At 49.0% G+C, this 47810-nt stretch carries 46 protein-coding genes and 1 pseudogene; 22 read left to right on the top strand and 25 right to left on the bottom strand.

The window, feature by feature from the left end; all coding sequences use genetic code 11:
• The 5 genes from HPT30_RS03010 to ilvB all read right to left on the bottom strand — a co-directional run.
• On the bottom strand, positions 1-3713 hold a 3713-nt coding region (locus tag HPT30_RS03010; protein ID WP_175370015.1), incomplete at its 3' end, for a collagen binding domain-containing protein.
• Positions 3714-4019: 306 nt separating this feature from the next.
• Positions 4020-5561, bottom strand: a complete 1542-nt coding sequence (locus HPT30_RS03005; RefSeq protein WP_175370014.1) for a 2-isopropylmalate synthase — start codon at positions 5559-5561, stop codon at positions 4020-4022.
• A gap of 110 nt (positions 5562-5671) precedes the next feature.
• A complete protein-coding gene (gene ilvC, locus HPT30_RS03000) occupies positions 5672-6664 on the bottom strand; it encodes a ketol-acid reductoisomerase (protein WP_175370013.1) in 993 nt (330 codons plus the stop codon).
• 200 nt (positions 6665-6864) lie between these two features.
• Positions 6865-7344, bottom strand: a complete 480-nt coding sequence (ilvN, locus tag HPT30_RS02995; RefSeq protein ID WP_175370017.1) for an acetolactate synthase small subunit — start codon at positions 7342-7344, stop codon at positions 6865-6867.
• A 5-nt stretch (positions 7345-7349) separates the two neighbouring features.
• Positions 7350-9092, bottom strand: a complete 1743-nt coding sequence (gene ilvB, locus HPT30_RS02990; RefSeq protein ID WP_175370012.1) for a biosynthetic-type acetolactate synthase large subunit — start codon at positions 9090-9092, stop codon at positions 7350-7352.
• A 597-nt stretch (positions 9093-9689) separates the two neighbouring features.
• On the opposite strand from ilvB, the gene HPT30_RS02985 reads away from it, so the two are divergent.
• Positions 9690-10136, top strand: a complete 447-nt coding sequence (locus tag HPT30_RS02985; RefSeq protein WP_175370011.1) for a GNAT family N-acetyltransferase — start codon at positions 9690-9692, stop codon at positions 10134-10136.
• Between the two features lie 21 nt (positions 10137-10157).
• Here HPT30_RS02985 and HPT30_RS02980 read toward each other — a convergent pair whose 3' ends face one another.
• The 5 genes from HPT30_RS02980 to HPT30_RS02960 form a co-directional block, all read right to left on the bottom strand.
• Positions 10158-10478 (bottom strand): hypothetical protein, encoded by a 321-nt coding sequence (locus HPT30_RS02980; protein WP_175370010.1) that lies wholly within the window; start codon positions 10476-10478, stop codon positions 10158-10160.
• Between the two features lie 259 nt (positions 10479-10737).
• Entirely contained in the window at positions 10738-11697 is a 960-nt protein-coding gene (locus HPT30_RS02975) for an ABC transporter permease (RefSeq protein ID WP_175370009.1), read from the bottom strand.
• Positions 11698-12771, bottom strand: coding sequence for an ABC transporter permease (locus tag HPT30_RS02970; protein ID WP_175370008.1), 1074 nt, complete (start codon positions 12769-12771; stop codon positions 11698-11700).
• Entirely contained in the window at positions 12764-14302 is a 1539-nt protein-coding gene (locus tag HPT30_RS02965) for an ABC transporter ATP-binding protein (protein WP_175370007.1), read from the bottom strand. Before HPT30_RS02965 ends, HPT30_RS02970 begins: the two co-directional genes overlap by 8 nt.
• 194 nt (positions 14303-14496) lie before the next feature.
• Positions 14497-15537: a BMP family lipoprotein gene (locus tag HPT30_RS02960; RefSeq protein WP_175370006.1), complete on the bottom strand. Its 1041-nt coding sequence runs from the start codon at positions 15535-15537 to the stop codon at positions 14497-14499.
• A 307-nt stretch (positions 15538-15844) separates the two neighbouring features.
• Between HPT30_RS02960 and HPT30_RS02955 the strand changes: the two genes are divergently transcribed.
• Positions 15845-16390: an acyl-CoA thioesterase gene (locus HPT30_RS02955; protein ID WP_175370005.1), complete on the top strand. Its 546-nt coding sequence runs from the start codon at positions 15845-15847 to the stop codon at positions 16388-16390.
• A gap of 147 nt (positions 16391-16537) precedes the next feature.
• Here HPT30_RS02955 and rplT read toward each other — a convergent pair whose 3' ends face one another.
• From rplT to HPT30_RS02935, 4 genes are all read right to left on the bottom strand, one after another.
• Complete coding sequence (gene rplT, locus HPT30_RS02950; protein ID WP_066373240.1) at positions 16538-16897, bottom strand: 50S ribosomal protein L20; 360 nt, start codon at positions 16895-16897, stop codon at positions 16538-16540.
• Between the two features lie 34 nt (positions 16898-16931).
• Positions 16932-17129, bottom strand: a complete 198-nt coding sequence (gene rpmI / locus HPT30_RS02945) for a 50S ribosomal protein L35 (protein WP_066373235.1) — start codon at positions 17127-17129, stop codon at positions 16932-16934.
• A 58-nt stretch (positions 17130-17187) separates the two neighbouring features.
• A complete protein-coding gene (gene infC, locus HPT30_RS02940) occupies positions 17188-17685 on the bottom strand; it encodes a translation initiation factor IF-3 (RefSeq protein WP_175370004.1) in 498 nt (165 codons plus the stop codon).
• A gap of 293 nt (positions 17686-17978) precedes the next feature.
• The gene (locus tag HPT30_RS02935) at positions 17979-19217 is read right to left on the bottom strand and encodes a glycosyltransferase family 2 protein (protein WP_175370003.1); all 1239 of its coding nucleotides are present in this window, start codon (positions 19215-19217) and stop codon (positions 17979-17981) included.
• A gap of 405 nt (positions 19218-19622) precedes the next feature.
• Here HPT30_RS02935 and HPT30_RS02930 point away from each other — a divergent pair, with 405 nt between their 5' ends.
• The gene (locus tag HPT30_RS02930; RefSeq protein WP_175370002.1) at positions 19623-20150 is read left to right on the top strand and encodes a phosphatase PAP2 family protein; all 528 of its coding nucleotides are present in this window, start codon (positions 19623-19625) and stop codon (positions 20148-20150) included.
• A 52-nt stretch (positions 20151-20202) separates the two neighbouring features.
• Positions 20203-21318 carry an MGDG synthase family glycosyltransferase gene (locus HPT30_RS02925; RefSeq protein ID WP_175370001.1) on the top strand — a complete coding sequence of 372 codons (1116 nt, stop codon included), beginning with the start codon at positions 20203-20205 and terminating at the stop codon, positions 21316-21318.
• Between the two features lie 86 nt (positions 21319-21404).
• Here the strand turns inward: HPT30_RS02925 and trmB are convergent, their stop codons facing one another.
• Complete coding sequence (gene trmB / locus HPT30_RS02920) at positions 21405-22121, bottom strand: tRNA (guanosine(46)-N7)-methyltransferase TrmB (protein ID WP_175370000.1); 717 nt, start codon at positions 22119-22121, stop codon at positions 21405-21407.
• A gap of 194 nt (positions 22122-22315) precedes the next feature.
• Positions 22316-22498, bottom strand: a complete 183-nt coding sequence (locus HPT30_RS02915) for a hypothetical protein (RefSeq protein ID WP_175369999.1) — start codon at positions 22496-22498, stop codon at positions 22316-22318.
• Between the two features lie 311 nt (positions 22499-22809).
• On the opposite strand from HPT30_RS02915, the gene mnmL reads away from it, so the two are divergent.
• The 8 genes from mnmL (at position 22810) to HPT30_RS29800 (ending at position 28143) form a co-directional block, all read left to right on the top strand.
• Positions 22810-23766, top strand: coding sequence for a tRNA modification radical SAM protein MnmL/YtqA (gene mnmL, locus HPT30_RS02910; protein WP_175369998.1), 957 nt, complete (start codon positions 22810-22812; stop codon positions 23764-23766).
• A complete protein-coding gene (gene mnmM, locus HPT30_RS02905; RefSeq protein WP_175369997.1) occupies positions 23766-24365 on the top strand; it encodes a tRNA 5-(aminomethyl)-2-thiouridylate-methyltransferase MnmM in 600 nt (199 codons plus the stop codon). Before mnmL ends, mnmM begins: the two co-directional genes overlap by 1 nt.
• Before the next feature lie 7 nt (positions 24366-24372).
• On the top strand, positions 24373-24765 hold the full coding sequence (locus tag HPT30_RS02900) for a VOC family protein (RefSeq protein WP_175369996.1): 393 nt from the start codon (positions 24373-24375) through the stop codon (positions 24763-24765).
• Between the two features lie 39 nt (positions 24766-24804).
• Entirely contained in the window at positions 24805-25773 is a 969-nt protein-coding gene (locus HPT30_RS02895) for a type I phosphomannose isomerase catalytic subunit (RefSeq protein ID WP_066373211.1), read from the top strand.
• 52 nt (positions 25774-25825) lie between these two features.
• Complete coding sequence (locus HPT30_RS02890; protein WP_175369995.1) at positions 25826-26779, top strand: alpha/beta fold hydrolase; 954 nt, start codon at positions 25826-25828, stop codon at positions 26777-26779.
• Positions 26780-26955: 176 nt separating this feature from the next.
• Positions 26956-27039, top strand: coding sequence for a putative holin-like toxin (locus HPT30_RS29810; protein WP_139084961.1), 84 nt, complete (start codon positions 26956-26958; stop codon positions 27037-27039).
• A gap of 256 nt (positions 27040-27295) precedes the next feature.
• The gene (locus HPT30_RS29805) at positions 27296-27733 is read left to right on the top strand and encodes a class I SAM-dependent methyltransferase (protein ID WP_246316900.1); all 438 of its coding nucleotides are present in this window, start codon (positions 27296-27298) and stop codon (positions 27731-27733) included.
• Complete coding sequence (locus HPT30_RS29800) at positions 27700-28143, top strand: Rossmann-fold NAD(P)-binding domain-containing protein (RefSeq protein ID WP_246316899.1); 444 nt, start codon at positions 27700-27702, stop codon at positions 28141-28143. Before HPT30_RS29805 ends, HPT30_RS29800 begins: the two co-directional genes overlap by 34 nt.
• A 58-nt stretch (positions 28144-28201) precedes the next feature.
• On the opposite strand, the gene HPT30_RS02875 is transcribed toward HPT30_RS29800, so the two are convergent.
• The 3 genes from HPT30_RS02875 to recQ are packed head-to-tail and all read right to left on the bottom strand — an operon-like array spanning position 28202 to position 32631.
• On the bottom strand, positions 28202-28834 hold the full coding sequence (locus HPT30_RS02875) for a nucleotidyltransferase family protein (RefSeq protein ID WP_175369994.1): 633 nt from the start codon (positions 28832-28834) through the stop codon (positions 28202-28204).
• A gap of 27 nt (positions 28835-28861) precedes the next feature.
• Positions 28862-30781: a B12-binding domain-containing radical SAM protein gene (locus tag HPT30_RS02870; RefSeq protein WP_175369993.1), complete on the bottom strand. Its 1920-nt coding sequence runs from the start codon at positions 30779-30781 to the stop codon at positions 28862-28864.
• 14 nt (positions 30782-30795) lie between these two features.
• Positions 30796-32631 carry a DNA helicase RecQ gene (recQ, locus tag HPT30_RS02865; RefSeq protein ID WP_175369992.1) on the bottom strand — a complete coding sequence of 612 codons (1836 nt, stop codon included), beginning with the start codon at positions 32629-32631 and terminating at the stop codon, positions 30796-30798.
• Between the two features lie 174 nt (positions 32632-32805).
• On the opposite strand from recQ, the gene HPT30_RS02860 reads away from it, so the two are divergent.
• From HPT30_RS02860 to HPT30_RS02840, 5 genes are all read left to right on the top strand, one after another.
• Positions 32806-34458 carry a spore germination protein gene (locus HPT30_RS02860; RefSeq protein WP_175369991.1) on the top strand — a complete coding sequence of 551 codons (1653 nt, stop codon included), beginning with the start codon at positions 32806-32808 and terminating at the stop codon, positions 34456-34458.
• Positions 34409-35506, top strand: a complete 1098-nt coding sequence (locus tag HPT30_RS02855) for a GerAB/ArcD/ProY family transporter (RefSeq protein ID WP_175369990.1) — start codon at positions 34409-34411, stop codon at positions 35504-35506. Before HPT30_RS02860 ends, HPT30_RS02855 begins: the two co-directional genes overlap by 50 nt.
• On the top strand, positions 35503-36723 hold the full coding sequence (locus HPT30_RS02850; RefSeq protein WP_175369989.1) for a Ger(x)C family spore germination protein: 1221 nt from the start codon (positions 35503-35505) through the stop codon (positions 36721-36723). The genes HPT30_RS02855 and HPT30_RS02850 overlap by 4 nt, the downstream gene beginning before the upstream one ends.
• A 51-nt stretch (positions 36724-36774) precedes the next feature.
• Positions 36775-36960: a CLC_0170 family protein gene (locus HPT30_RS02845; protein WP_175369988.1), complete on the top strand. Its 186-nt coding sequence runs from the start codon at positions 36775-36777 to the stop codon at positions 36958-36960.
• 73 nt (positions 36961-37033) lie between these two features.
• Positions 37034-38068: an RluA family pseudouridine synthase gene (locus HPT30_RS02840; RefSeq protein ID WP_175369987.1), complete on the top strand. Its 1035-nt coding sequence runs from the start codon at positions 37034-37036 to the stop codon at positions 38066-38068.
• A 63-nt stretch (positions 38069-38131) separates the two neighbouring features.
• Here HPT30_RS02840 and HPT30_RS02835 read toward each other — a convergent pair whose 3' ends face one another.
• Genes HPT30_RS02835 through HPT30_RS02820 form a run of 4 tightly spaced genes read right to left on the bottom strand, consistent with a single transcriptional unit; the run spans position 38132 to position 41136 of the window.
• Positions 38132-39013, bottom strand: coding sequence for a cysteine ABC transporter substrate-binding protein (locus tag HPT30_RS02835; protein ID WP_175369986.1), 882 nt, complete (start codon positions 39011-39013; stop codon positions 38132-38134).
• Positions 39014-39034: 21 nt separating this feature from the next.
• On the bottom strand, positions 39035-39790 hold the full coding sequence (locus HPT30_RS02830; protein WP_281364450.1) for an amino acid ABC transporter ATP-binding protein: 756 nt from the start codon (positions 39788-39790) through the stop codon (positions 39035-39037).
• Between the two features lie 22 nt (positions 39791-39812).
• Positions 39813-40490, bottom strand: coding sequence for an amino acid ABC transporter permease (locus HPT30_RS02825; RefSeq protein ID WP_175369985.1), 678 nt, complete (start codon positions 40488-40490; stop codon positions 39813-39815).
• On the bottom strand, positions 40471-41136 hold the full coding sequence (locus HPT30_RS02820; RefSeq protein WP_175369984.1) for an amino acid ABC transporter permease: 666 nt from the start codon (positions 41134-41136) through the stop codon (positions 40471-40473). The genes HPT30_RS02825 and HPT30_RS02820 overlap by 20 nt, the downstream gene beginning before the upstream one ends.
• Positions 41137-41437: 301 nt before the next feature.
• On the opposite strand from HPT30_RS02820, the gene HPT30_RS02815 reads away from it, so the two are divergent.
• The 4 genes from HPT30_RS02815 (at position 41438) to HPT30_RS02800 (ending at position 44789) form a co-directional block, all read left to right on the top strand.
• The gene (locus HPT30_RS02815; protein WP_175369983.1) at positions 41438-41953 is read left to right on the top strand and encodes a hypothetical protein; all 516 of its coding nucleotides are present in this window, start codon (positions 41438-41440) and stop codon (positions 41951-41953) included.
• Positions 41954-41999: 46 nt separating this feature from the next.
• Positions 42000-42395, top strand: coding sequence for a hypothetical protein (locus HPT30_RS02810; RefSeq protein ID WP_175369982.1), 396 nt, complete (start codon positions 42000-42002; stop codon positions 42393-42395).
• Between the two features lie 27 nt (positions 42396-42422).
• On the top strand, positions 42423-43010 hold the full coding sequence (locus HPT30_RS02805; RefSeq protein WP_312876281.1) for a TetR-like C-terminal domain-containing protein: 588 nt from the start codon (positions 42423-42425) through the stop codon (positions 43008-43010).
• 198 nt (positions 43011-43208) lie between these two features.
• Positions 43209-44789 (top strand): oleate hydratase, encoded by a 1581-nt coding sequence (locus HPT30_RS02800; protein WP_175369980.1) that lies wholly within the window; start codon positions 43209-43211, stop codon positions 44787-44789.
• A gap of 86 nt (positions 44790-44875) precedes the next feature.
• On the opposite strand, the gene HPT30_RS02795 is transcribed toward HPT30_RS02800, so the two are convergent.
• Positions 44876-45604 carry a DsbA family oxidoreductase gene (locus HPT30_RS02795; RefSeq protein ID WP_175369979.1) on the bottom strand — a complete coding sequence of 243 codons (729 nt, stop codon included), beginning with the start codon at positions 45602-45604 and terminating at the stop codon, positions 44876-44878.
• 309 nt (positions 45605-45913) lie between these two features.
• On the opposite strand from HPT30_RS02795, the gene HPT30_RS02790 reads away from it, so the two are divergent.
• Positions 45914-46846: a glycosyltransferase family 2 protein gene (locus HPT30_RS02790; protein ID WP_175369978.1), complete on the top strand. Its 933-nt coding sequence runs from the start codon at positions 45914-45916 to the stop codon at positions 46844-46846.
• Positions 46847-47142: 296 nt separating this feature from the next.
• Here the strand turns inward: HPT30_RS02790 and HPT30_RS30325 are convergent.
• Positions 47143-47810: pseudogene (locus HPT30_RS30325) on the bottom strand (collagen-like protein); the annotation flags it as partial.

Raw genomic sequence — 47810 nt, 5'->3', positions numbered from 1 at the left:
GTCGGTGTTGGTGTTGGTGCTACCGTCGGCGTCGGTGTTGGTGCTACCGTCGGCGTTGGTGTTGGTGCTACCGTCGGTGTCGGTGTTGGTGCTACCGTCGGCGTTGGTGTTGGTGCTACCGTTGGCGTCGGTGTTGGTGCTACCGTCGGCGTCGGTGTTGGTGCTACCGTCGGTGTCGGTGTTGGTGCTACCGTCGGTGTCGGTGTTGGTGCTACCGTCGGCGTCGGTGTTGGTGCTACCGTCGGCGTCGGTGTTGGTGCTACCGTCGGTGTCGGTGTTGGTGCTACCGTCGGTGTCGGTGTTGGTGCTACCGTCGGCGTCGGTGTTGGTTCCACCGTTGGCGTCGGTGTTGGTTCCACTGTCGGTGTCGGTGTTACTACCGGCGTTGGTGACGGTGTTGCTGTAGGCGTTGGTGTCGCCGTCGGTATCAGCTTATTAGATACCTGTTTCTTTAATTCTTGTGATGGATCAATGGTTACATTGATGCGAGAAGTATCAAGCACGTAACCTGTAGGGGCCTTTATTTCTTTAAGCGTGTACTCTCCGCCCTTTAATTTAGTGAAAACAATCTCACCATCACTATTGGTAGTATCTGTACCAACTAATTGATCATTTGAATCGTACAACTCAAATTCTGCGCCTTCCAGTTTTATAGACGTGTCTTCGTCTGCTACTTTTATAATTCTCAATGACCCATTGAAATCATTTTTAAGAGTTAATGCAATAGCAGTTGAAGAGTTGATCGTCACTGGATGCTCTGTTGGATCCAAGGCGTATCCCGCTGGGGCTTTTGTTTCTTTTAACACATATTTCCCTGCTCTGAGATCCTTGAATTCCAGGATACCATTTGAATCCGTCTTTCCTTCTTTCTTCTCTGTCTGCTGAGTACCAGCCAGACGGAACAGCGCAAATTCCGCATCCTTCAGCTTCTCAGTATCGTCAGCATTGGTTTTTGTGACTACGAGAGAGCCCCTAACCCCGCTTCCCGATCCGGAAGTATCGATAATCTTAATATCATTACTGCTCGTAAACGGTTTGTTAATTTTATTTTTTCCTTCAGCACTGAAATCTACTTGATTGTTAACTATGACGTTATTTCCGACTGCTGTTACGATAGAATTATACTCCAGGATATAGGCCTCTTTGATCGGGTTCTTTAACTCGAGCGTAAAAGTCTCTCCAGTTTGATCTGAACTGATTACCAAAGTATAGTCCACATCGCGAGTTAATGTATCAGCAGTCTTTGTTACAGTACCGTTCTTGGATACTGTAGTCTTAAAGAGCTTGAAGCTATCCGGGAGCAGAATCTGATTCGGAGTAGGGGTATCAACGATTTTAACCTTATTGATATCGGACTGGTTAGCATTAATCGTAATACTCCAGTTCATTTGGGTCTGGTCATTTTTATCCTGAGTACCAGTTTTGCTGATATATTCGCCACCCTTTGGAACATCAAGCGTTTTCTCTAGTGGCTTGGATACCGCCGTACCGCCGTCCTTGTCTTTGAGAATTGCGGTGTTCGTTACGGAAGATTGATTGATATCCTCATTCACAAATTCCGTATCAAAAACAACGTAAAAGGCGTAGTCAACTGCATTGTTGAATTTTACTCTTATTATTGCAGGATCGCCTGATACAACCGGCTGGGCATATTCACTGGCATTAATTAGATCCTCATTTTTCGGATTGCTTGGATCCCCATTAGCCCCATAGCTCAACTTATATACTTTTAAACTGTTGTCAACGAACTTTTGACCACTCGGAATCGGGTCTTCGAGCACTGCACCAGCGGCAAGATTTCTCTTATTATAATTCGCACCGACGGTCCAGGTAATCTTCTTGGTGGTCGCGTCATAATCTCCGTTTTTAAACCCATTGTTCTTCACTTCATTACGCGGAGAAAATTTATCCCATACATCCCCCTTTTTTTGCTCTTTTCCATCTGTATCTTTCCACACAAGATTAGCTACATTGTAAAATTCAGTTTCTCCGGCTCTCAGCTTGTAAGAATCAAAAGAAGTAGTGTAAGTAATTGTGATCGGCTCAGTGATCGGATTATTAAATTTTACTATAAATCCATCTTTCTCCTTATAATCTGAGTTGCCAACAGGAGTAATACTGTAACCCGTACCTTCTACTCCTTGGCTTGGCGAAATCTGTAGATCTCCAAGGTATTTCAGGCCCCCGCGATCAAAAACATCGGTCAGAACCACTTCATTCATGGTTCTTTTATCTTCATTGATTTTGATCGTCCATTTCACAGTCTTGGCATCATAGTCTACGTCTCCACGTTTCTTGGAGAGAACACGCTGGCCAATGCCTTTTTGGTCGCCTGCAGAATTATTATCACCATAGGTAACATCGTTACGAATGGTTTCATCATTAATTACCCGATCCGCTACTTTGGTTTTGTACACGATACGATAAGCCGAGTTGATGTCATTACTGAATTCAAGTTTGAACCCGTTCTTATTGTTCTTGTCTGTCAGGTCAGATAATGTGTAGTCCGTACCCGAGACCAGTTCGCCATCATCGGTGCCCTTTCCATTCTGATCCAGCTTTACTTTATAGACATGGAAAGAATCTTTATCAAGCACCTGTGACTTGTTGAAATAGTCATTCAATACAGCATCATCTTTTAGAATCGTTTTTTCATTGTAATTAAAACGAATTTCCCATGGGATGGTTTCTGTGTCAGGATCATAGTTGCCAGTAGCACTCTTCTCCAATGTTTTCCCACGGTCTACTGGAACTACGTCAGAAGAATCTTTAGATACTCCATCGCCTGTCAATTTAGCTGTATTACGGTAAGATAATCCTGCTGAATCCGTAATTTTGGTAGAAAACTTAATGCGGTAAGCCTCTTTGATCGGATCAGATGCAAACTTCAGATTCAATTTTGAAGCATCACTGCCGGTCGTATCAAATTCTCCTGCATTAAGGGCTCCATTTTCAGTCGCATTCCCCTTGACATCAACATCCAATTTATAAACAGAAATGGAGTTAAGATCAAGCTCCAGCCCCTGCTCCAGGATATCCGTTACAAGTGCGTTGTGAATCTCATCTAGTGACGTATTGACGTCAATTGTCCAATCAATTTTCTCCGGATTATACTTTTGCGGTTTGGGCGTACCGCTCTTTTTAATGCTGGCACCGTTATTAGGCTTAATATTAATCACAAAGTAGTTCTTATCATTGCCGGCAATCGGGAAATCAATCACCTGCTGCGTAGATCCGCTAATTCGGGTAGAACTCAGTATTGATTCAATGTTAAATGTTCCTTTAACATTAAAGAGACCTTCAATATTTTTATTAAAGGTAAGAACTACTTTATTATCAGGGCCTACATTATAGGTCCCGATGCCATCTGGAAACTCATCGTACACTAAGGTCCCACTATAGCCCCGATCGATTAGAAATACATTTGGGAGTGTAAATGTATAAGTCGATCCTTCACCATACTTGCTTGCCCCATCCGGTCCAGCCGGTAATTCGTAAGTCAAGTTCAACTTCGTTGTTGAATCCAGCTTATACACATTATCTGTCACAACCTGGCCATTTTCATAGACTGCCAAAGTCACACTGGTGATAATGTTTTCGCTGATTTCATTGGACGGGTCTGCACTCGCACGTGCGCTAAATCCAAAAGAATTAAAAAACTGTGTAAAAAGAAGAAGAAGTGTCAACCAAATTCCTGCATTCTTTCTTTTCATGAACTAGATAGCCTCCCTTTCTCGTAGTGTCATCTCCCAAATACGATCTGCACCTTCTTAACGCTGCTCCTATACAACTCGCTGATTCCATCTCCCCCCAAACAAATTTGAATTATTGTAGGTTTTTAAGCTTTTGACAGTCTACATTTCACTTTAATTCAGCCAGCTAAACATTTTCTGAACAAAACGTCCCAAGCCCAAAGCCTCATGTTATGCAACAAAAAAAAGCCGTCCTGACCATAGACAAATGTCTACAGCCAAAACGGCTTTCAGCAAGCAATCCAATGCATGCACATTGTTTTCAATTTACAAAGTAGCGCGATCACGCAACGTATAGGTCTTACGCTTCTCGATCAGCTTGTTAAGCGCATCCAGATAAGCCCGGGCGCTGGCTTCCAGAATATCGGTGCTGAGACCTCTACCCTGTGCTGCAACTATGCCCTGTGTCAATACCACATGAACCTCACCCTGCGCATCTTTACCCCGGCTGACGGATTTAATGGAATAATCACTTAAGGTGACTTCCTCGCCTGTAGCCGAATCGATGGCATTGTAGATGGCATCTACCGAACCGTTCCCTTCAGCAGAAGCAGTAATCGGCTGCTCCTCAGGACCGTTGATCACGACCTTGGCTGTTGGTGTCGCTTCATTACCATAAGTGACATAAATCGTCTGCAGACGGAACACTTCAGGAGTCTTGACAAGCTTCTCTTCAATCAGTGCCAAAATGTCCTCGTCGGACACTTCCTTCTTCTTATCCGCCAGATCTTTGAACTTGGCAAATGCAGTGTTCAAATCTTCATCCGGCAGATCGTAGCCAAGATCACTCAGCTTATCACGGAAGGCATGACGGCCGGAGTGCTTGCCGAGCACAAGCTTGCTTTCCTTCAAACCGATGGTCTCCGGAGTCATGATCTCGTAAGTCGTCTTCTCCTTCAGCATACCATCCTGATGAATGCCCGATTCATGGGCGAATGCATTCGCACCTACAATCGCTTTGTTCCCTGGAACGACCATACCGGTCAATTTGCTAACCAAACGACTGGTACGGGATATCTCCGATAGTACAAGGGAAGTCTTCGCTCCGAAGAATTCGCTCCGCGTCTCCAGAGCAAGCGCCACCTCTTCGATAGCGGTATTTCCGGCGCGTTCGCCGATACCGTTGATCGTACCCTCAATCTGGTCTGCACCATTCTGGATCGCCGCAAGGGTATTCGCCGTAGCCATGCCAAGGTCGTTATGGCAATGCGCACTGAGCTGCACCCGCTCGATGTCAGGCACATTTTCTTTCAGATACTTGAAGATCGCTCCGTATTCCGAAGGGTTCAAATAACCCACCGTATCCGGGATGTTGACCACATTCGCTCCTTCACGGACGGCCATGCCAACCACTTCTGCCAGAAAATCATATTCAGTACGGCCAGCATCCTCAAGAGAGAACTCCAGCTTGGAAAAATGTTTCTTAGCATAACGGATCGCTGACTGGGCTGTTTCCAGCACTTGAGCCTTATCCATCCGCAGCTTATGCTTCCGGTGAATGGGCGAAGTTGCGAGGAAAATGTGAATGCAAGGATCTTGCGCTCCTTGCAAGGCTTCTTTGACCGCGTCAATATCCGCTTCTCTTGAACGGGACAATCCGATCACCGTAGCATTTTTGACGGCTCTGGCCACCGCGTTGACTGCCGCCAGATCACCCGGCGAGGCAGCTGGAAAGCCCGCTTCCATGCGGTCAATCCCAAGCTTTTCAAGCTGATGGGCGATTTCCACTTTTTCAAGCGTGTTCAGGTTCACACCCGGCGACTGCTCTCCATCGCGCAGTGTCGTATCGAACACATAAATTTTCCGCATGCGGAGCACCTCCTGAAAATTGGGCTAAAACCCTCAAATGCGGCTCGTTGGTGGACGGCCGCATCTGGGGATTACCATATAGATTTCAATGATATCTTATTTATATGTGCTTATTTCTTGATCCAGTGCATCATTTCACGCAATTGACCGCCTACTACTTCTACCGGGTGAGCAGCTTCGTTGCGACGAGTTGCAGTCAAGAAAGCATTGCCGGATTGGTTCTCCAAGATAAAGTCGCGAGCAAATTTACCTTGTTGGATATCACTAAGTACAGCCTTCATTGCTTTCTTAGTGTCTTCTGTAACAATACGAGGTCCAGTTACATAGTCACCGTATTCAGCTGTGTTACTGATGGAATCACGCATGCTAGCCAATCCGCCTTCATATACAAGGTCAACGATCAGCTTCAACTCGTGCAAGCACTCGAAGTAAGCCATCTCAGGAGCATAACCTGCTTCAGTCAATGTTTCGAAACCTGCTTTGATCAGTGCGGATACACCACCGCAAAGGACAGCTTGCTCACCGAACAAATCAGTTTCGGTTTCTTCACGGAAGGAAGTTTGGATTACTCCGGCACGAGTACAACCGATACCTTTCGCATAAGCCAGACCGATTTCTTTTGCTTGTCCAGTTGCATCTTGCTCGATTGCGATCAGACCAGGAACTCCGAAGCCTTCAACGTATGTGCGGCGAACCATGTGTCCTGGGGATTTTGGTGCCACGAGCAGCACGTCAGCATCCTTAGGTGCTACGATTTGACCAAAGTGTACGTTAAAGCCGTGGGAGAACATCAGCGCTGCACCTTTTTTGAGGTTAGGCTCGATGTCATTCTTATATACGGATGCCTGTGTTTCATCAGGCATCAGAATTTGCACTACATCAGCACGGGATACTGCTTCTGCTACGGACAATACTTCGAAGCCGTCATTTTTAGCTGTGTTGAAGGATTTGCCTTCACGCAGGCCGATGACAACCTGAAGACCACTGTCACGAAGGTTTTGTGCTTGGGCATGCCCTTGGCTACCATAACCGATTACCGCAATTGTCTTCCCTTTTAATACGCTAAGTTCTGCATCCTGTTCATAGTACGTTGTCACTGCCATTGTCAATATCCTCCTTTAAATTGGACCCATCGTAAAGAGCGGGTGCTTCAAGAGCATCTGGCTGAAGGAATCCTTAAGCTGCTCCTCAAGCCCCCGCTCTTTAGCGGGCATGTCATTTTTTCGTAATCTCGTTATACCGTTATATCACATCTCGTTAAAGCAACCAAGCAGTAATTCGCTAAAGCCGTAAAATACAACCTTTAGGCGTTGCCACGAATCATGGCTGTAACTCCTGTGCGCGACAGCTCTTTAATGCCGTAAGGCTTGAGCAACTCAATCATGGCGTCGATTTTCTCGGTATCTCCAACGACCTGCACAAGTAGACTAGTGCTGCCGATATCAACAACAGCAGCCCGGAAAGTCTCTACTACGCCCATGATTTCCGGACGCTCCGACGGCTCTGCCTTCACCTTAATCAAGGCAAGCTCCCTCGCCACCATTGGTTTGGAGCTCAGGTCCACAACCTTGATCACATCAATTAGCTTGTAAAGCTGCTTCTCGATCTGTTCCAAGGTGCTGGCATCACCCCAGGTAACGATAACCATCCGGGAGAGTCCTTCTTCCTCAGACTGCCCCACAGTAATACTCTCAATATTATAACCCCGGCGTCCGAACAAACCGGATACCCGCTGCAGCACACCTGGCTGGTCATTCACAAGCACAGCAATCGTATGTTTCATCACAGTTATTCATCCCCCATCAGCATTTGATCGATGGTTGAGCCTTGGGTAACCATTGGATAGACATTCTCGTCCTTAGGAACAACGAATTCTACCAATACTGGACCCGGTGTTTCCATCGCTTCCTGCCATGCCGCTCTTGCTTCTTCTTTGTTGGTGGCTCTAAGACCTTTTACACCATACGCTTCAGCCAGCTTGACGAAGTTCGGGCTGCCTGCCAGATCTGTATAGCTGTAACGCTTCTCATAGATGAGGTTCTGCCATTGACGAACCATGCCGAGCACCTCATTATTGATTACTACAATTTTGACCGGTATATTGTGAATGGCGCAAATCGCAAGTTCCTGAGAACACATTTGCATGCCGCCGTCTCCGTTAATGGATACTACTAACCGTTCCGGGTGCGCCATTTGCGCGCCGATCGCGGATGGAAATCCAAAGCCCATCGTTCCAAGACCGCCAGAGGTGATCCATGAGCGTGGATGATTGAACTTGTAGTACTGTGCCGCCCACATTTGGTGTTGACCAACGTCTGTCGTTACAATCGCTTCACCTTTAGTGGTGTCATTGATCATCTCGATAACCCATTGCGGCTTCAATTCTGTCTCAGAATCGTTGTAGCGGAGCGGCTTATCCTGCTTCCACTGCGCGATCTGTGTTCTCCAGGCGTCCGCCTTAGCTGCGCGTCCTACCTCTGGATTCAGCATTTCCAGAACAGTCTTCACATCCCCTACAATCGGAATGTCAGGCGTTACGTTCTTGCCGATCTCAGCCGGGTCAATGTCAATGTGTACAATCTTAGCTTTTGGCGCAAAGCCGTCCAGCTTCCCTGTTACACGGTCGTCGAACCGGGCACCGATATTAATGAGCAGGTCACACTGCTGAATGGCGTTGTTGGCAGTATAGGTGCCGTGCATTCCCGGCATTCCCATCCACAGGTCTTCGCCGCTTGGGAAACAGCCCAGGCCTAGCAATGTCGTCGTGATTGGAATTTCAGTACGTTTGACAAATTCCAGCATCTCTTCATGTGCTCCGGAGTAGATAACCCCGCCGCCTGCAATGATAATCGGGCGCTCAGCTTCCGAGATAGCCTTCACGAGCTTGTCAAGCTGCAGCTTGTTGGGTACAGTTCGCGGGTTGTATCCACGAAGGTTAACACCCTGCACTGGAGTAAACAGCGTTTTCGCTGCCGATACATCCTTCGGAATGTCGATAAGGACAGGACCTTTGCGACCTGTATTTGCAACATGGAACGCTTCGTGAATCACACGCGGCAGATCCTCAACATCGCGTACCAGATAGCTGTGCTTCGTAATTGGCATCGTAATACCGGTAATGTCTGCCTCCTGGAACGCATCTGTACCAATTAGGCTAGAGAATACGTTACCTGTAATAACAACCAATGGTACAGAATCCATGAACGCGGTCGCGATACCTGTTACCAGGTTAGTTGCCCCTGGTCCCGAGGTCGCGATACAGACGCCGGGCTTGCCGCTTGCTCTAGCGTAGCCGTCCGCTGCGTGGATGGCACCTTGCTCATGACGAGTAAGAATATGATTGAAATCTTTAAAGCCGTGCAGTGCGTCGTAGATGTACAGTACTGCACCACCCGGATATCCAAACACGGTATCTACGCCCTCGAGTACAAGACTGCGTAGTAGAATCTCCGATCCGGTAATGACCTCCGGCTGTTTCCATTTCTCACGTAACTCATCTGTCGATCGCAGTTTCGGTATTTGCGCGCTCATCAGTCTTCCTCCTTCGATGTTTAACGTTCAGTATTCAAAATGACGGACCGTCAATTTAACAACAACTTTAGTTAGGGCGGCTTTCTTTAACAACAAAAAAACCTTTCGCCTCCCACACGCAAATTAAGCGTGTGAGGGACGAAAGGTTGATCTTCCGTGGTACCACCCATGTTTGCATTCATCTCGCGATGAAATGCCTTATCAGGTATACAAAAATCCATCGATGTAGGCAGGGCCCAATCTTTGTAACCTGAAGTCCCTAACGCGGACTAAACGATTCCCCCTAATAATTCCACCGCTCTTTCTGATGGACCTTTCAGGGAAACAGCTCCGAGGTGAGCTCGTATATAAGGGATTTCGGTGGAGGTTGCAGCAAATCCTCACACTCTCTGAGCAAAAGAGCCCTTAAAACTTCGTCCTCATCATTGCCGATACATGTATGCTCGTTAAAATGTTTAGACACATTATATGATTCCTCACACGGATTAGTCAATACCCATATTATTAAAAAAGTTTTTCCTCCCCTGTGCCCTTACGGAACGCTTCCCCCTCCTGCTGTCATATGATGTACGACAATGCGTGGAAAGGGGGCGCCATATGATCCGTTACCGCAGACCGAAACAGGACGATGCCGTTATCCTCGACCTGATCGAGAAACAGCTCGTCCCATTATCCCATCTGCCGAAAAAAGTGATTTCCCAGGTACGAAAAGATTTGCCCCGCCGGATGGGGCACGGTGTGACGCTTGTTGCCTGTACCGATTACGAGAGTGATCCGCTGGGATTTGTCCACTTTATGCTGCACGGGGATCTGCTATATATCGACATGCTGGCCATCACACCCGCTGCTCGGCGCAAACGCTGGGGGAATCTGCTCATGGATCGGGCAGAGCGATTTGCACTATCACGCGGGTGCCAGCGGGCCAAGTTATCGGTCGATTCCGGGAATACAGCTGGCCTTACTTTTTATCGTAAGCTAGGCTACACGACTACCCGTTATCATAAACAGAGCTGCATCTACGAGATGGAAAAACAATTACTCTAAGACCCTTCAGGCTATATGACCTTAGTAAAATCCATAAGGATAAGGTGCTCCACCATACCCATATCCAGGACCGTAACCGCCATAGCCGTATCCGCCACCATAAGGCGTACCACCGTATCCTCCATAGGCGTACGGAGCCGTCCCTACAGCCAGCAAATCAAACAGTACCAGTGGAATCAGTGCCTTCGTTTGTACTTTTTTTCCATTGGAACGCTGCAAAATCAAACGATTGCCAGAAATACGGACCAATTTGCCCGATACCTTCGTTCCATCTTTTTTCACTGCTACGATATGTTTACCAACCAGCTTCATGACTTGCTTTTTGGTAACCGCCTGTGCCATAATACCCCTCCTCAAAAGTTGTACGAAGCCTATCCGTGCATCGAATGGTCTTCGCAATCATATCGGCTCTGCTCTCAGCCTTTTACTTGCATCTTCAAAACAGTGTATTCACTGGATAAGTAGCCTGCCTGTTCATTCGCCTGTTCTGCTGAGTTTACTTTGGAGGAAAGTCTAAATAAAATGGGAATAAAAAAGCCGCATCCCCGGCAATACCGGAAATGCGGCTTGAACTGTATTACTCTAACACTGCTGCTCTAACCTAACGTTTACTTGGATCGTACGCTTGTCCCAGCGCTTTAGGAGCCGACGAACGTCCTACAGTACTTACAAGCACGATAATCGTCAGCACATAAGGAATCATATAGATAAATTCCTGAGGAATGTTCTTGGACCATTCGAACAATTGTACGTAGTTACGGATCGCTTGGGAGAAGCCGAAGAATACGGCTGCGCCAAAGGCACCCAGCGGGTTCCACTTTCCGAAGATCATCGCTGCAATAGCGATAAAGCCTTGACCTGAAATCGTATTATGGGCAAAGGTTCCCGTTGTGGTCAATGTAATTGTGGCACCGCCAATACCAGCGAGCATACCACTCATCATTACGCCAATATACCGCATTCTGTTTACATTGACACCCAGCGTGTCCGCAGCACTCGGATGCTCACCCACAGCTCGCAAGCGAAGACCAAACGGCGTCTTGAAGAGCACCAGATACACAATGATCACGAGCACAATGGCAAGATAAGTCGTCGGATAGGAATTGAAGATCCCTTCTCCGATAATTGGAATTTTGGACAGACCTGGAATAGCAAACTTGCTGAAGCCATCCAGCAATGGAGTCTCCCCTGAGCCTTCAAACAACAGCTTTACCATGTAAAGCGTACTGCCTGCTGCCAAGAAGTTGATCACCGTACCACTGATAGTCTGATCTGCTTTGAACGTAATGGAGGCTACAGCATGAATTAAGGAACCGATAATCCCCACTGCCATTGCAGACAGCACCCCTACCCAAGGCGCTAATTCACCCATACCAGCTTCTTGGGCATAATATCCCCCTACAGCAGCGGCAAACGCACCAAACATCATCAAACCTTCAAGCCCAATGTTAACTACACCGGAGCGTTCCGAGAAGATGCCGCCGAGGGAGGCGAAAATGAGCGCTGTGGAAAATACAAGCGTCGTATTGAGCAGTTGGCCTAATAGCGTCAGCACATCCATCTATAACACCTTCTCTTTCTTGCGCTTGAAGTAAAATGGTTTGAGTACCCAGCGCACAATGCCTTGTGCAGCAATGAAGAAAATAATCGAACCGATAACGATACGGATCAGTTCAGGCGGAACGTCCGCACCAAAACTCATACCCGCAGCACCGTAAGTTAGCGTACCATACAATATTGCTGCCAAAATGACACCGAACGGATGGGTCAAACCAAGCAGTGCTACCGCGATACCGTCGAAGCCATAGCCCGGCGAACCTGCGAAGACGGATTGGTAATGGAATACACCAAGGACTTCACCTGCTCCGGCTAAACCGGCGAATATTCCACTAATAAACATCGCTTTGATGACATTTCGGCCGACATTCATCCCGGCGTACTCTGCAGCATGTGGATTGAGACCTACTGCCCGCATCTCGTATCCTTGTTTTGTTTTCCACAGATAAACATAGAAGAAGACGGCCGCTGCTAACGCAATGGCTGTTCCCCAGTGAAGACGGGCATTGTCGAAGAAAGAATTAAGGAAGGTCATAGAGAGCGAAGCCGGAATATCTTCCGAACGGTTCTGACCCGGGATTAGCAAGAAGGTTCTAACGATATAATTCGCAAAAAATAATGCGATCCAGTTCAACATGATGGTGGTAATAACTTCGTTAATCCCACGCTTGGCCTTAAGGTAACCGGCAATCCCGGCCCATATACCGCCGCAAAGTCCGGCAGCAATCACCGCCAATGGAACAAGCAGGAAGGATGGCAGAGCAGCCAGCTTGATACCGACTACCGATGCAGCTGTCATCCCAATCAGAACTTGTCCATCCGCACCGATGTTGAACATCCCTGAACGGAAGGCAAAAGCTACTGCAAGCCCGGTCAGCATAAGCGGCGTCATCTCACGGATGGCTTCCCCGATATCATACGTGCTGCCAAATACGCGTTTGAACAGCGCAGAGTACGCAGCAATCGGATCATATCCGCCCGCTAGCATTACAATAGCGCCGACCAGGAATCCAAGGATAATCGCGACAAGAGGAACAATATAGCTGTCCGTCGCAAAGATTTTTCTAAGCTTATTCAACCGTTTTCCCTCCCCGCTTCAAGCTGCCCGCCATCATCAGACCCAGTTCCTGGTCATTAGTGTCCTGCGGATACACTTCGCCGACAATCTGTCCCTCATAAATGACAGCGATTCTGTCGGAAACATTCATAATTTCGTCCAGCTCAAAGGAAATGAGCAGAACAGCTTTACCTTGATCACGCTGAGCGATAAGCTGCTTTTGCACAAATTCAATCGCACCCACATCAAGACCACGGGTTGGCTGAGCCGCGATGAGTAATGTCGGATTTTTATCTATTTCCCGCGCAATAATCGCTTTTTGCTGATTACCCCCGGACAAAGAACGAGCCTTAGTCTCCAAAGACGGCGTCCGCACGTCGAATTGCTGGATAAGCTCTCCTGCATGCTTGTTAATAATGTCATAATTCAAAAATCCATTTTGGTTATATGGCTTCTGATAGTAGGTCTCCAGCACCATATTCTCACTCATTGAGAAATCAAGGACGAGGCCGTGTTTGTGGCGGTCTTCTGGTATATGGGAGATATTTTTCTCGGTAACTTTACGCGGGGAGAGGTTCGCGATCTCCTGGCCTTCCATAGTAATGGAACCGGAATCAATCTTGCGCAGACCGGTAATCGCCTGAATCAGCTCACTCTGTCCATTGCCATCGACACCGGCAATCCCCAGAATCTCCCCCGCTTTAACTTCAAAGGTAAGTCCATTCAATACTGGCACGCCATCTTTATTCTTACTGTTGACATCATTCAGCTTCAGCACGGCTGTACCAATTTCCGGAGGCTTCTTGTCCACTTTAAAGGTTACCCCGCGTCCAACCATTTTCTCGGCCAGTTCATTGGGATTAGTCTCAGAAGTCTTGACGGTATCAATAACTTTTCCGCGACGAATAATGGTAACCCGATCGGAGATCTGCATGATTTCCTTAAGCTTGTGAGTAATTAGAATAATGGATTTACCCTCAGCAACGAGTCGTTTCATGATAGCCATTAATTCTGTAATCTCCTGCGGCGTAAGCACAGCAGTTGGCTCGTCAAATATGAGAATATCCGCTCCACGGTACAGGGTCTTCATAATTTCAACCCGTTGCTGCATGCCTACAGAAATATCATGGATTTTGGCATTTGGATTGACTTGAAGTCCATACTGCTCAGACAGTTTCCGAACCTGCTCCGCAGCGGATTTATAGTCGATTTTAAGACCTTTCTTCGGTTCCATGCCAAGAACAATATTCTCGGTTACCGTAAAAGGATCTACTAGCTTGAAATGTTGGTGAACCATACCGATGCCAAGCTCAATGGCTTTATTCGGACTATCGATCATCACCGGTTTCCCGTCAATCTCAATACTGCCTTCATCTGGTTGATACAGCCCAAATACGATATTCATCAAAGTGGACTTTCCTGCCCCGTTCTCACCGAGCAATGCGTGGATTTCCCCTTTTTCAAGCGTCAGGCTGATGGAATCGTTGGCGACAATACCAGGAAAACGTTTTGTGATTTGCTTCAACTCTACGACTGGAGCCGCAGCACTCATGGAATCACCCTCATCACAGAATATAATACAGCGGAGTAAAAACTCTTTTAAAAAGCGATTTACCGCCTGATCCAAGACGGCATCACTGGCTACTTATTAAACAAATTAGCGCTTTAACCAAAGAACAAGGCCAGCTGTATAACCGGCCTTGCTCCCTTGTACTATTGTGTAATACACGAAAAAGTGAGGCAATATTACTCGGCAGGAACTGTGATCTTGCCGTCGATGATTTGTTGCTTGTACTCATCTACTTTAGCCAGAATTTCCGGAGTTACGTTAGCCTTCGAAGTTTCAGGAAGACCTACGCCATTGTCTTTCAAACCAAGAACAGTATGTGTGCCGCCTTTGAAGGTACCGTCAACTACTTGCTGGGATACTTTCTTAACAGCCTCGTCTACGCGTTTGATCATAGAAGTCAGGGTTACATCATCGCCAAATTCCAAAGATTGGTCTTTGTCTACACCGATAACCCATACTTTGGAACCGCCTGATTTGTTACGGGATTTAGCTTCGTTGAACACACCAGTTCCTGTTGCGCCTGCAGCAGGGAAGATAATGTCCGCGCCGGAATCATACAATGTAGCTGCCAGAGACTTACCAGTATCAGGCTTGTCAAAAGCACCTGCATACGTGATTTTCACATCAGCATTAGGGTTTACTTCAAGAACGCCAGCTTTGAAACCAGCTGCAAAACGTTTGATAACTGGGCTTTCCATACCGCCAACGAAAGCTACTTTGTTAGTTTTGGTTGTCAGACCTGCAACAACACCCACCAAGAAAGAACCTTCGTTCTCAGCAAAAGTAACAGATTCAACGTTAGGAGCATCTACAACGCTGTCGATGATTGCCAGGTTGGCGTTAGGGTTTTCATCAGCTACTACTTTAATAGCATCGCCAAGGTCAAAACCGATACCCCATGTCAGGTTGTATCCACCCTTAACGAATTGGTTCAGGTTCGGCTGGTAGTCTGCATTGGATTTACTTTGCAGGTATTTAACCTCTACGCCTTGTTCCTTTTGAAGGGCTTGCAGCGATTCCCATGCGGATTGGTTAAAGGATTTGTCGTTAACTCCACCTACGTCAGTAACCATACCGACTTTAACATCGGATTTAGGAGCGGCTTCTCCACCATTTGCACCTGTGTTAGTGTTGGTGTTTTTGTCTTTACCGCAGCCTGCCAAGACTACTGTGAACGCAAGCAGCATAACGAGAGACAGCTTGAAAACCTTTTTCATTGATAGTGATCCCCCTTAGAAAATTGGTCGTCCTCTGTGTTTCTGGTTGGACATCCATTAGCTCAAATTATACCTGCAAAAAATGCTAAAATCCAGTCTATTAATGACCGAAGGTCAATAATAATTTGTCTTTTCGACTCAAGAAAGCGCTATCCTTGTCATATTATGTAACAAAAGCATACAAAACACGTTAGATAGGTCGAAAACTCTGTAGCAGCTTTCGCTTTCTTCGTTTTAATATTATTGCACAGAATCGCAATTTCTATTATCATGAGTGCTTACAAAGCCGGAAAGGAAGTTTCAGAAAATGAATGAAAACAAAGAAATCCCAGCGGCGGCTCCCGCCTTTAAATACTGCCGGGAATCCCGTGTATTCAAAACCGGACGAGTCTTCCCAAATGATGTAAATAATCACAAAACATTATTCGGGGGCAAGCTCATGAGCGGCATAGATGAAGTTGCTTCCATTTCAGCTATGCGGCATTGCCGGATCAACGTCGTCACTGCTTCCACCGATTCCGTGGATTTTCTGCGCCCGATCGAACCGAGCGATTCCGTATGCTTCGAATCCTTCGTCTCCTGGACCGGGCGTACTAGTATCGAAGTATTCGTTAAAATCATCGCTGAGAATCTTTACACCGGAGAACGTGCTGTTGCAGCAACCTCTTTCCTGACGTTTGTAGCCATCGGCGAGGACGGTAAGCCAGCTGCAGTACCTTCAGTGATTCCTGAGACCGATGAAGAGAAGCTGATCAGCGAATCGGCCGAAGAACGCGCCGAGCTACGGAAAGTCAGACGGGGCATTAGCAAAAAGCTTGCTCTCCAGCTTAACACCACCAAATACTGGGAGTAGGCAGTTCACGCCACAAAAAGCCCCAAAGCAAGATCAATGTCAAGGCTCAGCCTTAGCCGAAGATCTCGGAAGAGCTCTCTTATCCCACAAAAAAGCACCGCCTGCGGGTTCCCCGTATAGCGGTGCTTTTCGGTTATATTACAACACTTACGCGTTGATTTTCTCTTTAGCTACAACTGCAAGTGAGTTGAATGCGTTAAGATCATTAACAGCCAAGTCAGCCAGCATCTTACGGTTTACTTCTACGCCAGCCAGTTTCAGGCCGTGTACAAGCTTGCTGTAAGACAAACCGTTCAAACGAGCTGCAGCATTGATACGAACGATCCACAGTCTGCGGAAGTTACGTTTAGTTTGACGACGGTCGCGGTATGCGTAAACCATCGATTTCATTACTTGTTCTTTAGCTGTTTTGAAAATGCGGTGTTTAGAACCGAAATAACCTTTTGCCAACTTCAATACTTTTTTATGTTTACGACGAACGACGAATCCGCCTTTAACTCTTGCCATATTAATAAACCTCCCAAAAATGTGTAGTAAACTATTACAAATTACCCAATTGTTGTTTCAAACGTCTTACATCCCCAGGGGCCATAACAGGGTTCGTACCCAATACGCGCTTCGCACGTTTGGATTTGTGGGACAGCAAGTGATTTCTGTGTGCTTTGTAACGTGTTACTTTACCAGTTCCGGTAATTTTGAAGCGGCCTTTAAGGCTGCTATGTGTTTTCATTTTAGGCATTGTGTTTCCTCCTTGAATATTATGTGGCGCCACATTGCATTGCAAAATGGTTCCGGGGTTATTGAGGCTTAGGAGCCAAAATCATGATCATGCTGCGACCTTCCAGCTTAGGCTGGCGTTCCACAACAGAGATCTCAGCAACTTCATTCTTGACGCGCTCCAGGATCTTCTGGCCGATATTGGCATGTGTAATCTCACGTCCGCGGAAACGTACGGAGCACTTCACCTTATCGCCTTCGCCCAGGAATTTAACCACGTTGCGGAACTTGGTTTGATAATCATGCTCCTCAATGTTGGCACGGAACCAGACTTCCTTGATATCAACGATCTTCTGGTTCTTACGCGCTTCCTTCTCTTTCTTCTGTGTCTCATAACGGAACTTGCCGTAATCCATGATGCGGCATACCGGCGGTTTCGCCTGAGGTGCTACATTGACTAAATCCAGATTAAGATCGATCGCCATTTGCAGTGCCTCGCGGATCGGTTTGATTCCGATTTGCTCACCTTCCGCACCTACCAACCGAACCTCTTTGGCCCGAATTTCATCATTGATCATATGTTCCTTACTGATAACTCTCCACCTCCGGATCTTGTTAACAATGAATTTAAGCACAACTTCATAAAAAAGGGATGCCGGTTAACTCCCGACACCCCTGTTTGATCAACGTTCATGAACATTAACATTCATAAAGCATTGAGATCAAAACCAGCTAGCATAATGCCAGTCAGGTGAGAAGCCGGTGCTTCTGCTTGCAATCTCTATGTTTTGCATACTTGAATACTATACACTGTTGTCCGTATGAATGTCAATAGATTTTCGATATTTCACGTAAAAACATTATCCAGCTGTTACCCTTGCTTACTCTGCACTTCCTCCAGCCTTACGACACGCGTATGCTTGGTGTGGCTCCATTGCTTGTTGTTCTGCGTGAAGAACGCATAGAACGTAATCGGATACCACGAGATCAGGTAAATCGGGAACACAATTAAATACGCATAGACCTTCTTGAACTTAACCTTCTCTAAGATCATTGCCAAGAAGAACGTAAGCAGATTCCCGCCTATGGCTACAAAGCCGAGCCATAATGGAAGATGTCCATAAATATTAGCAATGTTCGGTCCGTCAAAAAAGGCATTGTCGATCCACATCACAGCTGTCATCAGGAAAGTAAGCAGCACAATATATACATTTGCCCCGTACAGGGCGAGGTCAAACTTCGTCAAGCTGCGTTCCTTGATACTCTGCCACAGCAGCGGGAAGAAATAACGACGGGCCACGGTGAAGTGTCCCTGCATCCAGCGCAGGCGTTGTCTTGAGGAGGCCTTGAAGGTCAATGGTTTCTCGTCGAAGACTTTAGCGTCATAGTTGAACTTCGGATATACACCCTTCGAAGCGCTGCGCATCGTGAACTCCAGATCCTCAACCAGACTCGTTGCTCCCCAACCCATCTCCTTCAGCAGTTTGGTCTCAAAGCACATGCCGGTACCACCAAGGAAATTCGCCATGCCAAGGTTATGGCGGGAGAGCTGCCATAGACGGTTGATATACCAGTAGGACACCCCGTAAGCGGCCGTAATCCATGAATCTTCCGGGTTCTTCGTATCAATGTAGCCTTGGATTACTCGTGCCCCGGAGCAGAGGTCATTGTTCATTTCCATCAAGAACTCCGTGTGTGCCAAGTTATCGGCATCGAACATCACGACGGCGTCATACTGACGCTGCATGCCCCAGAGTTCCTTGAGCATCCATTCAATCGCATAGCCCTTACCTCTCAGATTGGCGTTGGTACGGACACAGGCATTCATGCCATGCTCCCGTACTATCCGGGCCGTCCCGTCCGTACAATTGTCGCAAATAACGAATACATCGTACAGCTCCGGCGGATAATTAAGCTGTTTCAGGTTTTCCATCAGTGCGCCGACGACTTCTTCCTCGTTGTGCGCCGCAACGAGTACCGCAAACGATTTTTCCGGCTTAAACTGCTCTTTTCTTTTTTTCTTGTGCAGTCCGAACAGCGAGAACGCAAACTGGTAAATCGCAATCGCCGCCAAGATCACTTGGAGCGAAACAAACAGTGCGTCTGTCATGATCTTTTTAATGCCCCCTTTTTACACTCTTGGTGTTCTTTTTCTCTCTGGCTTGTAAAACGTTCTTTCTGACCCTTTTGTTGCATCCCTTACAAAACAGACTACAAGCATTCACTTATTGTTGGCAGGGTTCCGGTTTTTTATATGTTCCGCGCTTAAGGATTGGTCGGATTCCCTCATGCAGAAACCCTTTTTTCTCTGTTACCTTTTAAACACGTTCGGCCCGCTTGAATCATTGTAAGGCGTAAGGGTATCCCAAGTCAAAACTGGCAATTTTCGCGCAAAGCTGAGCTTTTTCTTGAATGGGCTCCCTTAAGAAAGTATGATTAAGACGGCTTCACTTTTTAAGAACGGAGTGCCGCATCAATGCTAAACCGATAGCCGGACTAGCGGAGGGACAACGATATGAGACATTTATTCATGAAACTGCATCTCTGGGAGCGGCGTCTTTTTCAATGGATTAACGGCCGGATGCATAACCGGTTTTTGAACTTCTGGCTTTACCATCTCACGCATTTGGGCGGAGCAACGATCGCAATCGGCACCAATCTGCTGATTTGGGCTTTCTCTCCCCAGCCATGGAGAACAACGGCGTTTCAGGCGCTGGTTTCGCTAGCTGTTAGCCATGTACCTGTAGCTATCGCCAAGAAGCTGTATCCGCGCAGACGCCCCTATCTGGCGCTTCCGGGTACTCGGACGTTTCGCAACCCGCTTAAGGATCATTCTTTTCCATCAGGCCATACTACTGCTATCTTTGCTTGGCTTATTCCTTATATGGCAGCCTTTCCACCGCTCGCCTTTGTGTTGCTCCCATTAGGATGCATTGTCGGATTCTCACGGATGTACCTGGGCCTGCATTACCCGTCCGATGTGCTTGCAGGTGCTGTGATTGGTACCGGAGTTGCTGCCGGCACAATTGCCTTTTGGTCCTGAGCAAGGTAGTCTGGACTATTAGAATCCCTTTTGAGAACAGGTGAACTATACATTGCGCAAAAAAAGAGTGCTGTTACTGTCGGAAGGCTTTGGCGCAGGTCATACGCAGGCAGCCTACGCGCTGTCAAGCAGCCTGCGCAAGCTGTCGCCCAATGTTCAAACGAAGGTGCTTGAATTGGGGAACTTTCTAAATCCTAAAATGGCGCCTATTATCGTATCTGCTTATCGAAAGACGGTGACCACACAGCCGCGGCTGATGGGGTATGTCTACCGTCATCAAAAATCATTTAACCGCCTTACCACACTTGCCCTGCATCGCATTTTTTATACCCATACCAAAAATATTATCAAGCAGTTGCAGCCGGACATTATCGTGTGCACCCACTTTATTCCCAGCGCGGTGATCTCGCGTATGAAGCGGCTGGACCCGGATTTTAAAGTTCCGCTCTGCACTGTCATCACCGATTACGATGCGCATGCCAGTTGGATCAGTCCGCATGTGGACCGTTATTTTGTCTCTACGCCGGAAGTCAGATCCAAGCTGCTTCGCCGCGGAGTTGCCTCTGCCAGTATACAGGTTACGGGGATGCCGGTGCACCCCAATTTCTGGGAACATCCTGGCAGACAGGAGATTCTGGAGCAGTTTGGTCTTCGTGACAAGCCCACGGTAATGGTGATGGGAGGCGGCTGGGGGATGATGAATGACGAGACTGTCAATCATTTCCTGGCAGGGTATCGAGAGCAAATCCAAATTGTATTTTGTCTCGGCCAGAATGAGAAGCTTCTGGAGGAAATGCGCGCAAACCCGGTATACAACCACCCTAATATCCACCTCATCGGGTTCACCCGTGAGGTCGACAAGCTGATGGAGGTATCTGATCTGCTCGTCACCAAGCCAGGCGGTATGACCTGTAGCGAAGGTCTGGCCAAAGGCATTCCGATGCTCTTCCATCATCCCCTGCCCGGGCAGGAGGAAGAAAACTGTCGATATTTCACGGCGGCTGGATTCGGCGAGCCCATTGAATCCCTCGATGTTGTCGTCAAATGGATGGAACGCCTGCTGAACAACTATGAGGATCTGCAGAACAAGCGGAGTCACCATTTGGAACGAATCGCCCGCTATCATCCCTTGCAGAGTGCCCAGAGCATTCTCGATATGTTAGAGTAAAAGCTAACAGCGGCCCCCAGAGCCGCAAATAAAAGCCGGCAAGTCCCCGTGAACACGGAGGCTTGCCGGCTTTTATTCTAATGCGATTAAAGTCTGTATTTGTCCAGCCGTGTTGCCTGATAACGTTCAAGCGCTTCTGAACCCACAATGGCTTCACAGCGGTGAATATTGACTCCCCGTCCGTAGAACTTCGTCTCATACTCAGTCATCACATGTTCTTCATTGATAACGCCGTCCGTATGCAGATCAAGCGAAATGTTCTTCATTTGCAACCCGAAATCCGCAAAGGCATTGAGCGAGAACTCGAACAGGCTTCTGGAATCCGTCTTCAAATGAATCTCGCCCAAAGGACTCAGCAGGCCGCGATATTTGTCGAGAAAACGCGGATGCGTTAAACGGCGACGGGCATGCTTGCTCTTCGGCCAAGGATCGCTGAAGTTCAGATAGATACGTTCCAGCTCTCCTGGAGAAAACACTTCTTCCGCATAGTTGATATTGGCAAGCGCCAGCTTCAGGTTAGGCGGGGTCTCATGACCTTGCGGCTCCCATACGGCTCTCGCTTTTTCTCCGGCACGGCGGATCAATTCATCGTACATGTCTACACCGATAAAGTTGATATCAGGGTATTTGGAGCTCATTTGGCTGATAAACTGCCCTTTGCCCATTCCGAATTCGACATGAATCGGATGGTCATTCCCGAACAAGGCAGACCACTGCCCTTTATGGCTACGGGGGTCGAGAACAACCAGATCAGTCTGGCCCTCGAGACTTTCGCGTATTCCTTTTCTTCCACGTAAACGCATGCGTATTCCTCCGCTTATCGATTGCTATAACTGTCACTTGCAATATTGTGCCGAACTTGTCCCCAAAAGTAAAGGTATAACGGCAAAAAAAAGGAATCCTCTACACCAGCCCAAGGAAGGCTGCTGCGAGAATCCCTTACTGATTTGTATTGAAATCGGGTCATGCTGCACAACACTGCAGTGGTGTGCTCAGCTTACCTTGTTCCGGAATTGAAATCGAGGGTCTTCTCGAAAGCGTTGCGAATCTTGCGCTGCGCTTCTGTCTTAATCTTGTGGTTACCGTTAAATTCTACACCTGTCAGTGCAAGCGCCTCATCAGGGGTTAACGTAACGTCAATCGAACCTTTGCCATCGGCATATGCCGCTTGAGAATTCATCGATATCACCTCACGGTTATTAGTATGGACCGGACGACACGAAAGTATGAATTCAAGAAAGGAAAATCCATTGATATTGCTGACTTTTTACATTTCAAATATAACATAAGGTGTAAGTATTAACAAGCCAATTTTTCTGCTTTCAGGCCTAAATTTTAGCGGTATTTGATGTGCATATTGTTACGTTGGACGATGATTTTTGGTACAATGGTTTGGACTCATGGCGCATGATAAAATTACTTGCGTCTTCTTTATAAGCGGATATACTAACCGTATAGCAGAGAATGAACCGAATTCCAAAGGAGCAACCCATGTTCAACCTATTAGAGCCCTCCTCTATCCCTCTGTGGGGAGATAAACGTTTTCATACCTGGAACTACGAAATGCGCGAGCAGATGAATACAAAAGTGTTCAAAGTCATGCTCGACGCCGGTTTCACTTGCCCGAACCGGGACGGATCCATCGCCAAGGGCGGCTGCACCTTCTGCAGCGCGCGGGGCTCTGGCGATTTTGCCGGCAGCCGCCGTGATGATCTCATTACCCAGTTCAACAAGGTACGTGACCGCCAGCATCTCAAATGGCCGAATGCCAAGTACATCGGCTATTTCCAGGCCTACACTAATACTTATGCCCCTGTAGAAGAACTGAGAGAATATTTTGAAGTTATTCTTCAGCAGCCAGGTGTTATAGGGCTGTCTATCGCTACCCGGCCGGACTGCCTGCCAGATGATGTGGTCGAGTATCTGGCGGAGCTGAACAAGCGTACCTACCTTTGGGTCGAGATGGGTCTTCAGACGATCCATGACTCCACTTCAGAGCTGATTAACCGCGCCCATGATACAGCCTGTTATCTGGAAGCTGTCGAAAAGCTGCGTAAACACGATATTCGAATCTGTACACACATCATTCACGGACTTCCACAGGAAACCCATGAAATGATGCTGGAAACGGTCTCAGCCGTAGCCAAAATGGATGTACAGGGCATCAAGATCCACCTGCTTCACCTCATGCGCAAGACACCGATGGTGAAGCAGTATGAAGCCGGCTTGCTTCGCTTTATGGAGCAGGACGAATATATCAAATTGATTGTCGATTCCCTGGAAATTCTGCCGCCTGAGATGATTGTGCACCGTCTAACCGGTGATGCCCCGCGCGATCTGCTCATTGGGCCGATGTGGAGTCTCAAGAAATGGGAAGTCCTCAACGGCATCGATAAAGAGCTGATTGCCCGGAACTCCTGGCAAGGCAAGTACTGGAGGCAGCGCTAATGGGCTTCTATTCTGTTCTTAGCTTCGCCCAGAAGCTAACCGCCGAGCGGCTAACCTCCGGCGGCCGCGCCATCGATGCCACGGTCGGAACAGGGGCAGATACCCTGTTCCTGGCCAAGCTCTGCGGACCGCGGGGCGAAGTCCGCGGCTTCGACATCCAGGCGGAGGCGCTCGCGCTGGCTGAAGAGCGTCTCCGCGCGGCGGGCGAGGCGTTACCAGGGACACTGTCCCCGGTAACGCTGCTGCAGCGCAGCCACGCCGCTATGCTTGAAGCGGTTCCGGGTGATTGGCCCGGAACCGTGTCGGCGGTGATGTTCAATCTCGGCTATCTCCCTGCGGGAGATGCCGATAAGACCATCATCACCAAGCCCGACAGCTCCCTTGCGGCTCTGGAAGCCGCGCTGGAGCTGCTGCGCCCCGGCGGGATCATTACAGCCGTGCTGTATCCCGGGCATGACGGCGGCGATGTGGAAGCCGCCGCCGTGGAGTCTTGGGCCGCCGCCGTCCCGCCTGTCGTCGCCCAAAGCATTGTATACCGCCAGATTCAGCGGGCGTCCGCCCCTTACTGCCTGGCGCTGGAAAAGAAGAAAAGGAGCTGAACACCGCATGGCCGTACACAAAATTGAGCATGTCGGGATCAAGGTCTCATCTCTCGAGACCTCGATTGATTTCTATCGCGACGTCATTGGCCTGACGCTGGCCGAAACGGTCGGTAAGCCGGGAGACCGTCTGCGACTGGCCTTTCTCTCTTTTCCGGGACAAGCCTCTGTCGAAGTCGAGCTGATTGAGTCTCTGTGGGAGGGCCTGCCTGATGAAGGCCGGGTCAGTCACATCGCCTTTACGGTCTCCGATATCGAGGCAGAGTACCAGCGAATAGAAAGTCTTGGCCTTGAGGGCCTGACCGCTATCCGCCAATTGGAAAGTGGCAGCCGGTTTTTCTTTTTTGACGGACCGGATCATGAAAAAATTGAGTTTTTTGCATCCACCCGCAAGGTCTAACAGCAGCTAAATTTTACTATCAGAGAGGAAGATGTAATCATGACTCAACCTTATCCATTGAAATTTCAACCAGAATTCAAAGAACGCGTGTGGGGCGGACGTGCCCTGGAGAAATTCGGACTGGACCTGCCAGAAGGCCACATCGGCGAAGGCTGGATGATTGCTGACCATCCCAACGGAACTTCTTCCGTGGTTAACGGAGACCTTGCCGGACAAGGGCTGGATCAAATTCGCGAGCAATTCGGACGGGAATGGTTCGGAAGCAAAGGTATTTCAGAAGCAGGCGGCAGATTTCCGCTCCTGATCAAACTCCTGGACTGCAACGACAATCTCTCCGTACAGGTACATCCTACCGATGATTACGAAGGATTACCGAAGGGCGAACTGGGCAAAACAGAAATGTGGTACGTTCTTGACGCCAAACCGGATGCGAAAATCATCTACGGATTGAAAGAAGGCGTTGACCGCGAAACATTGCGTCAAGCACTGGAGAACGGTACAGTCATGGACACGCTGCAAGAAGTCTCTGTATCGGCAGGCGATACATTCTACATCCCGGCCGGAACAGTACATGCCCTGTGTGCGGGTGTTGTTGTCGCCGAGATTCAACAGAACTCGGATACTACATACCGTATCTACGACTACGACCGTCCGGGTCTAGACGGCAAGCCGCGTGAGCTTCATGTCGAGGATTCCCTTAACGTAACGGCCTACGAAGGCGCGGGAGCCACCTCCATGAAGACTGACAGTGCAGTCCCTGGAGAATGGCTGCAGCTTGCTGCCTCCCCTTATTTCATTGTAGAAAAAGGGATTGTGCAAGGCGAATGGAATCTCGCCACTACTCCGGACAGCTTCACTATCCTGGTCATCTGTGAAGGCAGTGGTCATCTGACCTGGGAAGGCGGATCACAGCCTTACGCCGCAGGCGAATGCTACCTGTTGCCGGCTAATCTGGGGGCTTACGGAATCGAAGGCCAATCCACGGTGCTTCGCTCCTATTTGCCATAAGGCTTCTTAATTCCAGTGTCTTTGCCCACAATCTTTTTCAGGAGGAAGGGCTATGTTGGAAAATAGTTTTACAATGACTGATCCCATCGGGGTCGATATACATGTCTATGAATGGCTGCCGGAGCCCGGTGCTACTGTCAGAGGCATCGTGCAAATCTCGCATGGGATGGCCGAGACGGCGGCCCGCTATGCCCGCTTCGCGAAGGCGCTGACGTCAGCGGGATATGCCGTATACGCCAATGATCACCGGGGCCATGGTAAAACAGCAGGCCAAGTGAATCTGCTTGGCGATACTGGTGAGGATGGCTTCTACTGGATGCGTCGTAATTTGCTACAGGTCGCCGAGATTGCAACCTCCAGGCATAGAGATCTGCCGATCTTTCTGTTTGCACATAGCATGGGCTCCTTTCTGGCCCAAAAGCTGATGTGCGAAGAGGGCAGTTCCACCTATGCCGGGTATATTCTGAGCGGTACCAACGGACCGCGCAGTATGCTGAGTATCGGGGAATCCCTGGCCAACCTCCAGTACCGCCTTCAAGGAGAACTGCATCGCAGCGTGTTGTTAAACGGCCTTGTATTCGGCAGCTACAACCACGGGTTCTTGCCGGCAAGAACCCCCTTTGACTGGCTAAGCAGCGATGCGGATGAGGTTGACCGCTTTGTATCCGACCCTTTTTGCGGCGCGATCTGCACCACCCGCTTTTTCCGCGATTTCTTCCGGCTGCTGCGTGATATCCATTCCGAGACATCACTCGCCTCCTTATGCATAGACAAACCAGTGTATCTGTTCTCTGGGGAACTGGATCCTGTCGGCATGAAGGGCAAAGGTGTGCTAAAGCTGGTAGAGTTGTATAAAAACAAGGGAATTCAGGATGTGACTTGCCGGTTATACCCCGGAGGGCGGCACGAGATGCTAAATGAAGTTAACCGCGATCAGGTTACCGCAGATCTACTGGATTGGCTGGTGCATCATCTTCCCGCCGGGAAGGCACTGCTACAGTCCTAATCCTAGATAAACAAAGACAGGCTATTCCTTAATTAAGGAACAGCCTGTCTTTTTACAAATCGCTATAAATCTACTAATGCTCCATTCTTTTAATTTATATATATGATATCATTTTTATTGTACAACACTGCTTCTAATCGCCACGGTCTATCCTCCTTAATAAGGAGGTGACACGAATGGAAGTCAAGGATGCTCTAACTTTAATGTTCGCTTTTGGCATGTTTATACTCGCGTTGCTCGCCTATCTAAAAAAGAAATAGACCGCCCCGGCAAGGTAACGGTCTATTCCAGTCACAAGCGATAACGGCCGACTGCTATGAAGCAGTGGTTGTACGCTGGGAACCGTGTTTGCCGCACGGCTCCTTTTTCATACCTATTATAGCATAGTCCATATTATTACATAATCGGTAGCCAGATCATTCTGAATGTATAATGTTTCATATGAAGTCAATATGTCACAGCTGTCTTTACTTCGCAGGCTGTAAAATATCTCATATAACAAGGAGGTTGGTATACATGAATGATTCAGACGGGCTGATGCAAATCCTCGACTACTACAATGCGGGTAGAGAAATTGGACGTCTTGAGCATGGCATCGGTGTTATAGAATGGGAACGTACTAAAGAGATTATCTCCAGGTACATTTCTACTGACAAAGGTGATAGAAAAGTCATCTACGATATCGGCGGAGGCATAGGCGTTTATTCCCGATGGCTGGCAGAAATGGGACATGAGGTTCATATGTTTGAGCTTGCACCCAAAGCCGTTGAATATGCACGGTCCTTGCAAAATTCCGGCCAAATCGTCCCCATTCATACCATTGAGGTTGCCGATGCCCGAAACATTGCGCGGCCTGATCATAGCGCGGATCTTGTATTACTAATGGGACACTCTATCATTTACCTGAACGAGAAGAACGAATGGCAGCGCTACATGAAGCCAAGAGAGTTCTAAAACCCGGCGGAATTATTATTGTCTCTGCGATTTCCCGCTTTAGTTCAACCTTATGGGGATTATCTGTATACGGCGGGCAAAACGACTATTTGGAAGATCCCGTTTTTTCAGCAATGATTACACAGGAACTGACAGATGGTCAGCATATTCGGCCAGAGGCTTATCCTTCTTTTATCTCCCGGGCCTTTTTCCACCTGCCTGAGGAATTGAATAGCGAACTTGCCGAAGCAGGCTTCATGGACACTAAGACGTTAGCTGTTGAAGGGCCGGTGTGGATCGTACCTGCACTAGCTGAGAAGTGGAAGAACGCACACAGTAGAGCGGAACTACTGAAACTATGTTCACTGATAGAAGAACAGGAAAGCCTGCTGGGGATGAGTCCGCATATGCTAGCTGTCGCCAGAATATGAACTTCTATATGATGCTCCGGTCACCTTTACCCTTGAACCTTATGAGATCAAGACATTACTACCAAGGTACAATTTGCAGCTCTGGCCATTTATCCGCCCACTTCCGTGCTTTGCTGAGGTAGATCGTTTCATTGATCAGCGCCTTATTCGGACGAACAGTCAATCTAAACAAATCCTCCAGACCGTATGGGGCATAAATCTGCCAACTACCATCCCTGTTCAGCCTTGCACCCAAGCAGGTTGCTGTTGTTGGCCATGTATCAAGCGCCGCCTCCAATGTAGTGTAAGGCTTAAGATCTATTCCGAATTTATCGGGGTACCAGAGATGGACACGGGCCTGATTCTTCATATCAACAGGAATAGGGATGTCAGCGAACAACGCCTTGGCTTTCAAAATCATTGCATCTTCGCTTTCGTAGCTGAGATCAGCACTGTCGTAATAGACGATATCGATATCCTCAATCCCGTAGTTCAACGGCCGTTCAGTCAGCTCATTCCAGACCGTCTGGACAAGACAGCCTGCACCAATGTAATAAGGGTGGGGTTCCAGCGTCTGGGCGCCGTGAAATAAGTTCATCAACCAGGAGCTTCCGGTGATAATTTCAATTAGTCTTTGACTCAACTCTGCATCCTCAGCCGGATTTTTTGATGTTGAGTTGCTGAGCAGATCATACTGGAGAATTCTCTGCATGCCCTTTTCCCCCTTCCTTCCTCTTCCCTAGACCAAGGGCATGGTATAATACTTCGGCTTTCCGCTCTCATCCTGCTGGTACAGCACGATGAGCAATGTGCTCCCGCCCGCCTTAGCATCGGCGACAAGAGTGGAGATGTCCGCCTGTGCAGATGCCTGGGCGAACACTTCCTCTCCCGCCAGGACAGCAGCTTCAGCCCCGCCTGGGGCTGTGGCGGTGTTCCCGGTTCCGGTGGCAGCTTCGGCTCCGACAGTCATGCCCTCATCAGCCCGTAATCCGCTGATGGACGCCAGCACTTCATCAAGGGGGAAGGACAGCAGTTCCAGCACGGCATATTTTTGCAGCTCGCGCTCATTAATCTCCATCCTTGCCCCTGAAAGTTCCCTGGACAGCATTTCTGGATTCGCAGCAATCTGCTTCAACCAAGCACCCCACTGTGACTTGCCGATCGTAGGCTCCCACCAGATTTTACGCGGCTTGTACTTGTGTCCAAGGAAATAGTCGAGCTTCATGAGTCCGGTGATGATATCCATTGACGGTGTGCCGCGCTCTGTGAGGAAATCATGCAGCCTGCTGAACAGGTCCTCCAATTGATGCCCGATCTTCTGCCAGCCTCGTTCCTCCCAGTAGTCTCCGAATTCCTGAAAGAAGTCAAAGGGCGATGGAAACACATGACGAATCAAATACTTAATGGAATGATCCAGCCGGTGGCTGTTCCAGTATTTCTCCAGCACATCCTCCAGCCGTTTCAGACGGATAATGTCGCCGAAGGTCATCACATGACTGCTCAGTATTTCATAAGGAGCGTTCTCCATATACGTGTACTCATATTTGGCTGCCTGCGCACGCAGTCCGGTGCCGCGCAGCATTTTCAGAAAGCCCAGCTGCAATTCTTCCGGCTCCATCGCAAACACATCATTAAAGGTCTTGCGGAACGTTGCGTAATCCTCCTGCGGCAGTCCGGCGATCAGATCCAAATGCTGGTCAATATTGCCACTGGCCTTAATCTTCATGACCGTACGCGACAGCTTCGCAAAGTTCTGGCGGCGTTTGACCAGTTCATTCGTTTCATCGTTGGTCGACTGCACGCCAATCTCGAACCTGAAGATCCCCGGCGGCGCATTTTCCGCCAGAAAATCCAGCACCTCTGGCCGCATAATATCCGCCGTAATCTCAAATTGGAACACACAGCCCCGGTGATTATCGATCAGGAACTGGAACATTTCCATCGCATAATTGCGGTTAATATTAAAGGTTCGATCAAGGAACTTGATAATCTTGGCTCCATTGTCAATCAGGTAGAGCAGGTCAGACTTCACACGCTCAATATCATAATACCGGACACCGACCTCAATACTGGACAGGCAGAATTGACAGTTAAAGGGACAGCCCCGGCTGGTCTCAAAATAAACGATCCGCTTGCTTAAGTCCGGCAGATCATCGGGAAACCGATGCGGCGTGGGCAATGTGTTCAGATCGCTTTTCGGCCTAGGCGGATTGACGATCAGTTCCTCTCCCTTGCGATAAGCCACACCATATACAAAATGGAACTTGTGGTCGTCCCGCAGCTCCTGGAGCAAATGATGAAACGTCTCTTCGCCGTCACCATTGACTATAAAATCAATACCAGGCTCGCGCTTCATCCAGTACAGCGGCTCATAAGACACTTCCGGTCCGCCAAGCACAATCGTCACTTCGGGCATGACTTTCTTGAGGATAGCGATCAGCTTGATCGTCTCCTCGATATTCCAGATATAGCAGGAGAATCCGATCACATCCGGACGTCTCTGGAACAGGTCAGATACCATATTCATTACAGGGTCCTTAATTGTGTACTCCGCCAAATGAATATCACTGAATTCATGCTGACTATACGCCTTGAGCAGGCGAATCGCTAACGAGGTGTGAATGTACTTGGCATTTAATGTAGCCAGGATGATTTTCATGCGCAGCGCCCTCTTTACATGTCATTTTGGAAAAACTCAAGGAACGGCTTGCCATACTTGCGGTATTTCACTTCACCGACACCCTTCACCCTCAGCATTTCCGCTTCGGTCTGCGGGCAAACCACACTCATCTCACGCAGAGTCGCATCATTGAAAATAATGTAGGACGGCACATGCTCCCGGCCTGCCAGCTCGCGCCGAATCAGGCGAAGCTGCTCGAACACCGTCTCGTTAACTGCCGACGGCGACAAATCGCGGACCCGGCTGCGATCACGTGAGCCTGAAGATGACCCGGCCCGCGATGGCCGCGCCACCCGCTGCAGCACCTGACGCTGACCACGCAGCACCTCCGCAGCCGGAAGCTGCAGGCGAACCACCGGATACTGTCCCTCCGACAGGGCCAGATATCCTTCCGAGATCAGCACGTTGATGCTCTCGGTAATCTCCTTCTCCGTCCTTCCGGACATCGCACCATGGGTGGGCAGCGACTCGAAGCCGTATTGCAGCACCTTCTGATTACGGGAGCCTTTCAGCACAGAGGCCACCAAGGCAACGCCAAAGCGCTCACGCATGCGATGAATGCAGGAGAAGATTTTTTGCGCATCCACCGTCATGTCCACTAACTCACGCTCATCGGTACAGGAGCTACAAATACCACAAGGCTTGTCCTTATGGACCTCGCCAAAATAATCGAGCTGAGCGCTGCGCAGACACCGGGTGGAATAACAGTATTCGATCATCTGCTGAAGCTTGCGGTATTCATTAGCTTTGCGTTCCGGGTCCTGCGGATTCTGCTCGATCAGGAATTTCTGGGTCATAATATCCTGGGCACTGAACAGCAGAATACACTGACTCGGCTCACCGTCCCGTCCGGCACGGCCTGCTTCCTGAACGTACGCCTCCATATTCTTCGGCATGTTGTAGTGAATGACATAACGGACGTTGGACTTGTCGATCCCCATGCCAAACGCATTCGTCGCCACCATTACCCGGATGTCATCATAGAGAAAACCTTCCTGGCTTTCCGCCCGTTCCTGGTCATTCATACCGGCATGATAACGTCCAGCAGCAATCCCGCTGCTAAGCAGCCGTTGATACAGATCGTCAACGTCCTTACGGGTCGCCGCATAAATAATGCCCGGCTGGTGTGTATGCGAAGCCGCGTAGTCCATTACGAACTCACGCTTGTTCTCGCCGCGCAGGACGGACATCGCCAGATTGTCTCGCCCAAGTCCGGTCATGAAGACACCCGGCTCGCGCAAGCGCAGCAGACGGACGATATCCTCCATGACCTCCGGCGTAGCCGTCGCCGTGAATGCCGCCAGAATCGGCCGCTGTGGCAGTTCATCTACGAATGGCGATACGGAAAGATAGCTGGTACGGAAGTCATGCCCCCACTGGGAGACACAGTGCGCCTCGTCCACAGCTACACAAGAAATGGACAACCCCGCCATTTCCAAGCGGAACCAGTCCAGTTCCAGGCGTTCCGGTGCGACATATAGCAGCTTCAAGTCGCCCCGGCGCGCCGCCCGGATGCGTTCATTGACCTCCTTGCCGCTGAGCGTACTGTTGATATACGCAGCCGGGATGCCCGCCGTAGTGAGCGCATCCACCTGATCCTTCATCAGCGAGATCAGAGGAGAGATTACCAATGTGAGGCCCGGCATCAGCAGGGCTGGCACCTGATAACAGATGGATTTCCCGCCCCCAGTAGGCATAATCCCTAGTGTGTCGCGGCCTTCCAGCAGATTTCCGACGATTTTCTTTTGACCCTCCCGAAAATCGGGATAGCCGTAATATTTTTGCAGTTCAACCTGCGCCTGTTCCATAGTAGGTGCTTGCATAGTCATCTCTATCATAACTCCTTAGATCTATCTCTCTTTAGTTTACCGGGCATGGGAGTAATGAGCAACCGCCCAACCACATTTCCGGTTCCCTTTCTTCTTTTGAAAAAAGCACATAAAAAGACTAGGTTTGAGCCAAGCTTTATATAGAAACTATATCATAGGAAGGCGGCGCGACCTGTGGAGGATTGGAAACAAAAATACCTGTCTTTCAAAGAAAAACAGAACAAACAGCAGTTTTCCGCGAGTCCCGCCAAGGAAGTGAAACTGGGAATCAATCTGAAGCAAAATCTGCAGGATATCCAGCAAGTGCTGGGCGAAGACGGCGATCTGGTCGTTCGTCAGTTCCAGCTGTACGGCAGGCAGGATGCAGCAATTATATTCTTGTCTTCGGTAGTAGATGAGAACCAGCTTCATGAATATGTACTCAAGCCATTGATGACTGAACCGGAGGACATCTCAGTTATTCCTAGTGCGATGGATGCTCTTGCCGATTACATCTGGAATATGACTGTGCATGTTGCTAAGGGAGGCCGGTTATCGGAACTGTACGCCCTCCCTGGCACCATCATCCAGGGGAATGTTGCAGTTCTGGTAGAGGGGATGAACCAGGCACTTTATTTCAGCTTGAGGCAGATCGAGAAGCGAAGCATTGAACAACCACAGACAGAACAGATTATTCGCGGCTCCCGCGAAGGATTTATCGAGAATCTGGAGTCGAACCTTTCCCTGCTCCGCTACCGTCTCCAAACTCCGGACTTCCGTGTTCAGACCTGCCCGCTAGGTGTTCGAACTCAGTCGCAGGCCGCAGTCTGCTTCATCGAAGGCATTGCCGAGCCGAGGCTTATTGAAGAAGTGCTGCGCAGGTTGTCGTTAATTGAAGCCGACAGCATTATTGACGCCGGATACATTGAACAGTTTATTGAAGATCAACCGTTATCCCCGTTCCCTCAGGTGCAGCCGACCGAGCGTCCCGACAAAACCACAGCCGCACTGCTGGAGGGCAGAGTAATTATCTTGGTAGACGGTTCGCCTTTTTCTCTGATTGTGCCGGCACTTTTCAATCAGTTCTTTCAGACTCTTGACGATTACAATGAACGTTTTATTGTGGGCAGTCTGATCCGTATCATCCGGCTGATTGCCTTGATGTTCTCCCTGTTCTTCCCCGCATTGTATGTAGCCGTCATCTCTTTCAATCCCGAACTCATGCCTACCGAATTCGCAGTAGCCATCTCCGGCGGAAGAGCTGGTGTGCCTTTTCCGGCTGTATTGGAAGTACTAATCATGGAAATCTCCATGGAAGTGCTGCGCGAAGCAACCATTCGGCTGCCGCAAATGATCGGCGGAGCGTTATCAATTGTAGGTGTCCTTGTCGTCGGACAAGCGGCGGTCTCGGCGGGCCTGTCCAGCCCAACGACAGTGGTCATTGTCGCTCTGACCACCATCGGCTCTTTTGCCACGCCAGCCTATAACGCAGCCATTGCCTTGCGAATGCTGCGCTTCCCCCTGATTCTGCTGGCCGGTCTGTTCGGTCTGTACGGAGTAATGATTGGCACGATCTTTATCGTCAATCATCTGTTGTTTCTGGAATCCTTTGGCGTACCTTACATGATCCCTTACATGCCAGCCAAAATAAGAGATATGAAAGATGCGCTGGTCCGCGCACCCTTATGGTGGATGAGACAGCGCCCCAGCTTTTTAAATGCACCTGATCCTACCAGGCTTGCCCGGCATACCCCTCAGACCTATACAGAAAAGATCTTTACCGAGGAAGGTGATTTGGATGAACAACCGCCCCATAACCACGATGCAGGCCGTGGCGGTCATCGTTAGTACGATTATCGGTATAGGCATTTTAACCTTTCCCCGCTTTATGGCAGAGGCTGGGGACAGTGGCGCTCCTATGGTGACAGCTTCCGGCATTTTCATCGCATTCATCGGCTTCTGGTTTACAGCCTCAGTATGCCGCAAATTCCCGAACGAGACCTTATTCATATTCAGTCGCCGTCTGGTGGGTGCAGGACTCGCGGATTTTCTCACTGGTCTGATTGTAGTATTCTTCGCCTTCTCCAGCGGTATCACCATGCGACAATTTGGCGAGGTATGTGTCTCCGTGATTTTCAAGAAGACCCCCATTGAAGCCGTGATCCTCCTGATGCTGCTGCTCGGTTGCCTATCTATCCGCCGAAACATTGTCAAATTCACATACATACACGCCTTCTATCTGCCCCTCATTTTACTCCCTGTTCTGATCATCATTCTTGTATCTTTGAAGGAAATAGACGTTCTGAATTTGTTGCCGGTAACCGGCAACCAGTTGACTCCCCGCAAATTCACGACAGGAATGCTGACTTCCGCCTCACTGTATCAAGGGACTTTTATCCTGACGCTGCTGGTTCCTTTCATGAAGAAACCCCAAAAGGTGATGAAAGCCGGCGCAAGTGCCTTGCTGCTGATTGTGAGCATCTATGTATTAATAGTTATCGTATCCGTAGGCATGTTCGGCGCGCAGGAGACACTTCTACTCTTTTACCCTACTCTGGAGACGGCACGTTCCATCTCCCTTGGCGCAGGCCTGCTAGAGCGCTTTGATGCCATTTTTATTATTGTTTGGGTCATTTCTATTTTCACTACTATATTCTCCAACTTCTATATGGCTGCCTATGCCTTCAAGGAACTCGCCCGTTTCCAGGATCATCGACTTGTTGCCAGCTTTCTGCTGCCATTTATCTTTGGTTCCTCGCTCCTGCCGGATAATGTCTTTCAAACTTACGATATCGCTTCAGCAACAGCCATGTTTGGTCTGATCCTGTTGACCTTCTATCCTTTTCTGCTGTGGCTCACAGCTACTATTCGAGAAAAAAGGGGGCGTTCTGCATGAATACACACATCTGCCGCTCTTTACCCTTGTTCTTGGTTCTATTGATGCTGACTCCCCTGCTCACTGGCTGCTGGGATCAGCTTGAGATTGAAGACCGCGCACTTGTATTAGGACTATCTATTGACAAGGTTGCTGAAGGAACTCATCCCGAGGATGATCAGGTCACGCATCTCAAGGACACCATCAAACTTCCAATGATTCGGGTGACTGCCCAAATTGCTGTTCCTGGCAGGGTACCACTGGGGCCAAGCAGCGGGGAGAGCGGCGGTACGGGCAGCCAGAACCCCGTCTGGGTCGTCCAAGTATACGGACTCACACTTGATGATGCCATGAACAACCTGCAACAGCAGATTTCGGATCCTCGCTACCTGATTCACCTGCGGGTGATCATCATCAGCGAGGCGTTTGCCCGCAGCAGCTTAGAAGACTTGAATGATTATCTGCGCCGTAATTCTGAGGTCCGCCGTCAGACCTGGATGCTGGTCTCGCAAGGGGAGGCTTATAAGTTCATGGATGTTAACCCTCCTCTTCAGCGCGTTCCTACATTGTATATTCTATCTATGATGGAGAAGGCCGTAGAATCCGGTAAATTCCCGGCCGATTATTTGGGTGCTTACTGGTCATCGGAATCAAAGTGGGGCCAGAACGGCTATCTGCCCTATATCGAAATGCGCGATAACAAAAACATTTTTATAAAGGGGCTCGCTTATTTCAGCAATGGTGTCATGGTAGGTTCTACAATCCCCATTGAAATAGGCGCATTCATGGCCATAAAAGGCATTGACGTTGGCGGCTACTCCGTACTCTTTGAGTCCAAAGCGTTTGGCCCTATCATGATCAAGGTTGTTAAGCGATTTACTAAAGGAAGTGTTCATATTGTGGATGGGAAGCCCCAAATCACTTATAAGATCTCTCTTGATGCCATGCTGGACGAGCATCTGAAAGAGTCCGTGAGTATCAATACCGATGCGAAGCTGAAAGTAATAGAAGCTGAATTGAAGGAAGGCTTGAGCAAAATCCTCAATAGTCTAATTGATCAGACGCAGAAGAAGCATTCCGATATTTTGGGAACTGGAGAGAAAGTCCGGGCCTTTAAACCTGGTTTCTGGAAAGCCAATATCCATAGCAAAAACGATTGGGAGCTGTTATATTCCAAGATTAATATTAATTTCAAGCTTGATCTCAACATCCGAAGAATCGGTCTCAAAATAGAATAGGATTATGCTAAATCCAGTGGAGTCTTTCTAAGCACAGAAAGGAGTTCCCTTATGTTCAATACTTTGATCTTCTCAGCGATCACCCTGCTCATTTCAGGAGGCCTGCTGCTGACCGTAGATACCAAAATTTATGCCGTAGGCCATATGAAAAAGGAGAAGAAATATGCCCGCCTCTTCGGCTGGATACATCTTGGCCTGTTCATAATCTTCATAGCGGCGATCCTCTTCTATATCTGATTACAACAATAGTAATTCTTCAGAGCCCATGGTATATTGAAGAGTACAATATCAGAGGACGGAGAATGCATACATGAACACAAGACGAAATCCCGGGGAGACCTCTGCAAGAACTGCGAAGCCTGCCCATAAAAGTAAATCCCAACACAAAGCACAACCCAAAGCAGGGGCCAGAACCCATAGCAAACCTAACAGCAAACCAAGTGCTAAGGCGAAAACACCGGCACCACCAAAAACCTATACAGTAACCGAGCCAGCGGAACTGCTATCCTTTTTGCTCAGTCACATCAGTGGACGTGGACGCAATGCGATCAAATCCATCCTCGCCCGTGGTCAGGTATCGGTCAATGGCAAGACGACAACCCAGCATAATTACCAGCTTCAACCGGGCTACAGTATTGTGATCGAAACGGAAAAACCGGTGCAGCCGGAAGTGCTGAACGGACTCACCATTGTCCATGAGGACGATGATATCATCGTGATCCAGAAGGATGCGGGACTGCTGTCCATTGCTACCGGAGAGGAAAATGAAGTGACCGCCTACCGTCAGCTTATGGAGCATGTCCGTCGCAGCAACCCGAAGAATCGAATCTTCGTCGTACACCGTTTGGACCGCGACACCTCAGGAGTCATGATGTTTGCCAAAAGCGAACGGATCCAGCAGGCCCTGCAGAATACCTGGAAAGATACTGTGAAAGAACGCTCTTACGTGGCGCTTGTTGAAGGAGCAGTTAAAAAACCGGAAGGCACCGTCAGCTCCTGGCTGAAGGAAACCGCTACGCTCAAGATGTATTCCAGCCCTTATGAAGGCGACGGCCTTCACGCGGTTACCCATTACAAGCTGATCCAGTCCAATCGCCACTTCTCCCTGCTGGAGGTACAGCTGGAGACGGGGCGGAAGAATCAGATCCGTGTCCACATGGCCGACATTGGCCACCCTATTGCGGGCGACAAGAAATACGGAGCAGAGACCAAAACCGTAGGCAGACTCGGACTGCATGCCCGTGTTCTATCCTTTGTTCATCCGGGAACAGAAGAATTACTGACCTTCGAGAGCCCGATCCCTAAAGCGTTCCTGAAGTATACTTCGCCTGAGCCGATAAAATAAAAAAAGTCTGTCCCATCAAGCTATCGACATAGCTGAGGGACAGACTTTTTCTATGTTTAAGCCTTACTCCACTTTACCGCCCTCTACGACCAGTTGATCGGTAAAGCCTTCCCCGTATACCTCTTTCAAGGTCTCGTTATACGCCTCGTGAATGAATTTTTCCTTGCCCAGCGTGCCCAGCTCGTTGTTAATCCAGTTCAGCAGTTCCTTGTTGCCCTTGGCTACCGCTGGAGCAATGGTGTCCTGGCCGCCGAACTCGGGGATGCTAACTGTAAAGCCGGGATTGGACTTAGCCCAGGCGATCAGCTCGGTATTATCGTTGGCAATCGCCGCGCCGCGTCCATCTTTGAGTGCAGCGAAAATTTCTGTGTATTGGTCAAATTTCAGCAGCTCCACGTCCGGATACTCCTTGGTGAAATAAGATTCAGCCGTTGTGCCTTTAGCGACAATCAGCTTCTTGCCCTTCTCCTTCAGCTGATCAATGGCAGTGATCGGCGCACTGTCCGGCGATACAATCCCGAAGGACAGCTTCATGTACGGATCAGCAAAATCGACCTTTTCCTTCCGTTCATCGGTCACCGTGAAGTTCGCCATAATAATATCTACTTTATTGGATTCCAAATACGCTACACGGCTGGCGGCGTCCACCAGAACAAACTCCGCCTTGGATTCATCGCCTAGCAAGTCCTTCGCAAAACGCTTGGCAATATAGACGTCGAATCCCTGGTTTTTGCCCTCCGAATCTACGTAACCAAACGGTGGTTTGTCCGCGAATACACCAATCCGGATTTTGCCGTTCTTCTTCAACTGCTCAATCGAAGCGAACTTGGAGGAGCCGGTACTGCCACTGTTCTTGTCCTCGTTGCCATTGCCGCAAGCCGCAAGACCCACCACTAGCAAACTGGTCAACACGATAGTCGTTAACAACTTTAATCCTTTTCTCATCTCTCTTCATCTCCCTTAAGTCTATAATTTGTCGTACTGAAATATATCCAGAAAATGCTGGGCACGTTCTGTCGACGGTGAGGTGAAAAACTGTTCCGGTGAAGATATCTCGCAAATTTTTCCTTGATCCATGAAGACAATCCGGTCCCCGACAGACCTGGCGAATCCCATCTCATGGGTGACGATAAGCATCGTCATTCCCTGCTTGGCCAGTCCCAATATGACTTCAAGCACCTCGCGCACCATTTCGGGATCGAGTGAAGCTGTCACCTCATCAAACAACATAATTTCAGGATTCATACACAGTGCCCGGACAATGGCAATCCGCTGCTTTTGTCCTCCAGACAACTGGCGCGGGTAGGCATCCTTACGGTCGAGCAGTCCCACTCGCTCCAGCAGCTGCTCTGCCTGCCGCTGCGCTTCGTCTCTGCTGCGCTTCTGCACCTTCAGCGGGCCGAGCAGAATGTTCTCGATGACCGTCATATGCGGGAACAGCTCGTAATTCTGGAATACCATGCCAATATGCTGCCGCACCTCGCGAAAATCTACATCAGGCTTCGCCAGATCCTGACTTCGATAATGAATCCTTCCGGCCTGGACAGGCTCCAGGCCGTTAAGACATCGTAGAAAGGTGCTCTTCCCACAGCCAGAGGGGCCAAGAATGACGATCACTTCGCCTTTGCCCACTTGCAGGTTGATCCCCTCCAGCACTTTACGGTCACCAAAGCTCTTTTCCAGTCCCTCTATCTCCAGCAAAATTTCCTCCGGGTGTGTCATCGCTATCTGTCCTTCCTAAGATCTAATTTTGCCATCGGCGCTCTGCCCGCTTGGATAGTCTGGATAACGGATAACAGACAAGAAAATAAAGAATGAAGATGAATCCGTATACCCAAAAGGATGCCGTCGGCGCTTTGATCACGCCGAGCTCTATAATCTGCTGTCCGATCTTCACCACTTCGATCACTCCGATCAGCACGACCAGGGAAGTCGTTTTAACCATCCGTGTTGCCAGATTAATCGCCCCGGGCAGCATTCGCCGCACGGCCTGCGGAATAAGAATATAGCGGTATAACTGCCGGGTGCCGAGGCCAAGCGCCTTTCCCGATTCCAGTTGATGACGAGGCAGGGATTCCAGTCCTCCCCGAACAATGTCGCCGATTTCTGCCGCACCCCAAAGGCTGAACACAAGGATGGCTGTCACTTCCCCGTCTATATCAATGCCGAGCAGCGGAGAGAATCCGAAATGCACCACGTACAACCAGACCAGGATTGGTATAATTCTGAAAGCCTCTAAATATAATCGTAAGATGGCCTTCAGCGGCCGGGAATTCAGTGTTCTCAGCAGACCCATAATGGTCCCAAGCACTACACCGATAATAATGGAGATAAATGCAATTTCTATCGTGACCAGCAGACCGCCCAATAGGCGCTCAAAATTGGAGCCTTCAAACAACACCCTAATCCCCGAATTCTGCATATCGTACCTTCCTTTCCACCCAGCTCAGCACCAGCGACAGTGGCAGCACCATCACCAGATAGGCCAGCACCAGCAGCAGCAGCGACTCCGCCGTCTTGTAATACATGCCGATGAGATCCTTTGCCACATTCATCAGATCCATCAGAGCGATGGCTCCGACAATGGACGTCTCTTTGAGCAGGAATATTACATTAGCCCCCAGTGACGGAATACTGATCGCAAACGCCTGCGGCAGGATCACATATCTCGCCAGTTGAACCTTGGACAGCCCAATACTTAGACCGGATTCTATCTGAGTTCTCCCCACGGCTTCGATCCCACTACGGAATGCTTCTGTCATATAACTCCCTCCGAGAAAAGTCAGACCGATGATGGCACAAGCCGTCTCACTCAGATGAACACCGACCTTAGGCAAGCCATAGTACAGGAAGAACAGTTGCACCAGCAGCGGCGTATTCCGGGAAAGCTCCACATAAGCAAGGATCACAGAACTAACGACCTTGACCTTGTAATATAAAATCACACTGAACACCAGGCCGATCAGCAATGAGAATAAAATCCCCCAGAAGGCTAGCTTGAAGGTCAGCCACATCGCGGCACCATACAGCGGCAAGCTCTCTATCATAAACTCCCAATTTAATTGCATATGCACACCCACTCTGCCCCCGAAAATATAAACCATCATTAAATATTACTATTCTTATAGCTTTTATTGGTTATATAGATACACTAACTCTATGTACCATATGTATCATTGGATTTACCTATCTTCTCTACCTATCTTTGAATCTAGAATATCTCTTAATTAATTCAATTTTAAGGAAATAAATTACATCCTGCGACACTTATGATATTCATATAATTCCAACTTGTCAACTAAGTTTTATGCATTTTTAACCCTGTCTAGCGGCATGTTACAATAAAAATAAAAGTAAGAAGGTGCCCTCATGTTCCATCCTACCGTCTTTGATAATATTAAAATCGCTATCGAGAACCAAATTTACGACTACGACAACCTGGATGGACTCCTTATTGTTACAGACCGGTCAGATCTGCTGGATCTGGCGATCATGTCCCGGGAATTTATGCTTTCCTTCCAGCTTATCGGGAACCGGAATATCACCTCCGAGATTGTACTTCGTTCCTCTGTAAAAGAGCTTAGCGATGAAATTCTGGAGACGCCGGGAAGCGATCCCGGCTGTCATCTGCTGCTACGCTTTTATATGCAAATTAGCGATGCCTCTAAGGAATGCCCGGTTATAGCCAGTGCACTGAATACCATTTGGGGGCCGGATCTGCAGCCAGTGCAGTCCTTGTCTTTTATATATGGTCAGGAAGAGGATAGCTATCATAACTGCATTGAATTACAGTTCAAGCGGCAAATTACTGAGGAACAGATGGAGGATATTCCGGAGCTGTTGAAGCATGTCTTGCAAAGTGCCGAATCACTCGGAAACTTATAGTTTCTACTCTGCAGCCAAACTCTAATCAAGAATGGAGAATGTCACGATGTCATTTCTGCCTTCTGCCAAAGAAGCTCGCTGGTTTCGGTGGATGGGGATTTACAGTCTGCTGCTGTGGCTGCTGCTCTGCCTGAATCGCTTCGTCTTGCTCGGACGGCCTTTTGAAGCTGTACTTCTGCTGCGGTTCGCCCTGTTTGCCCTTACGATATCCGCTGTTCTGCATACCTTCGGATGGCTTGGTGCCCGGTTGGTCTGGATGATGGCAAATGTCGGGATTGCCGCAGGCTTTCTTGTGATGTTCACTTACAGCTCCAGAGAAATGTCCGGCTGGCAGGATCTTACGGGGTTTTTCGCTTTCTCTGTATTATCACTCGGAGGCTTCGTCTTCGGGTTGATCGTAGAAGGCATCGTGCGGCTGGCCAAGTGGTGGAGAAATTCCTAGTTTCACACGTTGCAACTACATGTGGAGGTGATATCTTTGTCTAATGCCATAATTACCAAAAATGCGCTGGCCCACTCACTGAAAGGTCTGATGGAGCATACTCCGCTGAACAAAATAACCGTCAAGCATCTTGTAGATGACTGTGGACTGAACAGACAGACCTTCTACTATCATTTTCAGGATATTTTTGAGTTGCTAGGCTGGATCTATACTACAGAGGCGCTGGAAAGCATCGCCCAGTATCGAAGCTTTAATACGTGGACGGACTGTTTCTATAGAATATTCTGCTATATTGAGAGCAACAAGGCCTTCTGCTGCAACACCCTGGATTCCTTGGGCCGGAATCATCTCGATGCCTATCTTTATTCAGTGACCCATGACATGATCATGGGGGTGATTCGTGAGCTGTCCGAAGGACTGGAAGTGAGTAGTACCGATAAAGAATTCATCGCTAACTTTTACACACTGGCTTTTACCGGATTAGTCATCCAATGGATAAGGAACGGCATGAAGGAGCCACCCAAGCAGATTATAGAAAAGCTAAGCGAACTGCTTGAGGGAAACTTTGTTAAAGCCCTGCACACGTATGGGAACAAGTCGGCTCCATCCCTATAGATCTGATTCAAATTTGATTTTACGAAGCAGTCGTTCTTAAGAATGCCTCGCGAAGTTCTTTGAATCCTGTCTAAAAACTAGACACTTTCCCTCAAGTGACCAAAATCCCGACACTTCCAAGGTTTTGATTATACTCACGCTTCCCGCCTTGTATTACATTAGGGGTGTGATTACAGCAACCCTTTGGAGGCGATAGTTGTGAGAGAAGAATACCGTGATAAACAGGTCTATTTTGTAGGTGGAGGTATTGCGTCCCTGGCCGGCGCATCTTACCTGGTCAGAGACTGTGACTTTCCCGGACAGAACATTCATATCATTGAAGAAATGAAAATTCTGGGTGGTAGCAACGACGGGGCTGGCGACGAAGAGAATGGCTATGTAATCCGCGGTGGGCGGATGCTCAACGATGAAACTTATGAGAATACGTGGGAACTGCTGACATCGATCCCATCCATCGACCGGCCTGGCCTGTCAGTGCGGGATGAGATCCTGGCCTTCGACATGGCCAACCCGACTCATTCCAACGCCAGACTGGTCAATAGCCGAGGCGAGGTAGAAGATGTTCTATCGATGGGCTTCGACATGGCTGACCGCTTGACACTAGGCAAGCTAATCATCACACCAGAGGAGAAGCTGGGCAAAGCGCGGATCAACGACCTGTTCGGCCCTCATTTTTTCACAACGAATTTCTGGTTCATGTGGGCAACCACCTTCGCCTTTCAGCCGTGGCACAGTGCGGTTGAATTCAAGCGATACATGGTACGCTTCATCCACGAGTTCCCGAGAATTCAGACCCTGGAGGGCGTAACCCGTACGCCGTATAACCAATACGACTCTATTATTTTGCCAATGCATAAATATCTCGAAGGCTTCGGTGTAGATTTTACCCTGAAATGTACCGTAACTGACCTGGAGTTCAAGGACGGCGACGGCATTACTGTAACCCGGATGAATGTGCTGCGCCAAGGTGTAGCGGATGTGATCGATGTAAAAGAAGGCGATCTCGTCATCATCACCAACGGCTCCATGACCGAAGGCTCCAGCCTCGGCTCTATGACTGAAGCGCCAAGTCTGAACGGCAAGGGCAGCTCCTGGAAGCTGTGGGAGAATATCGCGGCCAAGAAGCCTGGTCTCGGTAACCCTTCCTCTTTTGCAGATCATGTGGACGGCTCGAAATGGGAATCCTTCACGGTCACCTTCAAGGACAGCAAGTTCTTCGATCTTATGGAGAAATTCACACGTAACCGTGCCGGTACCGGCGCCCTGGTCACCTTTAAGGAATCCAGTTGGCTCATGTCGGTTGTGCTGGCCTTCCAGCCCCACTTCCGCAACCAGCCGGAGCATGTCCGGGTATTCTGGGGTTATGGCTTGTTCCCTGACAAAGTCGGCGACTTCGTGAAGAAGAGAATGTGCGATTGTACCGGGGAAGAGATCATGGAGGAATTGATCGGTCATCTTCATTTTGAAGCACACCGGGAAGAAATTATGGCCACCGCCAACTGTATCCCGTGCATGATGCCTTATATCACGTCCCAATTTATGCCGAGACTGCACAGCGACAGACCGCAGGTGGTACCTGAAGGCTCCACGAACCTGGCCTTTATTGGACAGTATTGCGAAATTGCAGACGATGTTGTTTTCACTGAAGAATACTCTGTGAGAGCCGCCAGAATCGCCGTATACACGCTGCTGGGCATCAACCGCCCAATTGAACCGATCACCCAGTATCAGTACGATGTGCGAAGCCTGTTCTCAAGCTTTATTACTTCTTTCAGATAATGGCCTAGATTTTATTCATATGCCAAAAAGGCGAAAGAGCGAGGGATTTCCTTCTCTTTCGCCTTTTTTATGTTCCGAACACCAGATTACAGACTGCAGGAGCCGTCTACACAACCGTCATCGCCAGCTGTTTGACCTTGGCCTTTGTGTTGGCCCACAACCTGTAGCGCCGGAGCTTCCTGCTCTTCTGCCCACACAGTGTCCAGCACCTCTGAGAAGACCGGTCCAGGCTGTGCGCCCGATACAGCATACTTATTGTTGAAGACAAAGAACGGCACACCAGTAATATTCAAGCGGGCACCCTCCTCGATATCCGCATGAACTTCGGCGCTGTACGCATCAGATGCCAGCATCGCCGCAGCGTCCGCCTCATCCAGTCCCACTTCGCCAGCTAGCTTAACAAGCACACCCCGATCACCCAGATTCAGAGAATCCGTGAAGTAGGCGCGCAGCAGGCGTTCGGTCATCTCGGCAGCTTTTCCGTGCTTGGCTGCATAGTGACTCAAACGATGACCGTCGAATGTGTTCGTATGCACCATAGTATCAAAACGGAAATCCAACCCTACACCTTGGGCCTGTTCCGTCAGCTGTGCATTCATAGCCTTGGCTTTATCCAAAGTCATGCCGTATTTCTTAGCCAGCATTTCGTGGATGGTCACATCGCCGTCAGATTTAGCATGGGGATCCAGCTGGAAGCTGCGGTAGATCACCTCAACTTTATCACGGCCTGCAAACTGACTCAGTGCGTGCTCAAGTCTTCTTTTTCCTATATAACAAAACGGACATGCATAATCAGACCAAATATCTATTCTCATCGTTATAACCTCCCAAATGATCCTTCACATCTTTCACATCTTTCACATCTTTCACATCTTTCACCCATTAAGTCACTTACTATTATATAGTTAAAGACTTGAAATTACAAACTTATAAACCGTTGACAATGGCTGTGTAGATTGAACTTAAGATTTTAACATGAATAAGTTGCGGAAAATGTTTGGACTTTTCTGAAAAAAGTAAACGAAAGTGGTATATACGCTCTTCTTCGGCGGGGAGTAGAATGGGGATAACGGAAATTTCGGATGAATAGCGGGGAGCGCTCCCCCCTGGAAGGAGACAGCGGCATGCATGATTTATCTATCGTGATTCCAACGCGCAACCGGATAAGTGACCTCACGCGATGTCTTGAATCTATTGCTGGACAAGTTCAGCTAGAGGACATCTCTATAGAGCTGCTCATTATGGATGACGGGGACATACCGGAGGAGACCCTGGAGCAGTTCCGCAACATACTTGCTGGGCTGCCGCAGACGAAGCTGCGATATTATCGGAAGACCAAACCAGGCGTCTGGCTCTCACGCTATGAAGCGGTGAGTCTCGCCGACGGCGACATCCTCTTAACGTTCGATGATGATGCCGAACTGGACGATCCCCTGTATATCCGCCGTATGCTGGATACCTATGCAACTGATCCTGGCATCGTCGGCGTTGGCGGTATCGCCAAGGGGCTGTCCAGCAGTCCTTCGGGCAAGCTGCTCGGCCGACTGACCTGCCAAATGTCAGGCTCACCGGGCAAGCTATCCGCGAGCACGCTCGCTGGCTCCCTGCTTCTATGGGGAGAAACGAAGGAGACGTTTGAGACCGATTTTTTTCATGGCTGCAATATGTCCTTCCGACGATCTGCCCTAAAGGATATGAAGCCCTACCCCTGGATGACCAGCTATGCAGTAGCTGATGATATCTATATGTGTCATTTGGCCAGCCGCTACGGCAAACTAGTCATCAACCCCCAGATGAAAATTATGCATCACGAATCCCCCAGCTCCCGCGACAAAGCAGGACGCGTTGCCAGAGCGACCGCGGTCAATCATTATTATCTGCTGAACCTGCGCCAAGCTCCGCTAACCGGTTATGCTGCCCTGCTCTGGACACTTACCTATTTAACAGGGAAATCAACGCTAAAACGCAACACGAGTGCTGTTTCCGGTTATATCCAGGGCATCCTCTTCGTATTAAATCCCCGCAAGAACAAGTACAGGGAGTACATGATAGACTAATCTCCTATTGTATGGATGCCTTATGTAAAATAAAAAAGTTTATTGCCCTCACCTTGAGGCCTGGAACCATGTGGTTCCAGGCCTTTTTCTGCACCCGGACGAACATACTTGCTGCCTGTTTATCCGGGTGCAAGATAGAAGGTATTGACTACTCTTATCATCAGGGTTATCCCCCAGAGTGAAGATTGCTGATCAGAAGTATCCTTCTCTTCCATAGCAGTTCCTCATGTCTGATATGACAAGTTTCCCGAGGTACATGGTGAATGAATAGTGCTTAATTGGCATTTTCCATCACTCTACGCAAGTTGAGTAATAACAAGGTGTGCAGAGACTGGCCTTGTACCCCCAGCAAGAGGAGTGATCGTTAGCGCTGTTGAGTTTCCAGCTGGATTTCGTACAGTGAGTATTGAATTGACAAGTGTTGTGGTTACAAGAGCCATTTCAACGATCTGGGAAGTGCCTGTGGCGCGCCCGACCACCGTATAAGCCAAGTCAGCACCGTTCAGCGTTAAGATCAGTTGCCCTGCTTCCGATACACTCACTTGGAACAGCACCTGATAAGTGCCAATAACGGCCAAGTTAAATGAACTGGGACCCGTTCGGAGAATAGAAGTACCACTTGTAGGCCCATCTTGCGGAAAACTTACATCTGTACCTGGAGCAACCGTCGCTGCATTATCAGGAGGCATCAAGGCAAAAAAATCGGCAAAACCTAATACTGTTGATCCTGTTGCACCCGTTACACCTGTTGCTCCCACTGGGCCTGCCACCCCGGCTACTCCCGTCGAGCCTGTCGCTCCTGCCGGACCTGCCACCCCGGCTACTCCCGTCGAGCCTGTCGCTCCTGCCGGACCTGCCACTCCGGCGGCTCCCGTCGAGCCTGTCGCTCCTGCCGGACCTGCCACTCCGGCGGCTCCCGTCGAACCTGTCGCTCCTGCCGGACCTGCCACTCCGGCGGCTCCCG

Origin of the sequence: Paenibacillus agri (assembly GCF_013359945.1) — a bacterium.
GTDB classification, from domain to species: domain Bacteria; phylum Bacillota; class Bacilli; order Paenibacillales; family Paenibacillaceae; genus Paenibacillus_AQ; species Paenibacillus_AQ agri.
This window is presented reverse-complemented; position numbering and strand designations above follow the sequence as displayed.

Coding starts and splice junctions, on each gene's coding strand:
- HPT30_RS03005 (WP_175370014.1), bottom strand. CDS start 5,561: ATGCGGAAAATTTATGTGTTCGATACGACACTGCGCGATGGAGAGCAG.
- ilvC (WP_175370013.1), bottom strand. CDS start 6,664: ATGGCAGTGACAACGTACTATGAACAGGATGCAGAACTTAGCGTATTA.
- ilvN (WP_175370017.1), bottom strand. CDS start 7,344: ATGAAACATACGATTGCTGTGCTTGTGAATGACCAGCCAGGTGTGCTG.
- ilvB (WP_175370012.1), bottom strand. CDS start 9,092: ATGAGCGCGCAAATACCGAAACTGCGATCGACAGATGAGTTACGTGAG.
- HPT30_RS02985 (WP_175370011.1), top strand. CDS start 9,690: ATGATCCGTTACCGCAGACCGAAACAGGACGATGCCGTTATCCTCGAC.
- HPT30_RS02980 (WP_175370010.1), bottom strand. CDS start 10,478: ATGGCACAGGCGGTTACCAAAAAGCAAGTCATGAAGCTGGTTGGTAAA.
- HPT30_RS02975 (WP_175370009.1), bottom strand. CDS start 11,697: ATGGATGTGCTGACGCTATTAGGCCAACTGCTCAATACGACGCTTGTA.
- HPT30_RS02965 (WP_175370007.1), bottom strand. CDS start 14,302: ATGAGTGCTGCGGCTCCAGTCGTAGAGTTGAAGCAAATCACAAAACGT.
- HPT30_RS02960 (WP_175370006.1), bottom strand. CDS start 15,537: ATGAAAAAGGTTTTCAAGCTGTCTCTCGTTATGCTGCTTGCGTTCACA.
- HPT30_RS02955 (WP_175370005.1), top strand. CDS start 15,845: ATGAATGAAAACAAAGAAATCCCAGCGGCGGCTCCCGCCTTTAAATAC.
- rplT (WP_066373240.1), bottom strand. CDS start 16,897: ATGGCAAGAGTTAAAGGCGGATTCGTCGTTCGTCGTAAACATAAAAAA.
- rpmI (WP_066373235.1), bottom strand. CDS start 17,129: ATGCCTAAAATGAAAACACATAGCAGCCTTAAAGGCCGCTTCAAAATT.
- infC (WP_175370004.1), bottom strand. CDS start 17,685: ATGATCAATGATGAAATTCGGGCCAAAGAGGTTCGGTTGGTAGGTGCG.
- HPT30_RS02935 (WP_175370003.1), bottom strand. CDS start 19,217: ATGACAGACGCACTGTTTGTTTCGCTCCAAGTGATCTTGGCGGCGATT.
- HPT30_RS02930 (WP_175370002.1), top strand. CDS start 19,623: ATGAGACATTTATTCATGAAACTGCATCTCTGGGAGCGGCGTCTTTTT.
- trmB (WP_175370000.1), bottom strand. CDS start 22,121: ATGCGTTTACGTGGAAGAAAAGGAATACGCGAAAGTCTCGAGGGCCAG.
- HPT30_RS02915 (WP_175369999.1), bottom strand. CDS start 22,498: ATGAATTCTCAAGCGGCATATGCCGATGGCAAAGGTTCGATTGACGTT.
- mnmL (WP_175369998.1), top strand. CDS start 22,810: ATGTTCAACCTATTAGAGCCCTCCTCTATCCCTCTGTGGGGAGATAAA.
- mnmM (WP_175369997.1), top strand. CDS start 23,766: ATGGGCTTCTATTCTGTTCTTAGCTTCGCCCAGAAGCTAACCGCCGAG.
- HPT30_RS02900 (WP_175369996.1), top strand. CDS start 24,373: ATGGCCGTACACAAAATTGAGCATGTCGGGATCAAGGTCTCATCTCTC.
- HPT30_RS02895 (WP_066373211.1), top strand. CDS start 24,805: ATGACTCAACCTTATCCATTGAAATTTCAACCAGAATTCAAAGAACGC.
- HPT30_RS02890 (WP_175369995.1), top strand. CDS start 25,826: ATGTTGGAAAATAGTTTTACAATGACTGATCCCATCGGGGTCGATATA.
- HPT30_RS29810 (WP_139084961.1), top strand. CDS start 26,956: ATGGAAGTCAAGGATGCTCTAACTTTAATGTTCGCTTTTGGCATGTTT.
- HPT30_RS29805 (WP_246316900.1), top strand. CDS start 27,296: ATGAATGATTCAGACGGGCTGATGCAAATCCTCGACTACTACAATGCG.
- HPT30_RS29800 (WP_246316899.1), top strand. CDS start 27,700: ATGGCAGCGCTACATGAAGCCAAGAGAGTTCTAAAACCCGGCGGAATT.
- HPT30_RS02875 (WP_175369994.1), bottom strand. CDS start 28,834: ATGCAGAGAATTCTCCAGTATGATCTGCTCAGCAACTCAACATCAAAA.
- HPT30_RS02870 (WP_175369993.1), bottom strand. CDS start 30,781: ATGAAAATCATCCTGGCTACATTAAATGCCAAGTACATTCACACCTCG.
- recQ (WP_175369992.1), bottom strand. CDS start 32,631: ATGACTATGCAAGCACCTACTATGGAACAGGCGCAGGTTGAACTGCAA.
- HPT30_RS02855 (WP_175369990.1), top strand. CDS start 34,409: ATGAACAACCGCCCCATAACCACGATGCAGGCCGTGGCGGTCATCGTT.
- HPT30_RS02850 (WP_175369989.1), top strand. CDS start 35,503: ATGAATACACACATCTGCCGCTCTTTACCCTTGTTCTTGGTTCTATTG.
- HPT30_RS02845 (WP_175369988.1), top strand. CDS start 36,775: ATGTTCAATACTTTGATCTTCTCAGCGATCACCCTGCTCATTTCAGGA.
- HPT30_RS02840 (WP_175369987.1), top strand. CDS start 37,034: ATGAACACAAGACGAAATCCCGGGGAGACCTCTGCAAGAACTGCGAAG.
- HPT30_RS02835 (WP_175369986.1), bottom strand. CDS start 39,013: ATGAGAAAAGGATTAAAGTTGTTAACGACTATCGTGTTGACCAGTTTG.
- HPT30_RS02830 (WP_281364450.1), bottom strand. CDS start 39,790: ATGACACACCCGGAGGAAATTTTGCTGGAGATAGAGGGACTGGAAAAG.
- HPT30_RS02825 (WP_175369985.1), bottom strand. CDS start 40,490: ATGCAGAATTCGGGGATTAGGGTGTTGTTTGAAGGCTCCAATTTTGAG.
- HPT30_RS02820 (WP_175369984.1), bottom strand. CDS start 41,136: ATGCAATTAAATTGGGAGTTTATGATAGAGAGCTTGCCGCTGTATGGT.
- HPT30_RS02815 (WP_175369983.1), top strand. CDS start 41,438: ATGTTCCATCCTACCGTCTTTGATAATATTAAAATCGCTATCGAGAAC.
- HPT30_RS02810 (WP_175369982.1), top strand. CDS start 42,000: ATGTCATTTCTGCCTTCTGCCAAAGAAGCTCGCTGGTTTCGGTGGATG.
- HPT30_RS02795 (WP_175369979.1), bottom strand. CDS start 45,604: ATGAGAATAGATATTTGGTCTGATTATGCATGTCCGTTTTGTTATATA.
- HPT30_RS02790 (WP_175369978.1), top strand. CDS start 45,914: ATGCATGATTTATCTATCGTGATTCCAACGCGCAACCGGATAAGTGAC.